This window comes from Catellatospora sp. NPDC049111 (genome assembly GCF_040648615.1).
Taxonomy (GTDB): Bacteria; Actinomycetota; Actinomycetes; order Mycobacteriales; family Micromonosporaceae; genus Catellatospora; species Catellatospora aurea.
Map to the genome: position 1 here is coordinate 1 of NZ_JBEZEB010000058.1, position 48206 is coordinate 48206.

Genomic DNA, 48206 nt, shown 5'->3' on the forward strand with positions numbered 1-48206 from the left:
TATCGATGCCGCCACGCCGGGGCGCTGATCATCAACCCGAGCCGCCTCGGGCACACGCGGCCCTACCAGCGGCAACGCTTATCTTCCCGGCATTGTCCTTACGGCTGAACACTTCCGCCATGGATGCCGGGACTGTCCCGAGTTTGGTTGACTCTCGGGGTTGAGGCAGTCCCGAAGCAGTCGCCCGGTACAACTTCGCGATGATCCACCGCGCAAACGGTCACCTCGACCGAGCGATCAGCGAACTCGAACTCGTCGTCGAACTCGACCGCCAGGTCGAATACCCAGACCTCGCGTCTGACACGGCCATGCTCGAACAAGTGCGCGACGAACGCACGCAGCTCGCGGACGAGACCTGACCGCGGCGGCCGAGCATGTTGGGGGTCAAGTCGCCCACCGACACAAAGATGAGCAACACTCTGGCCTCGACGTTGGAGTTTGGTTTGTCTCCGGGGCTACATGAACCCTAAGTACATGATCACGATGGCCAGTGAGCTGCTGCTTCCATGACCGCCAAGGCCGGGCGGCGGCGGACGGTGTCAGGTCGGCGCCCGGCTAGTCTGGCCGTGCGGCCTCACGTTGGCGGTCTTCGCTCATACCGTCACCTGCTGGCCGTCGCGGCGTATGACCTGGCCGAGGGCCTCGTGCAACTCGGCTTCGACCAGGTCCAGGAGGTCGCCGCCGAAGACGCACAACGACGGCTCCCACGGATGGCCAAAAGTGCCGAACCGGAAGTCCTCCGCGAGGTAGATGAAGTAGTCGCCGTCGGGATATGGCGACAGAGGCCAGCCTGGTCCGCCGGGTGGGTCGATGTTGTCAGGCCCGACGAGGCTGGGCCAAACGCGGTAGCTGGGGTGCTGCCAGTCCAGGCACAGGATCGACCCGTCACCGACCAGCGCGGTCAGCCCGGCGTGCACGGCCTCCACCAGCTGGTCCAGCCGTGTATAGCCGGGATCATCGCCGAGGCTGCTCAGGCTCCAGGTGACCGACGGGGTGGGCTCGGTGATCGCCGGAAAGCGGTGCATGCTGGGCCTGAAGTCGAACTGTGCATAAAAGCGGTCCCACACCGCCGCTTGCTCGGTGCTCAGCTCCTGGTACGCCCTCATCGCCACCGCCGCACACTACTCGATCATGGCCGGCTGCCCGCGTTGAGCTGCGCCTGGCATGCGGCGCGTACCTCGACCCGAAGTTCGTCGGGCGACGGTCCCCAGCCGCCAGCCCAGGCATCATCGACCCCGTAGACCTGCCCGAGAGGCAAGTCGATGACCTGCGAGGAGTATTCGCTGAGGCTAACGACCTCCTCGACCTTCTGGGCCACCCACCTCTCGTCGGCGCGCCCGGCCAGGCACATCGCCGCCAGATCAGTGAAGATCACCATCGCCGACGCAACCTCGTCAGCAGGGACATCCACACCCGCCTCAGTCAGGGCCGACGGCAAGAGATCATGCACCCCGATGTCGTGGGCACCAAGGCCAGCAAGCTCACGCAGCGCTGGCCCGTCATGCCCATCGGCGAGCCACTGCGCCGCCCACCACGGCACCCGGTCGATGTCGACCATGCCCAGCGCCAGCCACGCCGCCACCAAGGACGGCGAAGGCGACTCCCGATACGAAGCAGCGCTGCTGGTCACGGCACGATGATCGCAGAGATCGCACCAATCCCGCAGCTAAAAACCAGGCCGTGATCACTCACGCAGGACGGCACGATCACGACGTTGAAAGTGACGGGCAGCCGGTCAGAAACCGTCGAGGCAGAGCGGAGTGAGGAGCCGGCGAGCAACGCAGCATCGTTGTCCAGAACGGTGTACCACCGGACCTTGAGGCGAAACGCGCGACTGCCAGTCTGCAGCAGTAGGCCCGGATCGATGTCCGCGGAGGGCGGCCCGTGAACGATCGGAGGCGGACCCGGGCGCGCAGTCACGAGTGGCCTGAGTACTCGCCGGTCCCGTCGGTGGCCGCGCTGAAGATGGCTACCGTGCCACTCCTGATCGTGAGAACCTCGCCCTCCTGATCGTCTACGTGCGGAAACGTCGGGGCGTCGGCGAGTGCCTGGAGATAGCCGGGGCCCGTCCCTGCCCACCCGGCCTGCTCCTGCAGCGCCGGGTTAGCGAGGTGTGTCGCCGCAGGTCACGCGGTCGGCTGCCGCTTGGAACAGCTCGGTGACCGGACGGCTGACCAGTGTCCAGCGGTAGGGCGGCTCCTGGTCGGGGGCGAAGCCGTAGAGGGCGGACTTCCATGCTTCGAAGGCTGGCACGAATCTTCTTTCGAGCCAGGGCCCTGGGATGAAGTATCGACGCCCTGACGCCGGGCGTGAGGCTCCGACGAGCAGTCGTCGTTGTAGGAGCACCGACCCGAGTTCTGCGAGCTGTTCTGCTTCCCAGCCATTCCAGCGGAGCAGGTGGCCGTCTGTCGGGTCGGGTAGTGCCAGCAACTGTAGGTACAGCGACGCGGCTGCCATGTTCAGGTCGAATTGCTTCGCGATGCGTTCGACGAGGTGTGGTGCGGACAGCAGTGCGTTCTGGCTGTAGGCGCCTGGTGGAAGCCCGTCGGTGTCCAGGGTCTGAATCATGCGGCCGAACGCCGGGTCGAGCATGAGTCGGATCGAGATGGGGCTGTGGTCGGGAACCATGTCGAGTGCGGGATCATCTGGACCGGTGATGAACGCTGGACGCAGGTGGTAGGACGTCTGCCCGGATGGAAGACGCTGTCCGACGGCGATCCCTTGTGGCAGCACATCCGGTGCCGCATCGTGGTGGAGGAGCACGGTGCCGATCAGGAGGTTGGGGTTGCGGAGGCGTTGCCGGATCAGCTCGTAGATGTGCGCGAGGTTGGCTTGGATCGGGTCGCCGGCGGGTAGGTGGTAGGCCAGCCAGGCCAGACCGCTCGCTGCGCTGGGCAGTTGACGGTCGCTGAACGGCTCGCCCCCGTGGGGAGCCGTGGTGTCCACGGCACCGCGGTCGGTGGTGCACTCGCCGTCGGTGTGCAGCCAGTCGCCAGGCGAGGGTGTCGTGAAGGTTCGCAGGATGTCGGTGGGGAAGCCCATCACGCTGCCGAGCTCTGCGAGCAGTTCTTCGCGTACTGGCGTGCGGCGACCCTGTAGGGCGGTCCAGGTGGAGCGCAGTTGCCCGATGTCGGGCCCGCAGTGCCACAACGCCGCTGCCCGGTCGGGCATGGCCGCGTCGAGGATCTTGACGCGGTGCGCAGCGGGCACGGTGAGCAGCTCCATCCGGGCGATCTCGGCCTCGCGCGCTGTCAGGTCAAGGATCGATCGCTGCGTCTCATCGAGAAACTCGTTGTCGTCCCAGTCCCGTACCGGCAGTCCGGCCAGCACCAGCGCGCTCTCTGCCCGGGTGAGGCCGGTGCCCGCCCCGAGGTGCGCGACGTCGTCCGACCGCCATGGAACCGGCCCGCGCTGACGCAGCAGCTCAAGGCTTGCGTTGGCGACGTCTCGGTGTAGTTCCAGGTAGGCGCGGCTCTGGTCATCCCGGTTGTCTACGCCGGTAAGTGCGTACTGGAGCGCCTGTACCAGCACGTCGCGGTGCTCCGTCGAGGTCACCGGAGACGTCGCGCGGATCAGCACAGCGCCGATCCCCACTGGCGATCCTGCCGCCCCACCGAGCAGCCATCCGAAGGAGTCAGCAGCCTCGCCATCAGTGTCGAACAACGCCATCAAAGCGTCTTCGAGCATGTCCGTTTCAGGCCGTTCGACGTCCACCATCAGGTGATCATTCCCCGTTTTGAACCCGCCGTACAACACGGCGTCTTCCCTGACGCCTGTGTAGGCGCTTCCACCACGATCGGTGTGCGTTAAGCCGGCCTGGCCAGCGGTTGCCGCAGGTTCGCTGCGACGACCGTGAGTCGCTCGGCTGGTGATCACAGGCTCAGGCAGCCGACATCGCCAAACCGGTTCGCGGGTCCAGCCAGTACTCGGACTGGGTTAGCCTCGCCCGGTGCGATACCTGAGCGAGTCGTTCGCGATCGGCGCCCTGCGCCGGTCGGTTTCGATCGAGCAGTTTCTCGGCCCGGCCTTCCACCATGAGCGTCGCGGCATCCGATGGGTGGCAGTCGAGCCTTGCAGCAACGGCCGGTACAGGGTGGTGCTGTACTTGAGCTGGGACGTCGGCGGTGAGCTCTTCGGTGATCTGCTGGAGTTCCCGCCGCTGGTTCCCGACGCCGACGACGGCGAGGTGCTCGCCGAGGTCGATGATGCCGCCGGAGCCCTCCAGCTTTCCGAGCAGGTCACGGGCGCCGTCCGGGAGCGGTGGGCAAACTTCGGCGTCGCCGCCGAGGACTACTTCGATTACGTAAGGTCCGGGCGGCTGCCTGATCCGCTCACGAAGGACGCCGCGACCGACATCGTGCGCACGCTCCTGACCGCTGAAGGCGGGGACGAGCGATCTACCAGCTGGTGGTTGGAAGGTCTGGAGCGGCGAACCGGATGTCTGCACATCAGCGACATGATCTTCTGGCCCGCCGGACGGTCCTGGACGGCCGAGGAGATCATCGAACACGTCGTGGCCTGTACCCCGATCGCCCTGTGATCTGTTTCGGTTGTAGACCAGCCGGACTCGAGTTGGCGGACGTGTCGACTTTCCTTGTTCAGCGGCTGTGCCATCTGCGTTCTTGGCCGAACGTCGGCTTGGCGATCGCAGGGCAGCGGAGCATCGTGCAGCGTATGACTGCTCGCGATGAAATACTTGATGTCGCTCGGGACCTGGCGACGCGATCGACCGATCGGACTTTCACCGTGCAGCAGGTCGTCTTGGAGATGTTCCGGCGAGGCAGCACATACCGCGAGTCCACGATCCGGACTCACGTCGTCTCGCGAATGTGTGCCAACGCTCCCAACCATCACGCAGTGGTGTTCGAGGACTTCTTTCGCTTGGAGCACGGGTGCTACATGCTGGCCTCAGACCACCGCTGACCTGCGCCACCAGGTCAGTCATGGTTCTGTGGGTCGCCGATGCCACAATCCGGCGCGGTTGACCTTGAGGAGGACAGCATGGGGACCTGGGACACCGGACCGTTCGACAACGACACTGCCGCCGACTGGTGCGGTGACCTCAACGACGCCAGCCCAGACGACCGCCTCACACTGATCCGCGTCACACTGACCCAGACTGCCGACGAGGACGACTACCTCGACTCCTCCGAAGCCTGCGAAGCGATCGCCGCAGCAGCGATCGTCGCTGCACCGCTGACCGGAGGCCAACCGATCACCTCCGCCTACGCGCCTGACTTCCTAATCGACGGCGGCAGCCTGCACCTGCCCGACGACCTGGCGACACTCGCAGTAGACGCCATCGACCGGATCATGGCCGAAAACTCCGAATGGCTCGACCTCTGGCAGGACGCCGCCGGCACAGCCGCCAACGCCGCGTTCGACAACATCCGCAGCCTTCGAGCAGTGCTGGCACAGTCGCGTAATGGCGAGCAGGTCACCGACGCTCCCCCACCCCTGTTCTAGGCAGCGAAGAACCCAGCGGCGGGCACCCTCTGTTCCGTGGCGCCACAGCAGCGACCTGCTCGCTCAGAATCTGCTCAGGCAGCCGAAGGCTGCCCACACTTCGAGAAGTCAGCCGAGAAGCACTCCGAAACGCGCCCTCAAGAGGGGCGCTCACCAGGAAAAACAGCTTGGGGATGAAGTCCAGAGTCTCCGGGGCGAGATGAACCCCCATTACATGACCAGAATGGCCGCCGATCTGCGGTTGGGCTGACATCGCGCAGACCGAACGATCGTCAAGTGACGTACCCGCCCGGCTCGGATTTGACGTGTGAGCCGGGCTCCACTCTCCCATCGCAGCCCGACGCCGCACAGGTTCGTCGGGTCACCGAAGGTGGGAACGGGCTTAGCGGGGACGTGACCACGGTGGACGGGAAGTTGGAGAGTAGTCGCGGCCGGTGGCCACGATCTTCCATATCCATGACCACCCGGGTCCGGGCTGCTGGGTCTCTCGTGGCATGGCGAGGTCAGCAAAAGCCGCTTCCATGCCGCGCTGGTTGCCTGCGTCGCCGGGTTGGGCATCTCCGCGGAGCGAACCGAGGAGACCTACGACTCGCCGGTACATGCGGCTCAATCGGCCGCCGTCTGGCGGCGAACACTCGGAGCCACGTCGATCACCTCACTCGCGATCTCATCCACGGCTCGCCCGGCGACGTCGATGAACCGGACCTGCGCACCCCTCACCGACACGCTGCCGACGTCGTGGTACCGCTCCTGCTCCGCCTTGCCGTCTCGTATACGGCCCTCGTGAACCCGCTGTACGCCGTTGTCCGGCATGCCAGGCGGTGTGACAGGCTGAACAGGTGACCTTGGAGCCGATCACCGAACGCCGGCTGCATCGTGCCGCCCGCATCGAGGATGCTGTGCACGTCGCGTTCGAGCGCAGGATGCGTAGGCGCGGCTGGGAGCCCACCATCGTTGCCTTTCCGGGTTACGGACTGGCAGCGAAGGGGGGCCCTGGCTGGGTTCGGGTCCTCGGCCGGGTGCTGCTGGCCCGGCCGAGCATCAGCAAGCCACGCAAGCGGGCGAAGAAGATTCGCGGATGGCGCAGTTTCGCCACGCTGTCCGTGATGAACGCACCCGTCGTCGTCGAGGTCAACGGCATACGTTACGAGGCCTTTGCTGATCGGGGCGGCTTCATCGACTTCACCTGCTCGTCCGATCTGACCTCGGGCCCGCGCAGCGTGCGGATCGGCTCCGAGGGCGCCGAGCCGGTCGAGGCGCCCATCCACATTGTCGATCCGGCCGTCAGGTTCGGCATCCTTTCCGACATCGACGACACCGTGATGGTCACGTCGCTGCCGCGTCCGCTGCGAGCGGGTTGGAACACGTTCATCCTCGACGAGTTCGCCCGAGCGTCGGTCCCGGGCATGTCGGTGCTGTATGAGCGGCTTACCAATGCCCATCCGGGCGCACCGGTGATCTACGTGTCCACCGGATCGTGGAACGTCGCACCGACCCTGACCCGGTTCTTGTCGCGCCACCTCTACCCGGTCGGTCCGCTGTTGCTGACCGACTGGGGCCCGACCAAGGACCGCTGGTTCCGCAGCGGCCGAGAACACAAGCGCGCGGCCCTCCGGCGGCTGGCGGAGGAGTTCCCGGATGTCCGGTGGCTGCTGATTGGCGACGACGGCCAGCACGATCCGGGTATCTATGCGGAGTTCGCCGCGAGTCACCCGGCGAACGTCGCAGCGATCGCGATCCGCCGGCTATCGCCTACCCAGTCGGTGCTTGCGGGCGCGCTGCCGACGCTGTCGGAGTTGCCGCAGTCCTCAGGCCTGGCCGGCCAGCGGCTGCTGTCCGCGCCCGATGGAGCGGGCCTTGCCGGGCTGATGCGTGAGGCGGGCTTGTTGTGACGCTTCCTGTCCGGTGACAAGTCGCGGGGATGGGGATGAAACGTAGAAAGTGCTGCATTGCGTATGTGGTGGTGGGCCGAGCCCACCACCACATACTCGGGTCACTCCTGGCTGGTGTCCTGCGCCGCGTCCTTTGCGGTCGACTTGCCGAGCGCCCGGACGGTGGTACTCAGCTTGATCGGAAGGTGTTGGTCCCCTTTGAGGAAGGGTTGGATCTCGATCTTCTTGCGGAGGGTGCGGCCGGGGCCGTATGCCTGCTGCCGGTCGTGTGGTGACACCCAGAAGCGGTAGTCGGGTTTGGCCCTGGTGCCGGGGCTGACCGGGTTGGTCGCTTCGCGTGCTGACGGGGTGGGCCGTGGCCGGATCTGCACGATCCTGACCTCCGGTGCGGGGCGCTTGGCACGTGCGTAGGCTTTGGCGGTGGCCTTGTCGGGCTTGGCCGCGATGGTCTCGGTCATACGCTGGTGGATGAACAGCCACGTGGTGGCCAAGGGGCCTAGCGGGTGGGCTCCATCGATGCCGGTTCCGCGGGGGATGTACTCGGTTCGGATGGGCACGAGCCAGCCGACCTGGTGCCGCAGGGTCGGCATGAGGGCTTCGTCGATGCCCGCGCCGGAGCCGATGCTCCGGTAGCCGACGACCAGCCATCCGTCTTCGTGTGCGATCCAGGAGGCGGCGGCGAGCTGGCCGGGGTGACCGACGGGTTCGGGCCAGGCGAGTAGTCCGGCCTCGGAGGGCACCAGGTCGTCGTTGACCCAGGCGGTGGGCTGGTCGGCGGTGACGGCTTGGACCTGGGCGGTGTACTCGTGGTTGATCCAGTACATCGGGATCAGGTCCAGCCGTGCGGCCAGGGCTCGACGCTGGCGGGGATCGATGACAGGGTCGGGTAGGTTGACTGGGCCGCGTAGCAGTCCGGTCAGCCGGTCGCGGACCTTGGGCATCATGTCGGCGGTGAGCCGGGCCGGGGGCCACGGTGTGGTGGTGAGCAGGGTGCGACCGGGTTGCAGCTGCTCGAAGAACGGTGCGTGCATGGCCGAGGCGGCCACCCACAGCAGTTCGTCGAACCGGCCGAATTTGAAGGCGGCGCGTTTGGCCGGTTCCTGGTAGCGGCCGGCTTCGATGTCGGCAGAACAGGCGACGCACGCCGACCATGCAGCGCCGTATCCCTGTAGCGTCTCGGATCCGCCGCTGACGACGCGCAGCACTTGCTCGCCGCCGATGTGGATCCACAGGGGCTTGGAGTCGCCGCAGAAGTCGCACATGTGCAGGACCGTGTCCAGGCTGGCGGTCGGGACGGGGACGGGTCGGTGCCCGTCGCCGTCGAAGTACCGAGGATGCACGTGCTCGCCGTTGAGCACGTTGAGCGGCATCAGGCAGACCGTGCAGGCCATCGCCGGGGTGTGCGGGTTCATGCGCTCACCTCGTCCTGCCTGTGGTGCAGGTCGCGCAGGCGCGGGCCGCGGCGGGCCTCGCTCGGCGGCATGGTCATGCCGGGGGTGCAGAGGGTGTGCTGGTTCCCTCCGCCGCGCTTGGGGTGGTACATGGCGATGTCGGCGTTGTGAAGGGCGGCCTCCTCGAACAGGTCGGTGCTGTCGACGACGGCCATGCCGATGCTGGCGGACAGTGCGACAAAGACACGCCCGTTGTCGGCCTGGACCTCGATCGGCGCTGCGACGGCCGACCGGAGGGCGGCAATGCGGGCCATGCCGTGCTGGCGGACGGGGAAAAGAGCGGCGTACTCGTCGCTGCAGTGGCAGGCGATGGCACCGCCGTAGAAGGCCGCGATGGGTGCGAGCCGTTCGGCGATCTCGATCAGGACTTCGTCGCCGACGATGTGGCCGTGGTTGTCGTTGATCTCCTTGAACCCGTCGAGGTCGATCAGTGCGGCCACGAACGGCTGGGCCGGATGGGCCGCGGCGAAGTCGGCGAGCGCGGTGCGCAGGCTGTGCCGGTTGTGGATGCCGGTGAGGGGGTCGTGGGCGAGCTGCCGGGCGGCGTCGGCCAGCTGGGCGCGCATTGCGCCGAAGATGCGGCGGGCGGCCAGGGTGGCGAGTGCGGAGCCGGTCAAGGCCCCGGTGAGGAAGGTGGTCGCCGTGTAGATGCTGGCGATCACCACGAGGGCGGTGAACACTGGACTCTCCAATTGAGGTTGGAGAACCCGGGACGCGTTCGTTGTCGAGGCGTGGCGTCCCGGGTTCTGATGTGAGGACGGCCCGCCTTCTGGCGGGCCGTGTGCTTTTGCTGCCGATGTTCAGACGGCGTTTTCGGGAAGCGGGCAGCTCGGCGTTGCCGGCGTGGTGGAGCCGTTGAGGCTCCATGCGGCGCCGACGCGGGCCGGGTGCCGTCCCGAGCTGGAATCGCCGCCGGGGTGCGGCGAGCGGTAGGGGTCGTCGGTGCGAGGCCATCGGCCGCGTATCGCGGATGGCTCTGGCGGCGTGCCGGGTGGCCGGTGTTTGTAGCGTTCGGATAGCACCTGGACGTAGTCGACGCCGGAGGCGTACGGGACGTGCTGGCCGTGCAGGGTGGTGCCGCCGAGCCGGTCGCAGCAGGCCACGCTGGCCGGGTACCAGCCGTTGACGTACAGGCTGACCTGGTGCCCGCACGTCAGCGACAGCAGGAACACGCACAGCCGGTGCAGCTGCCAGCCGTCCGACGGTGGGCTGTCCGCGCCGCAGCCGTTACCGGGTCGCGCGCATGGGACGCAGATCGGCCCCTGGGCGGGGTCGTATCCGGCGTCGCACTGCTCGCACACGATCAGCAGGCACGAGCGGCATTCGCTCGAGGCGGTGGTCTGCAGGTCGGTGCCGCAGAATCCGCACGGGCCGTTCATGCAGGTGTCGCCGTGGTGGCCGGGCCGGTGGGCTCGGCAGCGGTGTCTACTCATCGCCGCCGCCTTGGGCATGGCGGTAGACGGCCTCAGCTGTCAGCGGCTGCCCACCGGGGCTCGGGTCGTTGGTGTGCAACGGGTTCTCCCTTTCGGGTTGGTGGAATCCGGGCACGGCTGTCGGCCGTGCCCGGGTGGTGCGCGGGATCGCGCGGTCGGCCGGGCAACGGCCGGGGATGGTGTTGCTGGGGTGGCGGCTCTTGACGCCGCGGGAGCAGGTCAGCGTTCAGGTGCCCGGCAGGGTGTGCCGCTGCCGGATGCTGGTTGGTCGCTGGTGCGCGGTTGCGGCGTGATGGTCCTGGACTCGGTGTGCAGCCAGGTCCGTGGTGCTTCGATGCGGTCGAGGTTTGATCGCATGTCGCTGCGGCCTTCGTCGTCGAAGGCCGGTTTAGAAGGCTGGCGGTCCAGGCCGACGGCCGATCTGCACCGGTCACCTTGCGATGGTTGTGGGGAGTGTGTTTTTCCAGCCCCGGGGACGCAGATGCGTGTGCAGTCGGTGGCTGGTCCCAGCAGGATCAGCAGGTTCTGGAGTTCGATCCGGCTACCAAGATCAGCGGTCCCGGATGGCGTTGTCGGTGTGGCATTCGGTGCAGCGGACGAATTTGCCCGCGTGGACCGGCGAGGCGATCATCCGCGACTTCGGTGAACATCTGCCACACCATGCCGGCGGCTTCTGCCGTGGTGGCGGCTGCGGAACACGGCGCGGTCTGGGCGGGGCAGGTAGATCTCTGAGCCGGGCTCGCAGCACGGCGGTGTAGGAGCGCACGCCGTCGGGGTTGGCCGACAGGTGAGCGGTCAGGGCCTGGATGTCCCATCCTGCGGCCAGGGCCGTGGTGATGTGCGGGGCGAGTGCTGTGGCGGTGTGCTGGCCGATGCGCCATGGGTCGTCGAGTCCGAGTAGGAGTTCGACGGCATGGTCGACCGGGCCGGACGTTGGAGGGGTTTCCTCCTCCTTGTTTATGGTTCGGTGGCGGTGTACCGCCTCCCGTTGCGGGTTTGTGCTGGTCACCGAATTGTGTACGGGTGGCGGTGTGCCGCCGCCCGGCGGTGTGGGCCGGGGGTGGTGAACCGCCGGGCGGCGGCAGGGTGCCGCCCGGTTGTGGGCGGGGTTGTCCGCGGCGTCGGCACGGCCGGCGGTCGGCGCGGCGGGTGCGGGGTCGGGGTTGCTGCGGCGTTCGGTGGCCAGGTCGTAGACGACGGGCCGGCGGTCCGCGGGCAGGAAAGCGACGTGGTTCTGGTCGCCGCGGCGGATGAGGCCCAGGGTTTCGAGCGCGGCGAGGTCGGCGCGGACCGTGCGGGGCTTCTTGCGGGTGTAGGCGGCGATGCGTTTCTGGGAGGGTGCTGCGGCTTTGCCGTTGCGGTCGGCGTGGTTGGCGAGCGCGATCAGCGTGGCGACGAGGTTGGAGGGCAGGTCTGGTGCGTCGTCGAGTACCCAGTTGATCGCTTCGATGCTCACGGTCGCTCCAGCGTGTTGAAGGCCTGCCGCGCAGGTGTGAAGGTTTCTTCCTCGTGGCCGGCGGTCCGGCCAGCGGGCCGGCCGCCCGGCACCACGACCGCACTTGCCGGGTGCAGAGCATGGACATGTGGGTCGGATTGACCGAGTGGCACGGCCACGCGGGCCATGAACGCGATGGGGTCGATTGCGGTGTTCCAGCTGGTGCCGCCGTCGTGGACCTCGTAGTGCAGGTGTGGTCCTGAGCTGTGTCCGGACGAGCCGACGATGCCGATCGGCTGGCCGGCGGTGACGGTCTGACCGACGGTCACCGGTGGTGGCTGGAGCATGTGGCAGTAGCGGGTGTAGAGATCGCCGGGGTGGGCGATGTCGACGTAGTAGCCGCACCCGGTGACCTGGGTGGGTGAGCCGTCGCGGTCGCAGCCCCAGCCGGCGGGGATGATGTTGCAGCGGACGCGGACGACGGTGCCGGCTGCGGCGGCGCAGATGGCGGTGCCGCGGGCTGCGCCGAGGTCGACGCCGTTGTGGCGTGGCCGTGACGGGGTGCGCCAGCGGCTCCAGACAGGTGCGTGCACGGGTTGTGTCCAGCCCATCGGACCGGGCGTCCCGCAGCCGGCCGGCGAAGCTTCGGCGCCGAGCAGTAGTGCCGGTCCTGCCAGGCACAGCAGCAGTGCGGCGAGGGCGATCGTGACGGTGAGAGCGGCTGCCTTGCCAACCATGATCATCTCCAGGGATGGGGAAAGGACGTGGTGTGGCGGAAGAGTCCGCCACACCACGTAGGTCGTTCGCTGTTCGGGGTCTGCGGTCAGGTGGTGGGCCAGAAGGTGTGGACGCGGAACCCGCGGTGGCCGGCGCAGTCGGTCAGCCAGGTGAGGGTCGCTGCGATGACGTGGTACGCCCGTTCGTGGTCGGTTTCGTCGACGAGGTGGAGGTAGTCGTCGGTGTGGGTGCGCAGCCAGTCGGCGAGGGCTTCGGTGTGGGCGGCGTTGAGGGAGCGGGCGAAGCCGGGTGCGCCCAGGGGCAGGTGGTGGTCGTCGTGGCGCAGGGCGACGCAGATGTCGTGGGGTTCGTCGAGGTTGAGGGCGCAGTCGGCTTCGGGGCCGCGGCAGTGGTGGTGGGCCGGGATCGCGAACCGTCCCCGGCGCAGCGTGCGGATGTCGAGGTCGCGCTGGTAGGGCCAGTGGGGTGTGTAGCCGTCGGCGCCCACGGTCGGGCACAGGGGTGTGCCGTCGTGGTGGCTGTGGCGGGGGACGCGGATGTTTCTGGGGTAGGGGCCGACGGGTGGGGTGTTGCGGGCGGGTTCGCCGCAGGCCGGGCAGTACAGCTTCATGTCACTGGTCCTTCCTGCTGCTGGTGGTGGCCGCCGGGGGTGCGGTGCATGTCGCGCCTGCGGAGTGGGTTGCGGCCGGCGGCTTGCTTGGCGGGGGTGTCGTCGTGGTGGAGCAGGTACCAGGCGCCTTCGCGCTTGGCCCGGTAGAGGGACAGGTCGGCGCGGTGCAGCAGCGCCTCGGGAGTCCAGGTGTGGGCTCCGGTGAGGGCGAGTCCGGCGCTGGCACGCGGGGTGAGCACGACCGTCGCGTCGGGGCCGGGCTGCAGGGTCAGCGGCTGTTCGAGCTGGCCGAGGATGTCGGCGGCGGTGTTGGTGTAGTTGCCGGCCCCGGTGGGCAGGATCAGCAGGAACTCGTCCCCGCCGAGCCGTGCGGCGCTGCCGCCGACGGCGGCGGCACCGTGTTCGAGGCGGGCGGCGCACTGCTGCAGGAGCTGGTCGCCTGCGGCGTGGCCGTGGGTGTCGTTGACGGTCTTGAACCCGTCGAGGTCGAGCAGCATGACCATGGTCGGTTCCCGGTCGGCCAGGCGCTGCTGCAGTAGTGGCAGTGCGTGGCGGCGGTTGGGTAGGCCGGTGAGCTCGTCGACGTGGGCCAGCTGCCAGGCGTGCTCGTACGCGGCGCGGGTGCGTCGCAGTGCGGGCGTGGCGGTGGCGTGTCCGGCCAGGAACGCCGCGGCTGCCGCAGCGGTGGCGATCAGTAGATGCAGAGTGGACAATGGGTACCTCCTTGAAGGAGGCCCCGGGGCGCGTTGCTGGCCAGCATTGGGCGTCCCGGGGCGTTTCGCGGATGCGGTTGCCGACGGACCCGGGTCGGGGTGTCGGCAGGGTTGCGGGACGTGCTGTCAGTCGCGTGCGGGGTCCAGGACCGGGTCGATGGTCTGGACGGTCCCGGTGATGTGCAGTCGGTGGCCGTGCAGCTGCGGCAGGGCCAGGGCGTCCAGGTGGTTGCGGACCAGGCGGGTGGCGGCGTCGGCCGCGCTGTGCTCGTCTGCGGTACGGACCCAGACCCGTACGGTTTCGCCCCAGGTGCCCTGCCACTGTCCGGCTGCGGGCCATTGGCCATGGGTGTCGAGGAAGTGGTCGTCGACGCTGATCCGCTCATGCCGGCGCCGGTCGTGGAAAGCGGCGCGGACGGCCTCACGGGCCTGGTCGATGCCCTCGGCGGGCACGGTCAGGACGGTGGCTGCGGCGATGCACAACATCCACGCCCGCGGCAGCGGCTCCAGCCCGACCTCGGCCAGGAACCCGTCGGCCCACACAGCCAGGTCGTCGACGCGATCGGGACCTTTGCCCAGTTCGGCGATGACCCGGCTCCTGATCGCCTGCTGCAGGTGTTGCAGGCCGGTGTGCGCATCGGCTTGCCGACGCCGGGCCTTCACGAGCTGCCTAGGCGTGCCGGGTACGGAGTCGGGCGGGCTGGCGTGCCTGGTGCCCGGCCATGTCGGGGCGTCGACGTCGAGGTCGATCGGTGCCGGTGCCGGCGCGCTGATCCTCCAGCTCGCCCGGCCCGGCATGGCCCTGATCGTGGTGTTGTCCGCGGCGGCGAGTTCGGCGTCCAGTTGGCGTGCGGCGGTTCGTAGTGCGGTGTCGTAGTCGGTCGCCTTGACGGCCACGGTCAGGGTGACGGTCGCCGTGACCTCATAGTCCGACTCGTTCTCGTCCTCGTACTCGGGCGTGATCTGGACATCGTGCGGGTGGCCGATCGCGACGCCGACGCCGACGATGCGGGAGAGGCTGTCGTGGACGAACGGCTGCACGCCGGCTGCCGCTGTGGCCAGGTCCGGGTACAGGCGGCGGTAGGCCACCGGCACGGTCGCGGTCACCTGCCACAGCATCGGCAGCCCGACCATGCCGAGGTCGGTCAGCATCCGGGCGGCCTGTTCACGGCGCAGCGTGGCGTCGATGACCGCGGCGAGCAGTGCGCGGCGGGTCCGCGCCCTCAGCGCGGCGTGCTGTTCGTCGAGTTCGAGCGCGCCCTGACGGAGGGCATGGATCTGCGTGGTCAGGTCCGGGTCGGCCGGGATCTGTACGTGGGTGGCCATGAGTTGGTCCCTTCAGATGGTGAAGGGGCGCCACCCCTCGGGGTGGCGCCCCGAGGCGATGTGGTCGTGCGGTCGTGCGTCGTGCGGCCCGGTCGGGTGGACCCGGACGCGGACGGATCAGGCGAGCAGGGTGTAGGCGTTCTGCTTGAGGCGGGCGACGGTGCCCGACGTCAGGACCCGCTCGGCGCGCTTGGCCGTGTCGGCGGCGGGTGCGTGGTGGTCGAGGTACTCCCCGATGGCCTGCAGTCCCGCCCATGCGGTGCCGCGGATGTCAGCCTGGGTGTCGGCGGTGGTGAACAGCTCGTCGAGGGTGGCGGTGCGGCGGGTGTGGTAGCCGCGGGTGCGCGGGGTCGGGTCGTCGGGCATCGGCCACAGCTGCTCGCAGGCCTTGCGGAACCGGGCGAGGGACAGTTCGGTTTCGATCATGCGGGTGGCTTCGGTTTCGAACGCCTCGTAGTAGTCCCACATCAGCCCGATCGCCGACCGCGCTTGGGCGATCTTGCCGCGGACGTTGGCGGTGTGCCGGAACGTGTAGTGCCCGCGCGAGGCCTGCAGACCCATCCGCAGCGTGTTCGCGCACACGATCCGCGTCGGTGTGGCGTCGATGCGCAGCGCCGCCGATCCGTCGTGGCTGGTGGTCAGCGCCAGGTACAGGTCGATGGCGTCGATGCCGGCCAGGTGCAGGTTCTTGGGCAGTTTCATGGTGAGGAACACCTGCCGGCCGCCGCGCAGGCTGCCCGCGGTCTCGAAGTGCGCCCCGGCCTCGTCGACCAGGAGGTTGATGAGTTCGGTGCATTCCTCGTTCTGGATGACCTTGTAGTCGGTGCCGACGACGCCGAGCAGGTCGGGTTTGCCGGTGACGGGGTGGGTGCGCACGGTGGCCTGATAGTCGGGCACGTCCAGGACGGTGACGCCGTCGCCGGTCAGGTCGACGGCCTGCAGGCGGGCCTTGCGGACGTTCCAGCCGCCGAGCAGCGCGGCCGTCAGGGCCTGCTCGGCGGTCATGCAGTCGGTGGTGACGACACCGAGGCGGTGCCAGGCGTCCAGGCGGGCGGTGGCGAACGCGGCGCGTCCGTCGGCGAAGACTTCCAGTTCGTGGGCCACTGGTGCGGCCCTCCTTCCAGGTGGGTGGACATGAAAAGACGCCCCGCCGTCTGGCGTGGGCGTCGACTGTGGAACCAGCCATGGGGCTGGTCGGGGTGGTGCGGTGAGGCTCAGGCGGCGGTGCGGCCGGCCAGCAGCTGCCGCTGGGCCGGGGTGAGTTCGCTCCAGAACGGGCTGCGCGGGCCGTGCTCGGCCAGGTCAACAGCGATCTCGGCGAGCAGTCGGGGTAGGTCGTCGGGGTGGCCGGTGTAGGAGACGTCCGGGGTGCAGGGGCCGTCGGTCAGGATGATGTCGATGCCGGTCGCGGGTGGGTTCACAGGTGCCCGATGCCGGGGATGTCGGTGCCGCGGGTGGGCTGCCAGCGCAGGTCCCGGTCGACGATGTTGCCGTGCGGGTCCATCGCGGCCTCGAGTTCGTCGAGCGGGATGTAGCCCCATTCGGCGCATTCGGCCATTGCGGTGAGGCGGGCGTAGCCGAACCCGACCCACGTGTCCGGGTCGAGTTCGGTGATCCACCATTCGCCGAACGTGGCGGTGTAGTGCAGGTGGATGATCTTGTCGGTGGTGGGGACGCCGTCCTGGCCGCAGATCGGCGGGATCGCGGCCAGGCGCTCGGTTGCGGGCAGGAAGTCGTGTCCTCGGTACAGGCTCAGAGTCTCGCGCACAGCGCAGCACTCCTTTCTCGGGTTGACCGGTGACGGACTCGTCCGGGCACACGGCGGCGGCACAGCGCAGATGCGCAGCGCCGGCTGGCGTGGGGACGGGACCGCTGGCGGGTGGGCGGCATCGCCCGGCCCGGCGGAAGAGGACACCTCACCTGGTGATGCCGCTGTCGGCGGCGGGCAGGGGTGTCTGGTGGACGAGCGTCACCGCGGGGGTGGTGGGTGTGCTGCCGTCGGGCAGCGGGTTGGTGCGCCGTTCAACTGGCGGGAGTCCGGTGGTCGTGGGGGTGCTCGGTGTCGACCGGCGTCAGCGGGTGGACGGCCGTCCCACGGCCCGGAGGTCCCGGGTTGTGCGGATGGTGCGATGGTGGTGAAGGTGGTGCCGCGCACGCTACGGCATGGACCAAACAGTGCAGGTCAGGCCGCGTTTTGGCTGGTGCGGCCGGGTGGGGTCGGGTACCCAACAGCGGCTTTCAGGAGGGGTTGAGGGGGCCGGGCACGCCGGGGTCGCTGGGCAGTTCGTGCAGGGCGAGGCGGTGGCGGCCGTTGCCCTGCACCTTCCACACCGGCTGCCAAGCCGCCAGCCCGGCGTCGCGGAATGCCGAGGCGACGACGACACCATGGTCCTTGCCGTTGAGACGACGGTGCAGGTTCTGCTCGCGGATCTTCGACGGCAGCCAGAACAGCACCGGGAACCCCGGGCCGCCCTCGGCGCGCAGCCTGCGGTAGCGGTCCAGCTTCGCAACGAGGCGGTCGAGTTGTTCGGTGCCGGTGTCGTGCTCGACGTAGAACCCCACCACGCGGTCCCCGACCGTCCAGAGGCCGTGGCCGTCGGGGTTGATGCGCCGCCCGAACCTGTTCGCGGTGGTGCGTTCGGACCACCAGCGCAGCAGGTGGCAGCCGGGCTCGGTGCGGCTGTTGGCCAACAGGTCGGTGAAGAACTGGTTCACCCCGATCAGGTGGTCCAGTTTCGGGCTGGACGCCAGCCGGTCCCGGCGCTCGCGGACCGCGCGCAGGCTCGGCGCGGGCTCGTCGCGGGACAGGGCCAGCCAGCGGGCGCCGACGGGGCCGGCGACCCAGTGGTAGGGGTAGGAGCCGAACCCGGGCCGGTAGCGCACGAACCGGTCCAGCACGCCCCAGATGCGCAGCAGCCGCAGGCGGTGCAGTGCGGTGTGGGGTGAGCCGAAGAACGCGGCGGTGATCTGCGGTGAGGTCAGGACGCCGTGTTCGCCGAGCAGTTCGACGATGGCGATGTCGCGGTCGGTGAGCATCGGGGTGACCGCGGTCAGGTCCATGCGGTCTCCCCCGGTGAAAGGAGAAGCCCCCGTGAGGGGATGTCGGGGTCGTGGGGTTGGGCTCATGACGGGCTCCTGGCTGCGCGTTGTGGGGTTGGTGATCGGGATGTCGGGCGGCAGGTCGCTGACCGCCCGGATCGCCGGCCGGGCCGGGGGCCGATCCGGTGGGCGGGATGACCCGGCGGGTCGGCGTGGGGTGGGCGTGCGCTTGGGCCGTCAGTGCGGGCCGGATGTGCCAGTGGTGCTCGCGGGGCGGGCCATGGCCGACATTCCGCGCCGGTGTTCAGGACCGGCGGCGAAGCGTTGCGCGGCCGCGGCGCGCAGGGCGGTGCTCTCCCCCACCGGCGGTGGCAGCGGCCTGGTCTTGAGGGTGAACGCCGCGGTCTCGCGTGAGTCGATGACCAGGCGGGCGGCTGCGGTGTAGGCGTCGAGGCTGTGCAGGTCGTGCTCGTCCAGGTACGGGACGGTGTGGCGGGCGAGGGCTTTGGCGTCTTCGGGCGCGCACGCGAAGAACACCTTGTTGCGGGCGTTGGCCGACAGCGCGGCGAGGGTCTCCTTCGGCAACTGCGCCAGGTGCTGGTGCGCCAGGACCATCGACAGGCGGTAGCCGCGGGCCTCGGCGAGCATGTCGTCTACGGAGCGGGGCAGGGTCAGGAAGTTGTGCGCCTCGTCGATGACGATGGTCGCGTCGCGGCGCTGGGCTTCGGGTTGGCGGGCGCGGGCGGTGGCGGCCTGCCAGGTCGAGGCCAGGACGAATGAGCCCAGCAGCCGGGTGGTCTCCTCGCCGAGCGCGCCTTTGGGCAGCCGTGCGAGCAGGATGCCGCCGTCCAGGACGGTGCCCATGTCGAAGCTGGAGGTGGGGGTGCCCAGGGTCCGGCGGACGAAGTCGCGCAGCAGGAACGAGCGCAGCCGGGCCAGGACGGGGCCGATGACCTGGGCGCGTAGGGGTGGTGGGGTGGTTTCGTACCAGTCCCAGAAGCCGCGTAGGCCTTCGGGGTCGTCGAGGTCGTGGGTGAACCGGGCCCGGAACTGCTTGTCCTGCAGCAGGGGTGGGATGAGGGTGAGGGCGGCGCCGGCGTGGCGCAGCAGGGTGTGGCATGAGACGCGCAGGACGTCGTCGATGCGGGGTCCCCAGTGGCGTTGGAAGATCTTCGCGAAGATCGACACGATATTGTCGACGGCCAGGTCGTGGTCGTCGCCGGACAGCGGGTTGAGGGCCGGGGTGTGGTCCTGGTCGGGGTCGATCAGGACCAGGCGGTCAGCGGCGCTGGCGGGGATCCGGTCGAGCAGGTCGTTGACGAGGTCGCCTTTGGGGTCGATGACCACGACGCCGCGGCAGGCGGCGATGTCGTGCAGGACCAGGTTGGCCAGCAGCGTCGACTTGCCCGAGCCGGTCGAGCCGAGCACGTGCAGGTGCTGGCGGGCGTCGGCCACCGGCAGGCCGACGGCGTGCCCGCCGGCTTCGGCCCGGCCGAGGACTTTCACGCCGCGGCCGCCGGTGGGGACCTCGACCGGTGCGGGGACGGCTTTGGCCCGGGCGCGCTGCAGCCCGGGCACGGCCACGTCGAGGGGCGGGCCGGTGAGCGAGGCGAGTTCCGGGGTCGAGGTCAGGAATCCGCGTCGTAGTGCGCGGGCGCCCAGTACGGGCTGGGGGTCGGGCAGGCGCACGGCACGCAGCCGGTTGCGGCCGGTGTAGGCGCCGAACGCGGCCGTGACACCTTTGGTCAGGGTCCGTAGCCGCGGTAGCGGGTCTGTGCCGGCGCGGGCGGTGGTGTCGGCTGCCGCGTACCGGATCGCGGTCTCCCACAGCGGGAACCCTGTCTTGTCGAGGACGGCTTTGGCGTCTCGGTCGGCGACCGGGTCGGCCCGCCTGACCGGCCCGTCCGAGCGGCCGGGCCGGATACCGCCCGGCAGGAACAGGTCCAGGGCGGCCCGCAGCAACGCGGCCGGGTCGGTGAGCATCGTGCCGCGCGGGGGTTGCCTCATCCGGGTCGGGGCGGCCGCGGCGTGCGCGGCCCGGCGCCCGGCCACCGGGCGGGCCAGGACCTGCACCGCGAGGTGTTGGCGGCTGTGCAGGGTCGCGCCGAGGGCGAGCAGGGCCCGCATCGGGTCGGTGTCGTGTTCGCTGCGCAGGGGCAGCATGTCGGGGCGGGTGGGCCATAGTGCGGTGCCGGCGGTGGGGTGGCCTGCCGGCAGGGGCGGGGTCGGGTCGGTGGTGGTCGTGGTGGATCCGGGCCAGGCGGCGCGGGCCGCGGTCGCGACCAGGTGAGCCGCGACGGTGCCGGGGGTCCAGATGTGGACGGTCAGGGCCCGGCCGGACCACACGTACTCGATCGCAAGGTGCGGTGTGCCGTGGAGCAGCCGCCGCCAGCCGCTGGTGCGCAGCAGCCCGGCGGCGGTGGTCCAGAACGCGGCCGAGCCCGCGGGGTCGACGGTCGGCGGCACGGCGATGGTCACGAGTTTGGCGCCTTCGGTCAGGCGCCGGTGCCGCCAGGCGAGCAGGCGTGCCCGCGCCCACCATCCGGCCGCCAGGGCGGGTGCGGCGGCCAGCGCGGTCCAGGGGTGTTCGATCAGCCAGCGGGTCAGGTCATAGGTCGACATCGTCGGCCCCCGTTGTCAGAACTGCATACAGTTGACGGTCATCGATTGACTTGCGGAGTGCTGTAGTAGCTGGGCAGATAGCCAGCGTGTTGGCACGCTGCTGGGGTTGACTGAATGTCGGGATTCCTGAAACGTTGTCCATGTTCATGACTTCCTGTCGATTTCCCGGATCTGTGGGTTTGGTTGTGGCACTGGCCGTTGTGCGATCACTGGATGCGCCGCGTCGGCTCGGGTCCGCGGAGGATGAGGCGGACTACGAGCAGGAGCTGGTGGATCAATACCTCCTGGCGTCGGTTGGTGCGGGGATCTGTGACAGCACGATCAGCAATGACCGGTGCACGCTGTTCGAGTTCGTCCGGTTCCTCAGCCGGCCGGTGTGGACGGCCAAGCCAGCCGATGCGGACCGGTTCCTCGCCGCGCAACGCAAGAGCGGGCGGGCGTATCTGACCGTGCAGAAGAAGGCGTATGGCATCGGGGAGTTCTTCGACTTCCTCATCGCCCGCCACCAGGGCGATATCCATGCGCTGACCGGGTACGTGGTCGAGCAGGTCATCGACGAGTTCAACCGTCCGGCCAGCGCCGACTACGGGGCCGCGCGGGTGCCGCCCGGCGAAGACGACGTCGAGGCGTTGTTCTCCCAATGGCGGGCGTGGTTGCCGTCGGCGCGCAAGTTCCTGCCTGCGGCACGCGATTACATGGCTGCGTCGCTGTGGCGGCGAATCGGCTTGCGGATGAACGAGACCCGCATGCTCGACATTCGTGACTGGCGCCGGGATCTCGGCGAGTACGGCAGTGTGCATGTCCGGTTCGGCAAAGGAAGCCGAGGTCGCGGCGCGAAGACACGCCTCGTTCCGGCGATCAACTCGGTCGGAGTGCTCCTGGACTGGTGGATGGTCGACGTGCGACACCAGTTCGGCGACGACTTCGAGCTGCTCGACGCGCCCCTGCTACCCGCCGAACGCAGCCTGGACCAGGTGACCGGGCTGTGCCCGCGGCCGGGTGACCAGACGTTGCGCAACGGCCTGAACGCGGCGGTGGCCAGGTGGCTGCCGCAGTGGTCCGGGCGGCTGACGCCGCACGTGCTGCGGCACTATTGCGCCTCGTCGCTGTATGCGAAAGGCATGGACCTCAAGGCGATCCAGGAACTGCTCGGCCATTCATGGCTGTCGACCACGACCCGATATATCCACGTTCCCGCCCACCATGTGGAGCAGGCGTGGATACAGGCCAACGCGCGAACCGAGAAACGGCTGCTGCTGAGAGGGACGAGCTGATGCGGTGGAACCTTCGTATGCGCGCAGCGCAGCAGGGCATCTGGAAGTCGACCGAGATGCGCCGCCTGCTCGCCGAAGCCGGGCTGGAGATCAGCCACGGCAAGATGTCCGCACTGTGGACCCAGACCCCAGTGTCGATCCGCCTGGACGACCTGGAAGTCATCTGCGCGGTACTCGACTGCACCCCGGCGGATCTGATGATCTGCGAGCCGGAGAAGGCCGCCGCCCGCCGGCCCGCCCAGCAGGAGGCGGCAGCGAAGCCGGGCATCAAGCCGAGGCTGGGCCGACACGCATCCAAACCGCCGGCATGACCGGCCGTCACAAGACGTGCGTTGTGTGCGGGGTCCGCCCCCCGGCAATGCTCAACATCCCCCACTGCTTCCAGCGCTGGCCCGGCGGTCCGGTCACGCCACCGCCATGCCGCAAATGCGGATCGGGCGAGAACTACTACACCTCCGGGCTGTGTGCGCGCTGCCACCCGGGCGCACCCGGCGAGAAGTCTCCCGTGTGGCGGCTGGCCGGACCGCTGGCCGAAAGCCGGGTGATCATCGACTCCTGCCCCGACTGCTTCGCCTGGGGCGTCACGCGAACCTATGGATGGCGGTGCGTGGGCTGCCGCCACGCCCTCGAAGAGTTCAAGAACAACGGCCCGTGCGCCAGCTGCAGCCGAGCGGTCGTCGTCCTGCCCAACGGGCACTGTCGCCTCTGCCACAAGCAACGCATGATGATCGCCCGACAGGCCGGACGGCTGACCCGAAACGTCTCCTTCGCCGAGGCCATCAAGCACGGGCACCAGCTCTACTTCGCGGGCATGTGGCATTTCGAGCAGGGCCACGGAAAGATACCGTACCGTAAGAAGACAGTCCCACCGGACATGTCCCTGCTACGCCCTGTCGACTGGCAGCAGCTGGTGCTGTTCGACTGGCCGCGCGACCTCAAAGCCGGACTGCGCAACGGATTCCCGCTGCCGCCCGACCCACAGTTGGAAGCGGCCTTCCACCAAGTCGCCCGCGAACACGCCCAGCGGTTCGGCTGGTCGCAGAGCAAGGCCGAACGCGTGCAACGCGGCATCCGCGTCATGCTCGCCATCCAAGACACCCCCGGCGCGGCCATCCGCCGCAGCGACGTGCTGCAGCTGAGCCGGATCAAACACTCCGCCGCGACCGTCGCCGACGTCATCGCCGCGGCGGGCATGCTCGACGACGACATCGCCCCACCGGTCGTGCGCTGGTTTCACGCCAACACCCGCGACCTGCCCGAACCGATGCGCCAGGAGCTCACCGTCTGGATGGACGTCATGATGCTCGGCTCGACGACGGCACCCCGGCGCAATCCCCGATCACACACCTGCATCCACAACTACATCCGCTGGGCGATGCCGACACTGCGCCGCTGGGCCGACACCCATCACTCGCTGCGGGAGGTCGGCCGCGACGACGTCGCGAACATCCTCGCCCCCAACGGCTTGCAACGCTCGACGGTCCTGATCGCACTACGGTCGATCTTCAAGATTCTCAAGGGTCGCAAGCTGGTCTTTATCAACCCGTGCGCCAGACTGAGCGCACCACAGGATCGCAAGGTCCCCGATCCGGTGGACCTGCGGCAGTTGCGCAACAGCCTCAACTCCGACGACCCCACCACTGCGGCGCTCGCCGCGCTGCTGGCGTTCCACGCCGTCCGCCTCTGGCAGCTCCGAGCCATGCGGCTGACCGATCTGCACGACGGGCGCCTGCACATCGGCGAACAGGTCATTGTGCTGGCGGAGCCGGTCACGCAACGCCTCGCCGCCTACCTGGACTACCGGACCAATACCTGGCCCACCACGATCAACCCGCACTTGTTCATCCACCGGCGCAGCTGGATGCACGACAGACCGGTCACCCCCTGGTGGCTACACCATCAACTCGGCATGTCCGGGCAGCTCATCCGCCAAGACCGCATCCTCGACGAAGCCCACGCCAGCAGCGGCGACCTGCGCATGCTGTGCGAACTATTCGGCCTTTCGGCCACCGGAGCCATGCGCTACATCGCCACCGTCAACAGTCCCGACCGCGGCGGAACCTACCGGGCCTAAGAGCGTTCTTCACCGACGATCATGAGTCCGGTGGATCTCCAGCTTCGTGACGGCGTCGAGGAAACGCCTGACCGTCCGTTCCGCCGTACTGCCCATTGGTGCCCGTTGGGGGCCGACGGCGGACCTGGTTACTCGCCCGTGGCTGGCCTGCCGGGGTTTGGGAACCGAAGGGCTTGCCCTTAGGATCGGTCGATGATAATCAGGCGGGAGGTCAGACGGCGGTGGCTGATCGGCGCCGTGGTCGTCGCAGTGGCGTGCCTAGTCATCGGGTTCACCGTCCCGCCCACCACGAAGACCGACGAGCTGCCGCAGTCGATTGCCGTAAACGGCGCCTCCTACGACCGAGTCCACTTGGTCACGCTGAAGTCGACCTCCCAGGACTCGGTGGAAGTCCAGGTGCCAGCGACCTCACGACCAATCGTGGTGCGGGCTTCCTGCCGGCTCGCCGTCCTGCACACTAGCGGCGCGATGTCCGCGTTCACGCTGGAGATGTCGTGGACGCGTACTGGCGGAAACGCGGCCGACATCCCGGATACCCAAGGCGCTGAGTACCTTGTCTGCCCCCGCAGTCACGGCAAGGACCTCATGCAGACCATCGATCCTGCCTGGCTGCCCCGCGACGGGGACCAGCTCCGGCTCCACTGGCACCAGTTGGACACCCTCGCCGACACTCCATCGGATTCCCCCGCATCCTGGGCGCTCGCCGTCTACACCGCACGTTAGGGTGCGTTTCAGAATTCTCATAGCCAATCACCGATGGCCGGGATCTGGACGGTTGCTTTCGTGGCACACGGCGAGTTGTCGACCGAGGGGGCTGTTTCGCACCCTTATGTTCGGCTAACTCTGGGGTGGCCTGCCATACTCAGCTCGAACCACCCCAGAGTTCGGTCAATATTGGTCGTCATTTCCTTCGAACTCTAAGCCAGTCGCGACCAGCTGGTGTTCGGTGGCGGAGGCGATCTGCTGGAAGCCGGTACGGCCGGCCGCGCCGAGGAGCAGGCCTTGTCCGCGGCCGGCGGTGAGCAGGTAGTGGCGTTCGCCTGCGGTGAGGGCGAAGGTGTCGGTGACGGTGTCGATGGCCTGGGGTGCTTGGCGCATGAGGATCTGGGTGGCGGCGTTGGACACCACGGCCAGGCCGAGGTCGGTGCCGAGCAGGTCGGCGGCGTCCTGGGTGACGACGGTGAGGCCGGCGTGGCGTTTGCGGGCGGCTTTGGCCATGCGGTGCAGGAACCTGGCGCCTTCGCCGTCGCGCATCAGCAGCCATGCTTCGTCGACGACGACGATCCTTTTCGGCGGGCGTGTCCCGGGCGGGGGTGGGGTGTCGACGGTGCGCCAGATCGCGTCCAAAGCCAGCAGGGTGCCGATGGTGCGCAGCTCGTCGGGCAGGTGGCGCAGGGACCAGACGGTGAGGTGGCTGTCGGGGGTGTGGGTGGTGGGGCCGTCGAACAGGTGCCGGTGGCTGCCGGATGTCCACGGGGCCAGGCGTGCGGCGAGTTGGGTGGCGGCGGGGTCGGGGTCTGCGGCCAGCGCGGCCGCGAGGTCGCCCAGTAGGGGTGCGGGCCGGTGCCAGGTGTCGGGGTCGGCGGTGATGCCTGCGTTGCGGTAGGAGCCGATCAGGGCCCGGTCGAGGGCGGCGCGGTCGGCGGGGGTGAGCTCGTGTGAGCCGAGCAGGACGGCGGTGGCGGTGTGGGCGAACAGCAGCCGTCGGGTGTAGGCGTCGGGGCGGGTGTCGCCGGTGGGGATGTCGAACGGGTTGACGCGCACGCCGGGCGCGCCCAGGGCGATGACGGTCCCGCCGACCGCGTGGGCCAGGCGGGTGTACTCGTCTTCGGGGTCGATCACCGACACCTGGGTGCCTTGGTAGAGGCTGCGCAGGGTGTCGAGTTTGATCAGGTAGGACTTGCCTGCCCCGGAGCGGGCGAGCACGACGGTGTTGTGGTTGTCCTGGGCGAAGCGGTCCCACCAGACGATCCCGCCGGTGGCGGGGTTGGTCCCGTACAGGACCCCGCCGGCGGGCGTGGGGTCGCCGGGCAGTGGCTGGGGCAGGTCGGCGCAGGCGAGGGGGAATGCTGCGGCGAGGCTGGTGGTGTCCATGGTGCGGGTCATGCGCAGGTCGTCGACGCCGAGGGGCAGGGTCGAAGTCCAGGCCTGGGTCTGGCGGAAGGTCGTGGGTTGGGCGTCCAGGAGCACGGAGGCGGCGGCGGCGCGGACCTGCCGGCAGGCGTCGGCGAGTTCGGGCTGGGTGGTGGCGTGGACGGTGAGGTAGAGGCCGACCTGGAACAGTTTCGTCGCGCCGCGGGCTACCTGCTCGGCCAGGACGGTGGCGTCGTCGGCCGCGGCGTCGAGGTAGGGGTCGGACAGGGCACCGCGCACCTCGGCGATACGGCGCCCGGATTCGAACCTGGCGCGCTGGCGTCGCAGCCGGGTCGCGGCGGTGGCCGGGTCGACGGGTTGTAGGTGGACGGCGACGTCGAGACGGCCGGGCCAGGACAGCAGCGGTTCGAGCCAGGTCGGGCCGACTTCGGCCGGGTAGCCGACGACGGCGAACGACGCGCACACGCCGAGGCCGAGGCCGAGGTGGTCGGGATGGACGTGGACTCCGGAGGGTTGCGGCACTGGGCGGGTACGGCGGTTCACGGGAGTCCTCCGGGGCGGAACGGGTCGACGGCGTGGGCGAGCACGCCGGCGAGGTGGGCAGGTTCGAGGACGCGGCAGACGGCGCCGCAGCGGGCCAGGGCCGCGGCGGTGTCTTCGGCGTGGTGGCGTGCGCGGGCGGGGTTGGGGTCGCGGACGATCACGAGGATCTGCCGGGTCATGGGTTCGGTGCTGGTGGCCAGGTCGGTGAGGAAGTCGGCGTGCTGGTGCGCCATCGCGGCCAGCGCCGGGTCGGGCAGCTCGGTGGCGGTCGTGTGCAGGGCGGTGGTGCGGGTGGTCACATCCTGTGGCCTGGCGGTGAGCAGCAGCTGGGTGGGGCAGGCCAGGGCGTTGAGCCAGCGCCCGAACCCGTCGAGCAGTGCGGCCTGCTCCTGGGTGGTGCGCAGGGTGAAGTTCACCGTCGATACCGCGACGATGGCCGCGTAGCCGTGGGGGCCGAGGTCGAGCAGGCCGTCGGCGCCGATGGCGGTGGCCGGCAGACGCAGCGCCGACGGCGGTTCGTGCCCGCCGACCGTGTTGACCAGCGGCATACCTGCCGGGTGCGGGTCGCCGGTGGATGGGGCGAGGCGTTTACGTGCCCGGGCGTGGGCGAGCGCTGCCAGCAGCCACCGGTCGAGGCTCAGTCCGTCACGGCGTCCGACGGTGATGGTGATCGAGGCCGCGGCGATGATCGTGCCGACCGCGGCGAGCAGCGGGGTGGGTACCTGGACGGCGAGGTGGCGCCAGCCGAGCCACAACCCGGCCGCGGTGCTCGCCAGGATCGCCAGCTGCCGGAACGTCAGGCCGTAGAGGACTTTGTCGGGGGTGTCGATGTCGGCGGGGATGTGCGCGCCGAGGTGCTGGTCGTTCACGGTTGCCTTCTCGGGTTCGGGCCGCCGGGCGGCTGAGGGCGGGGATGGGGTCCGGCGGATGTTTGAGGGATGTAGCGGGGTGGGGCGGGCCGGCTGGTGCGGGACGGTGTCGCCGGGCCCTGCCGCGAGGGGCCGGTGCCGGGCCGGGCAATAGCGGTGCCGGCGGCGGGCGGGGTGCCGGGCCGGCCGGGTGGCAGGGGCGGGGTGGCTTGGCGGGTGTAGGTGACGTTGCGGATGTTGAACACCTGCGCCGGTCCCCTCCCCCCGCCGCCACGGCCTGGGCGCAGGAGGCCGGTGACGCGGTGCAGGACGACGGTGCGCAGCAGGAACGACCCCAGCCGCGGCCCACCCCCGCCGCCGCCGCGGGTGACGTACTGGCGCATCAGTGCGGGGATCTTGGCGGTGCCCCAGAGCAGGACGAGGACGACCAGCAGGTGCATCACCGACCGCTGCCGGCCCGACCCGGCAGGTGCGAGCAGTTGGGCGCCGGGGCCGAGCAGGACCTGGACGCACAGGTGCAGGCACACCGCCTGCAGGACCTGCGTGCCCAGCGCCGCCAGCAGGGAGCGCCACCAGGCGCGGGCGGCGCCGTCGGTGGCGGGCAGGCCGTGGCACGCCAACGCCACCGGCGCGACCGCGCACAGCACGATGAGGATCCCGAACCGGACGATCCACTGGCAGGTCAGCAGCCCGGCGAGGACGGCGATGAGGACCAGGACGGCGGTGAACAGGAACGCCGTCGTCCCGGACAGGTCCGCCTGCGACGCGGTGATCAGGTCCCGCACCGTGTTGAGGGATTGCGGGGCCCAGATCCCGTCGCGGGTCAGCGCGGCGGTGAGGGCGTTGGCGAGGTCGATCAGCGCCGAGCACAGGGGTGCGGCGAAGTTCGCGCCGATGAACGCCACGACCAGGCGTGAGCCGAGTTCGGAGATGTTGTGCCGGACGGCGACGACACCACCGGCCATGGTCATGGCGCCGGCGGTGATGACGGCCAGGACGTAGCAGGTGTTGACGACGCCGGCGCTGGTGGTCGTGACCTGCTGGACCTGTGGCAGCAACGTCACGTCCGGGGAGGTGAACACGGTTCCGCCGAGCAGGTCCAGCAGCGAGCCCAGCACATCCAGGAGGATCTCGGCGAGGAAAGTGTTGAGGCCGGTCAGCATCGCTTGGGCGGGTGAGCCGCCGATGAGGTCCCCGATGTCGGGGCCAGGAAGTTGTGGAGCCATGTCAGGCACCGACGATCCCGCGGACGATGTCCAGCAGCACCGGGGCGAGCAGGGCCAGGGCGTAGCCGAGCATCGCCGAGCGCAGCGCCCCCTTGGCCCGTTCGACCTCGGCCGGGTCGCCGCCCGCGGCGAGGTAACGCAGCCCGCCGATGGTGAGGAACAGGGTCGCGACACCGGCGAGGATCCCGATGATCCACGACGTGAGGCCGCCGATCACCTCAGGCAGCGACTTGATCGACGGCGTCGGGCCGGGAGTCGGGGCTGATGCCAGCAGCTGTTCCAGGACAGTGCGCATGAGGGTTTCCCTTTCAGGGGTGGGTGGTGTGAGCGGTCCGGACGGCGGACGCCGCGTAGGCGCGTGTCGGCTGGGAGGTCTGGCCGTTGCCGATCGCCGGCTGGGCGTGGCGGCCGCTCATCTACCAAAGGCCGGTGTGTTGGGCTGTTTGTGACAGCGGCCCGGCCAACACCAGGCCAACACCGGCGGCACTACCGGGCCTGCGCTGCGGCTTCGGGCCGGCCTTTCGCAACGACAGACTTCGAACGCAGGTCTTCGGTCAGCTGGCGATGCGTGATCCGGCCTTCGGCAGAACCGGACCGCGTGAGCAGGCGTGAGGCGGCGAGGGGTTTCTGTCTGACGGTGTTCGTAGACTGCGCCGGTGTTTGAGGGTGTGGATGCACGGTTGGGGCGCATCGCCGACAAGCTCGCCGCCGTGCAAGCTATGCCTGTGCTGCCCGCGGCGTTTGGTGCCGAGAACCACCGGTTCGAGCTCAGACCGCCTTTGACTGAGGCTGAGGTGGCCGCGTTCGAAGCACGGCACGAGGTGACGCTTCCGCAGCCATACCGGTCGTTTATCACCGAGCTCGGTGACGGCGGCGCGGGGCCAGGCTATGAAGTGCACCGTCTGGCCGACGCGTGTGACAAGTCATGCCGGCCGGGGCACCTGGCTCGGGCCAGCCCGTACCTGCCCGGGCCGCGCTACCGCGATGACTGGGAGGAGCGCTACGAGGTTCCGCCCAGCGAAGACCGCATCTTCCTGCCAGGCACTCTGCAGATAGCCAGCCACGGATGTTCCCTAGGGACTCGGCTCGTCGTGACCGGGCCGGCGCGGGGACGGCTGTTCAACCTCGACTACGAGGGGCCGGTCGGCCCGTACATCGTCGAAGACCCTGATTTTCTGAGCTGGTACGAGCGTTGGCTGGACGAGGCTGTTGCCGGATACGACGTCGGCTGGTTCGGGGAGCGGCTTCCGTTGGAAGAACCGGAGCTGATCGCAGCGCTTGCCGACGATCCGTCACCGGCCCGGCGCCTTCGGGCCGGCACGTCGCTGCTGGAACTGCCGGCCGTCAGCGAGGCGGCCTGGGCGGCGCTCGCCCAGGCGGTGGCCACCGACGCCGACCCGACGGTGCGGGCGACGTTGCTGGATAAACTGACCCGGCAGAGGATCGACACCCAACGCCGACCGCACCCAGCCCAGGCGGCCACCGACCAGGTCGTGCACTACGCCAGATCGTGTGCTCCGCCAGACCTCAGGGCGCTGGCCGTACTGGACAAACTCACCCTGGATGACCTGCTGCCGGACCTCGTCAGTCACGACATCGAACGGCGCCGGAGCGCGGCATACCTGCTCGGCAGAGACTTCCGAGGGATCAGCTCAGCCGACGTGCCCGGTGCGGTGCTCGACACTGTGGTCGGTGAGCTCCTCAACGACGTTGACTTTCTTGTTCGTTCCCAGGGCGTGTGGGCTGTACAGCGGTTCGGCCTTACCCGTTTGCACCCGGTTCTGGAGGATCTGCAGCAACGGGAGACCGATCCCTGGGTCCTGTTCGCGCTCAAGGTGTGGCTGTTCAAGCACCCGTTATCACGTGAAGATCCGTCCGATCCGTGGGCCCCGGACCCCTGGACCTCGGCAACTGCGGATGGCCCCGTGACATCAACGTGAGCTTGCGCCTCCGGCTCATGACAGATTAGCGATCATGTTTGTGCGTTGCCGTGACGGTCACGGGAGACGGTCAGGTGCGCGCACGCGGCGTAGGCGGCTTGATCCATTCGGGACGGCGCGGGCAGGTCGGCCACGGTGTCATTTCCATGCATCGCGAACCTTGCTGGCCTGACATTGTCTATACGCGGTGAGACAGGGCCGCGGCGAGCCGGTGTTCGGCGCGGTGGCGGCGCTGACGTGCGGTGTCGACGGAGATCCCGGCGTGGGCGGCTGCGTTGGCCAGGCTCACCCGGTCCAGGCGCGTTGCGCCGATCAACACCGCATCCTCGGCGGTGATCACGTCTGCGGTGACCGCACGTGCCAGTACCAGGTCAGGGTGGTCCCAGGGCCTGGCCGGTGCCGTCGACCCGAACCCGTCGGCGCTGACCGCCTCGTGGCGGCTGCCGGCATCGCGCAGCCGCGCCGCGGCCCGCTCCCCCGCCCGGATGAGACGCGCGCAGACGTTGCGGCCGCTGAGTTCGGCGTGACGCAGCGCGTGCAGGAACCCGGTCAGCAGCTCGGCGTCGAGATCGGCGCTGTCGTCTGCGCCGGCCGAGATCGCCGCGGCGGCGCGGCGCAGACCTGGCAGGGCCATAGCTGCGGCCGCGACGACCCAGGCCGGTTGACCTGTGCGGGCCTGGCAGACCAGGTGCCGCCACACGTCGTCACGAACCGGAGCGACGACGGCCGGGTCGAGTAGCAGTCTGCGCAGCTCGTCGAGCCGGATGGTGCGGCGCGGCAGGCCAGCGAAGGCGCTGCCGTCGAGCAACAGCGGCTGAGGTGGGCAGCACAGCAGGTCGAAAGCTCGTTGCACGGCGTTCAGCGCGCCGGTGGGCCAGGACGAGGCGGAGCGGGGCACGGTGACCTCCCGGAGGTTGCGCGTCGAGTGACTGCGCAGGAGGTCTCCATCAGCTCATTGCGACCCAACAGATTCCGGCGTTGGAGACGGCGGATGGTTTGCGTTGGGTTCGGCCGACGGCTTGGTCGTCCCAGGTCAGAGGACTGTTGGGTGGTGTTGGGGTGGGTTTGGCGCTGTGGGCGTTCGGCAAGCTGGCAGTGATCTGTGGCGGAGTCGCGTCGTCTCCGACGTCCGGCAGAGGTCCAGACCGGTGATGCAGCGCCGTTGGCCCGTGTTGGCCAACAGGCAGGCCAACATCGTCGTGCGGCGGCTGTGTGTTGGCCAACAGTGCCGAAGTTGCGCGAAGCCCCGCCTCGGGAAGAGGCGGGGCCACCCCATGGCTCGCAGACATTAATCTAGTCGACTAAGTTTTGTTCTGGCAATGCCCCACCACCGGCAATCGCAGATTGTTCCGACCGGGCAAAGGGGCTGACCATGAAGTTGTTGCGCTCGATCGGCGCCAGTAGCCCCAGCAGCAGATCACCCACCGTGCTCCGGGGTTCGGCGCGGGCGAACCGGGCGCCGATCCGAGCCAGTACACCTTAGAACATCTGCCACCACGAGGCAGCGTCTGCGCTGTGACCCACGGCCACCGCGACCTTATTCGTTTTGTCCACAACAGATGATGCGCTTGCGGTGGTCGCCCCGTGCTGCTCGACGGTCCCGTGGGCGCCCTTCCCGAATTCTCGATGTCGCCCCGATGTGTGATCATCGGCAGGTCACACCACCGCCTGGGCCGGAGGAGAGCATGGGGGCATCGAGCTGGACCTCCAGGGTGCCGTATCAGCAGGACGTCAGAGCCGCGCTGGAAGTGGCCCGCCAGAACGCCTACGACCGGGGCGACTACTACCGTGCGACGCCGAATACGCGGGCCCGGACGATGAGCGAGGAGGAGTACGTCGCCTGGGAGATGGCTGAACTGCGCCTCAGCCTGGCTGAGGCGTTCGGCGATGACGCCCCCGAAGGCGACGACACGATGGCTCGGGACAGCTGGCGAGCCGCCCAGGTGGAGGTCGCCGGCCCGGACAGCCTGCTGGACGCGCAGATCTACTCGGGGGCGCACTCGGTCATCGACATGACGGGTGTCGCCCCATCTCCCGAGTTGGGCATGGTCGCGCCCGTGCCGGACGACGACCTGGAGGAAGTGTTCGGCACGTGCCGGCCGACTGCCGATGCGATCGCCGCGGCCATCGCCGGCGGTAACCTGGAGGACTTCGGCCGCTGGTACGGCGCTTACGTCGTGGCCCACGACGGCGATGTCCCAGAGTCGATCATCTTCTTCGGGCACAGCGGCGACTGACCGGACAGGCCTTTCTCACGACGAGTCGAAGGTCAAACGGACCTCCGACCTGCGTCCCTGGGCACCATATGATCCGCTCCGAAGAAGCCAGAACAGTGCAGGTCTCAGGCCGTCTCATCTTTGTGCCGCCGCCGGCGTGTGGTCGATCATCATGGGCTCCTCGGGCGGCAACTACACCGTGAGCTGGGGCGTCAACGGTGACATCTCCCCCCGGCGACTACGACCGTGACGGCAAGACCGACACCGCAATCTGGCGGCCCTCCACGGGCAACTCGTCCATCCTCAAGAGCACGGATGGCACACCGTGGTCCCGCTCGGCACCTCAGGTGACAAGCCGGCGTTGACCGGCGTGTCATAACCACTGGGAGAGTCGATGGGCGTGCGACTGTGGTCGCGGGCCCATCGAAACACTAGAAGTGGCCACCCTGGCTGGCTCGGCAACCGGTCCTCCCCGCGCAGCGCGATGCCCCCGCACGAGACACACTGGCCTGGTGAGCCTGCGGCCGTCGCTCGGCTCCGGTGGCTTCATGGCGACGTCGTACTCGCGCCGCTTCGCTGGAGAGAGGATCCCGATCCGCTCGATCAAGTACTCCCGCCAAGGGGCAGCCGCCAAGTGAAAAATCTTCCGTCCATGGGCACCGCCCCCGCGCGACACCGTCCTCAGCAAACCTTCCTTCGCTCCGAAGAAGACCTCGGTGCCGATCGCTCGCGCATTCGGGCCGGCCGCTTCGACGACGCGACGCCGCTCATCCGCGTCGACCGCCTGCTCCCCGGACACCAGCAGGAACCCCTGCCTTTCGACCGGAGTGGCCGGGGCGACGATCTGCATGACCGGGAACTCCGGTCGAACACCACCGGACAGCAGCACGACCGGGTCGCTCGTCGGTCGAGGGGTCGTCGGCGCGGGCAAGTAGGTCGCCATCGACTTGCATCTCGAGGCCGCTCATGGCGCTGGGCACATCGATCTCCCGGGCGAGTACCGAGGGCGCCGCGAACGGTGCGATGATGGCGAACGGTCCGTTCGTCGCCGGCAGATGGGTGCTGTTGCAGTATGGGAATGCTGACAGTGTCCATCGCCGAGACGGCAGACCGTATCGTGGTAAGCGTCAGCGGTGAGTGCGACATGAGTTCCAGCGGCGGCCTCGCTTCGGCGCTGGACGCCGCGATGGAGTCCTCTCTGCCGGTCGAGGTGGACCTCGCCGAACTGCAGTTCCTCGATTCCAGCGGCATCCATGTCCTCGTCACGGCTTACCATGCATCGCAGGTGCGAAGCGCGACCGTTTACGTGACACGAGCGGCGGGCATGGTGGCCACCGTGCTGGAGCTGACGGGGGTCGGTGCACTGCTGGCCCCCCAGCCGCAGGGCGAGCGGTGATCGGCGATGGAGCCTGACAGCACGCTGGCCACCCAGCCGGATGAGGCGGCGTTCACGGTCGCCGACGACTTCGCCGGGATACGCGGATTCGTGCGCGACCGAGCGGTGGCGGCCGGGCTCTCGACGGCACGTGCCGAGATGCTGATGCTCGCGGTCAGTGAACTGATGTCGAACACGATCGAGCACACGGGCGGTGGAGGTGTGGTGCGCGTGTGGGCGGAGGCGGGCGCGGTGGTGTGCGAGGTGCGCGACCAGCGGCCTGGCGGGTGGCGTCCCGCGTCGGCGGTGATGCCGGCCGCCGATGCGATCCGGGGACGCGGGATGGCGATCGTCTCACGGGTGTGTGACGCGGTGTCCGTGGACGGTGACGGGTCGGTTCAGCTGCGCATGATGTGCTGAGGCCTGCTGTGCCGCCAGTCCAGCACAGGTCAGGGCCGTACCGACACGGCGAGCAGGCAGGTGTCGTCGTCAGGGCTGGCGTCGCCCAGCAGCGCGGCGAGGTGGCTCAGCGGTCTGCCGTCGGGGTGGGCGGCGGCGTCGGCCATCGTGCGGGCGACTTTGTCGACGGTGTCGCTGGTGTCGCGTCCGCGGCGTTCGACGAGGCCGTCGGTGTAGAACAGGAGCAGGTCGCCGGTGTGCAGCCGGCAGCGGGTCTCGGGGTACTCGGAGGTGGCGAGGGCGCCGAGGATCAGGCCGTCGACCCGGGTGAGCGGCCGGGTGCGTCCGGCGTGATGGTGCAGCGGCAGCGGGTGTCCCGCCCGTGCCCATCGCAGGGTACGGTCGGCCGGCTGGTAAACGGCGATCGCGGCGGTGCTGGTGGTGCCGAGGCGTAGACACAGGTGGTTGAGGTGCGACAGCAGCCGCCCCGGGTCGGCTTCCTCTACGGCGGTCCACCCGACCAGGGCGTAGCGCAGGTGCGCCATCGCGGTGGCGGCGGTCAGGCCGTGGCCGACGACGTCGCCGATGGCGAGAATGACCCGCCCGTCGGGCAGTGCCATGGCGTGGTACCAGTCCCCGCCTACGCGGGCCTTGTCCTCGGCAGGTAGGTACTGCACCCATATCTCGAGGTCGGCGAGGGTGAACGGCGCATCGGGTAGCGGCTGGATGATCTGCTGGAGCTGGCCGGTGAGGCGGTGCTCGGCGACCATGGTCAGTTCCCGTGTCCGCAGCTCCTCCTGGAGCCTTTCGACGTCGGTGCGTGATGTCTCGCGCGCGGTGACGTCCTGCACGACCCCGTACATCTTCACCGGCTTGCCGGTGGCGTCACGGGCGGTGTCGGCGACCAGCCGCATGTGTTTGACCTTCTCGCCGACTCGCATGCGGAACGTCAGGTCCGACACCAGGCCGCTGTCGAGCATCTGCCACGCCGTCTCGCGCAGCGGCTGATCGTCGGCGATGATGTGCGCCGTCTGCTCGGCGGTGCTCATCGGGCCGAGCGCGGGGTCGCGTTCGAAGATCCGGTACATTCCCGGCGACCAGGTGACCTGCCCGGTGAGCAGGTCGGTCTCACCCCAGCCGAGATTGCCGAGCAGTTCGGTCTGCTCGCGGCGGCGCTCGGACTCGTCCAGGCGGCGCCACCACACCATCAGGCCGCCGCAGACGCGGTGGACCGACACGTCGAACAGCGACGTGGCGATCACCCCTTCCCCGTCGGCGTGGTATTGGAAGTCCGGGAGTTGCCGCGGCGAGCCGTCGGCGTACACCTGGCGGTACAGCTCCCACAGCGGGCCGCCGACCATCGCCGGATACAGGTCGCCGAGGCGGCGGCCGAGCCGCTGGTCGCCGTCGCGGCCGGCGACGTCGTTCGATTTCGTGCCGACGGCGGCGATCTCGAAGTCGGCCACCTCACCGTGTTCTGCGACGACGGGCAGCAGCCAGGTGCAGCTCGCCGGGACAGCGGACAGCAGCTCCCGTACCACCGGCAGCATCGACCGGCCGATTGTCAGCAGGTCCGCCGGGCTGGGCGCGAGCGCCGGCCGGTCTGGGGATCGGGTGTCGCCATCCACGGCTCACAGCGTAGAGGGCTACCGCAGAGGCAGGAACCGGGTGCGTTCCGGTGAGCGCCGCTGCGCTGCTGCCGAGGGCGCGTCGTCGTCCGCTGCCAAAGGCGGCGGTCTCGCCTGTCGTGGCTGGGAGGACAGCGGCTCGCCCGGCAGGACTTCTGCCTGGCATGGCTGGTCACCCGAGAAGCCCGCCGGTGTAGCCAGGGCAGGCGGCCGCCGGGCGGCTCGTTCCGACCTGCAGATGATCTGTCCGGGTGCGCGCGGTGCGGTTCGCGCCGGTGTGCGTGGGGCGCTCGAAGCGGTCGGGCGCCCCACGCGTACTACGTCCGCACTACGTTCAGGTGATGCGCAGCAGCTCACTGCGCCATGTCATGGTGTCGCCGCGCAGGCCGTTAACCACCTGCACCTCGTCGACGTATACGACGCCGAGGCTGGCGCCGTGTCCCGGATCGGCGTCCCACGGCAGGTACGCCGTGGGCAGGCCCAGTTCGTCCCGCTGGTTGCTCAGGTAGCACCAGGTCTCGTAGCCGTACAAGAATATGCTCATGTCCTGGATGCGGCAGTTCCACCAGTAGTCGCCACCCGTGATCGCGATCGTCCTGGTCACGGATGCGTCGGTGGTGCCGTCGCTGCCGTAGAACCGGTAGCTCCACCGGTAGGTGCCGGTGTTGAGGTGGATCGAGCGGTCGGCCACCCGGATCTCGGCTTCGGAGCCGGCTGGCGGGGCGGCGGCTAGGAAGATCGTGCGCTGGATGACCTCCGCGCCCGGCGTGACCGGCGGCACCGCGGCGGAGGCCGCCAGCGGCGTGCTCGCCACGAACAGTGCGGCCGACAGGCCGACGGCCAGTATCCTGGCCAATCTCTTGCCCTTCAATGCATCCTCCCGTGTCTATGCATCCTCCGTGTCGAGGGCACCGCGAACTGTATGTGTGGCACGCAACCGTCCACATCGGTGCAACGTTGCGGGTTGTTTTCGGAGATTGGTCTCGGTGTCCGTGCCTCGGTGGGCGGTCGGGACGACGCAGAGCCGAGCCGGCCCGGCGCTGGCACCTGCCGCCGGTCTGCAGGTGTGCGAGCATGAGCTGGTTGCGGCCGCCTCCGGTGGCTACGCCAGGGCTGGCGCGGACGCGTCCAGGACCGGATCGAAACTCTGCGTCGCCGTCACCTCGTCCAACCGCTGCCTAACCTCGGCCACCAAGGCATCTGCGTCCGCCAAGTCACTAACGCAACTGTTGCAGCCAAACACCACATCCATACAGCCCAATCACCGCCAGTGACGTTTCCGGCCGTTCGGGAAGCCCCGGATCGTCCACGTCGTGCCATCGGACAGCGCCAGCGGCGGGGGAGCCAATCGAGACGGGTGCGGAGGCTACCTGGTGCCCTCGGCCCGATCGGACCGCTTCATCCATTGATCGTCAAGTCCGGAAGGGTGAGCGCGGACGCTGCCGGGTCAGCGCCCTCGGCAAGGAGGCGGGAGATCTCGTACGGGCGTATGTCGAGGGTGCCGAACGTTTCGGTTGTGACGGTGAGCGCCTGCATCGGCGTTCGGGGGCGCCCATCGCGCTGACTTTCGGTGATTTCGGCGGCGGTTTGGGTCAGCGCGGCGGCGTAGACCGCGGCGCGTGGGTGGCTCCGGGCTGGCCCGAAGATGTGTACCAGCCGCATCTGCCTGGCTTGGCCGCCCAGGTGGACGCGGACGAGCCGCCGGGCGATGGTGGCGGGGTCTGTGCGTAAGGCCCCGCGGGCCATGCTCAGGTAGGCCCAATAGGTGTGTACGCCGGCCAGGTGGCGTTGGAGGATGAGTCGGCCGTCGGCGCTGACAGGTATGACGTATACGCGTTGGACGCTGCGGGTGGCCTGGGCGGCAAGTTGGTTGGCGGTTGGCATGGCGTGCTCCCTGGTTGGGTGCCGGGACCGTCGGCGCGCTGCTCGGGACGTGACGCGCTGGCCGTCGGGCTGGGCTTGTGGTGGTTGTCGGTGGTGCGGCCCGGGCCGGCCACGGTCCCGGCGCGGCGGTGCGTGCCACGTCGGCTGATGTGGCAGCCGGCGGAAGCGGGTGCGGCCCGGGCCGCGGCGGGGCCACCCCTGCCCCGCCCTGCGCCAGGCACCGTCGGGTGCCTGGCGCCGTGAATGTCATCGAGCGGCGCCGAGCTCGCCTACGGCGCCTCGATGCCGGCGTTCAGGCAGTTGAAGGCTCGGCCTTGGGGGTGGTGGTGAACAGGCGGCGTGCGAGGCCACGACTTGGGCGGGCGGCCGGTGTCAGCTGCCGGGACCAGTCGGTGACGAGTTCGTCGATCTGGTCGCGGCTGATCTGCGGCATGCAGATCAGCCGGTGGTGGCGGTCGTCGCCGGGGATGACCCACCCGTCTGGTGGCTGCGGGTGGCGGGGGAAGTGGACGGTGAACGCGTGCGGGAGCCTGTGTGCGTCCACGCCGATGGCGCGCAGCCGCCGACAGGCATATTCGGCGGTCTGCCTGCACTGGCGTACCCGCTGGCGGTGTGCGTCGAGGCCTAGTCCGGCCAGGGAGGCGTACAGCAGCAGCGCGGTGTGCCCGGAGCGGCTGCCGGCGATGGTGACGTCGCCGGTGCCGGTGTAGGACACGGCGGCGGTGGTCGCGGCGTGGGGCGGGTTGCGGTAGACCAGCACCCCGCACGGGGTCAGTGTCGACAGGAACTTGTGCCCTGAGGTGATGATCGACGTGACGCCGTCGACGTCGAACCCGAACCGCGGCACGCCTGCGACGCCGACGAGCGCGAGTGGCAGGCCGGACAGGGCCGCGTCGACGTGCAGAGTGCCCGCGATACTTCCTATGCGCTATCCGTCGCCGCTCGGCGTTTGAGCTAGCGACGAACCCCGGGCTGGGCATCAGCACGGCCTCCACCGAACCCTCAAGCGCATCCTGGCAGCTCAGAGACGAACCATAACTGCCGTACTAGGTTCTGTCTCGCGGATCATGAATCTCGTTCGTTAGGCGGGTATAGCCCGTGGAGACCTGAGCAACGCCGACCTGGCTGTGCTGGAGCCGTTGCTTTCGGGCGCAGCGGCGGGTGCCGTACCTGGCGGTGCCGGGGGCGTGCGAGGCGGCAGCGGGGGTGACCGGCTGAAGACCAGCTCGGAGTGGGTCAGGGGATGAACCGCATCTCCGGGAAGGCCGGGTTCGGGCCGTTGAGCAGGTGTCCTCGATGGCGTAGGTGCAGGTCGAAGAACGCGAGCGGGTACGCCTGCTGGATCCGCACCGCCCGGGCCGGGTCGAGGGTGCCGACCCAGCTGGCGAGGTCCTCGTCGCTCATTCCGATGGTCTTCGCCAGTTGCGGGATCAGCCACTGGTGGTCGCAGTACGCCCCGTGGAGCGCGCCGTCAGCCTGCACGTTGAGCCGCCATCCGTGCAGGTCCGACCAGAACTGCTCGACGCTCGGCTCGGCGGCCCGGGTGAACTCCGCCGTCATCAGCATGAACGGCCGGTCGAGGCCGGTGACCGGTGGCACCGACTGCATCGGGCCGTCGAAGCTGAGCCCGGCCCGCACGCGCCGGTCCTGGTTCATGACGAGGGCGGTGGCGGTCGCGCCCTTCGACCAGCCGAACATGCCGATGCGGCGCAGGTCGAGCGCGGCGCCCAGGCCGGCCGGCAGCGGACGGCGCTCGGCGTCGGGGTTGCGGTCGGCGGCGATGTCCTCGATGCAGTCGAGGACGAACCGGATGTCGTGGGAGGAGTCCCATGGTGTGAACGACAGGTCGAGGGGGACGGTGAGCCGCCCGTCGGGGAACTGGCTGAACGCGTCGTACGTGTGATCCGCCGTGACCACGACGTAGCCGTGGCTAGCGAGTTCCTGGACCACGATGGTGGCCTCGGCACGGTGACCGTTGTTGCCATGGGAGAACACGATCACGGGCAGCCGCTCGGGTGTCCGGAGTGCCGGAGCTCCCTCGTGGCCGGCTGTGAGGGGCGCCGCCGCGGCATCGGCGTCGAACCCGGCGGACACGAGCAGCGCGCGCATCGGCGCGGCGGGCATCCACGGCGCCACCGGATGACGCCGGGCGTCACGGGTGGCGGGATACCAGACGCTGGCCATCAGTTCGCGGTGGTGCCTCGGGCCGGCGACGGGATCCGGGCGGGATCTGTCGATGAGGTGCAGCGATACGGTGCCGATGCGGTGCGGCCCGGTGGGCGGGGGCAGCGTGAGCCGTGCCGGGCTGGGCGCGGCCTGCGCCGCTCGTTCGCGGCCGGCGCCGAGCGGCACGGCGACCCCGGTGGCGAGCGCGGCGGTAAGCAGGTGTCGGCGGGTCAGTGCGGTGGGCATCGGTCCTCCGGTGGTTTCGACGCGGGCGATGAGCTGCTTGAGCCGCTTGATCTCTTCGGTGAGCGCGGTGCTGCCGGCGGCGGTGAGCGTGATCCAGGTACGGCCGCGCCGGCCGGCGTGCACCCTCACTGAGCCGCGGGCGGGCCGGATCCGGTGTGGCTCCGGATCCGGTCCGCGCATGTCGGCTGCCCGCCGGTCACCGGTCGGCGGTCGGCGGCGTCTCCGCTTGTTCGACCTGCTGTATGAGTTGCTTGAGGTGGGCTATCTCGTCGCGCAGGGCGGCCTGCCCGGCGGTGGTGAGGGTGACCCAGGTGCGCGGGCGCTTGCCCTCGTAGCCCTTCTCGATCTGGATCAGCTCGGCCTTCTCCAGGACGTTAAGGTGCTGCCCGAGGTTGCCCGCGGTCAGCTGCAGGGTGGCGCGCAGGAAGCCGAACTCGACCTGGCGGGCCTGGTGGGCTATGGCCATGATGCCCAGGCGGACGCGCTGGTGGACGACGTCGTCGAGGCCGTTGGCGGGGTGATCGGTCATCACGCCTGAACCTCGGTGGTCGGCCGGAGCAGGGCGAAGGCGGCGGCGCCCAGCAGCAGCACCGCCGCCGGGACGAGCAGGTGCGGCAGGAAGAACCACCGCGAGGTCGAGTGGATGACCTGGCTACCCATGATCACGACGACCACCAGGTAGACGAGGCTGTACGTCAGCAGCGCCCAGTGGCGTTCGACCCACGCGAGCACCAGCAGCGCCAGCCCGATCGCCACCGTGGGACTGGCCAGCCCGACGATCAGCCACCCGGCCGGGCCGACCTCGATCTCAACCGGGTCGGTGGAGAAGGGGTCGGCGGGGACGGGAAGGAGCGGGTGGAACGTCAACCAGATCGACACGGCCGCCATCAGGACGGCCAGCGCGACACCGACGACGACGTAGGGGCGGATGGGGGTGCCCACGCCGCGCCGTCGGGACTGCCTTACGTAGAAGCCTGCGATGGCCGCGTAGGCGAGCACCAGCGCGACCGTCCAGTACACGAGCTCCGCCGGGTTGGGCACCATGCAGACCGTGTGCCCCGGGCGGGATCGGCAGGTGCCGAAGACGTCGAGGTAGGGGGCGTACCGGTAGACGGGTATCGCGACCAGGGTGATCACCGCGAAGACCAGCAGCGGAAACCAGGTGCCGCGCTGGGCGACACGGACCTGGCGTGTCAGGTCGCGCACGGCCGCCAACAGCTCGTGAGGCGTGCCCGCCTGGGAAGCCGATTCGTGTGTCATGAAGTCAGCTTTGCATTGCAGACCTATCCGCGCAAGAGAGAGTCCGGCGCATTTCGCGGGCCGGGCCGTGACGGGAGATCAGGCATGGCCCGCGCCGCGAGCGGCCAGGTTCTGTTTCGCAGATCATGAATCTCGTTCGTTAGACGGGTATGGCCCGTGGAGACCAACAGGCGCAAGCACCGGCGCGGGCTGGCCACCCGCTTCGACAAGTTGGCCACCCACTACCAAGCCACCCTCGACCTCGTCGAGGCACTGGACTGGCTGGGCCGTGTCTCGTGGATCTGCGAGTCGTGAGCTGGTATCACGTATGTCGTGACCGGACGGTTTGAGCTCACCGATGCCGAGTGGGAGCTGCTGAAGCCGCTGCTGCCCGCAGATCCGCAGCGTGGCGGCCGGTGGCGTGATCACCGTACGACGATCTCGGGGATCTTGTTCCGGGTGCGGACCGGGATCCCCTGGCGGGACCTGCCCGCCAGGTTCGGCCCGTGGAAGACCGTATACCAGCGCAAACGCCGCTGGGCACTCAACGGAACCTGGGCGGCGGTCTGCGACGCGCTACGCATCGACTGCGACGCCGACGAGGGCGACGACTGGACCCTCGGGGTGGACTCGACCGTGGTCCGGGCGCACCAGCACGCCGCCGGTGCCCGCCGTGACCTGCCCAAAGAGCTGGCCGACGACGACACCGCAGGTAAAGGGGGCGGCCAGCATCGGGCGAATCGGGTGATCGTGAGGCGCTCGGTCGGTCCCGCGGCGGGCTGAGCACGAAGCTGCACCTGTCCGCCGACCGACGGTGCCGGCCGGTCAGCCGGACCCTGACCGCCGGGCAGCGCCATGACAGTGTCGGGTTCGTGAAGGTCATGGACGGCGTCCGCATCCGGCGGCGGGTGGGCCGGCCGCGGACCCGGCCGGGCCGGGTGCTGGCTGACAAGGCGTACACGAACAAGAAGATCCGCGCCGAGCTGCGCCGACGCCGGATCACGGCGGTGATCCCGGAGAAGAAGGACCAGGTCGCCGCACGGGCGGCCAAGGGCAGCCGTGGTGGCCGACCGCCCGCACGGGTGCTGAGCCTGCATATGCCTTTACTGAGCGGGCGTCGGCGAACCGGTTGCGGTCGTCGCCGAGTTCGGCCAGCACGCGTGCACCGGCGTGGTCGCCGAGGCCGGGGAAGCTTGTGATGATCTCGTAGTCGGGGTGCTGCGCGAAGGCGTCGGCGCAGGCCTGGCCGAGCTGGTCGACGTTGCCGCACTCGGTGTTCAACGTTGCCAGCAGTGCCAACGTTTGTATGCCCATAGCTGCCGGCTTCGTCGATAAGAGACCTCGCCGAGTATCACGATCGTCAACGCAGGCAAAACGCCAAGTCTTAGCTCCGTCAGCCATGAGTCGCCGTTCCACAGTGTGAGGACAGTGATCGCGATGACCGCTGCAAGCAGGTAGCCGCCCAAGCGGATTGCGAGCGGGATACGACGAGCCATGGCGGAATCTAAACACTTCCCAGTCGCGCTGGCTGACCCCCGAAGCGGGTGCGCTGAAACCCGCCCCGTCACCGCCGACCGCGAAATGACCGCGATCTGGCCCGGCCGTACCGGTGCCGACACCTGCGAAATCCCCGAAGGCTGCTGAACGGCCGTCTCCGTGCGGGCCAGGGCTCATCACCCCTGGCCCGTCGCAGTGGCCGCCAGATCGGCGGACCGTTCCCGAAGGGAGCCTGCTCGTGGCTAACGAGCCACCCTGACCCTGGTCGGCAACCTCAACCGGGAAACGTGGATCTGGACCGTGCGCCGACAGACGACGGCGGCACCGGGTGCTTGGTCGACACGGGAACCAGAGGCAAGCGGGCACGTCGCGTCCCGATCATCGCCGCTGGTCGCGGCTCGCAGCTCTACGACCTGCCCAACGTCCCGCTCACCCCGACCTTCGCCGGCTGCATGGGCGGCGAACATCAGCGCCTGGCCGACGCGGCGGCCGCTGAACTGGCCCGCGACGCAGCCTGCGAGCCATTCACCCACCCGGTGCACCCCCGCCAGCTGTCGCTCAGCGCCTGAAACCCACATTCCGCGCGTGCGGCGGCCGACGCGTCCACGCCCCAGCCGACCCGAACCCCTTCCCACCCGAGGGACCGACGTGGCCCGCACCTCGACCACCCGGCTGGCGTCCACTCGCGACCGGTGACGATGAAGGACATCGCTGTCCAGGCAGGCGTATCGGCTGCCTCCGTGTCACGGGTGCGCTACGGCCAACCCGTCAGCACGAGCGTTGGGCCAGTGCGGCAGGCGCTCGCGGTGATGGCTACCGCGTCGACGCCCGCGCGTGCCGCTGGACCCGCGCGCCGAGCCGCACCGCGGCGTCGTCGTGCACCACGTGGACGCCTTGACCGTCAACGCCGTCGTCGACGGTATCCGGGTGGAGGCCGCCGCGGAAGGCCGTCAGAGCCTGATCGCCGTCACCGACGGCACCGCCCGGGGCGAGGTGAGCGCGGTCGCCACGTTGTTTCGCAGCACCGACGAGGTCATCCTCGTCGGCCGCCCCGTGCTCACCACCGTACACGTGCCGTGGGAGGAGATCGGCCGCGCCGCCGTCCGCCAGGCGCTCAGCCCACACCGTAAGTCGCCTGTCCAGCACACCACGCTCAGCACCCATGTGGTCGTGCGCCGGTCCGCCGCGTACGCCAGGCGCTTGCCGACACTGCCCCCGACAGCAGCACGCGCCGCGCCTCATCGACTGGGCGACGGGGCGGGAATCAGCGGTCGGCCGTACAGCGCCCCGATGATCGCCGATGCCATCTGGTTGGCCGGCTGCTCCCCGTTTGCGCCCGCGAACAACGAGGTCAGAACAATGACCGTGTCCTTGCGGACAGGGTCGTGCGCCATGAAGCTGTTGTACCCGGGGATCTGCCCGTCGTGGCCGTACATCGCCCCGAACCGGGCGAGCGCGAGGCCGTAGCCGATGTCTGCCCCGTCCGGCACCTGGATCGGCTGGACACTGGCCAGCCTGGCCTGTTGCGTCTTCGGGTCGAGCAGCCCACCGTCCACCAGGGCCGTGGCATACCGGGTCAGGTCGGCGGCGGTGGATATCCCGGCCCCCGCCGCCCATGCCCACGATGGGCTGTTGCCGGTGACGTCCTTGGGAAGCAGGGCGCCGCTGGCGGCTGCGGCCTGCTGGGCGGCCGGGAGCGCGGGGTCGGCGAGGATCTCCAGGTTCGTGCCGAACATGTAGCCCTGCGGGTGCGGAGCGGGTATGCCGGCCTCGGCGGGTGCTGGCAGGAGTGTCTGGCGCAGGCCGATCGGGCCGAAAATCCGCTGCTGGAAACTGTCCTGAAGCGGGATGCCGGTGAGCTGCTCGACGATGAGTCCTGCCAGGATGAGGTTGGTGTTCGAGTACTGCCACTGCGCACCGGGGGCGAAGCCCGGCGGTTGGGCGAAGGCGATCGCCAGCAGCTCGGCGGGTTTCCAGACGTACCCGGGGTCGCTGTCCAACTTGGCGCTGAACTGCTTGTCCTCGGTGTAGTTGTAGAGTCCGCTGCGCATGCTCAGGAGCTGGGCGATGGTGATGGCGTCGCCGTTGGGCACCTCCGGCTGATACCTCGACACGGGATCGTCGAGACCGATCCTGCCCTCCTGCACCAGTTGCAGCAGCACGGTGCCGGTCATGGTCTTGGTATTGGAGCCGATCCGGAAGCTATCGTCGACGGTCACCGGGCTGCTGCCGCCGAGCGCCTGCGTGCCGTAGGCCTTGGTCCAGTTCCCGCGCTGCGGCGATGTGATCATCACGACCGCGCCCGGGACCCGCATGTCATTGATGACGGCCTGGAGCGCCGCGTCGAGTCCAGCGGCGTACGCGGGTGCGGTGGGGTCAACGCTCGTCGTGGTACGGCGTTCGCCGACCGTCTGGCTGCATGCTCCGGCGACCGTCGCGGTCAGCAGCAGAGCCACTGCGCTCACGGCGAACCGCTGCATGCCGGTACCTCCAGGTTCGTAGCACTACCGGCGATTTACACCGAACATCTCTTTACCGCCTTTCGAGTACATCAGACTCCGGGTCGCGCCGGACCGGGTTCGCGATCTGGCCGTCCAGCAGTTGCCGGACGAAAGGTCCCGGCGTGCCCAAGCCGACGTCGTCGAGCATGACGAGCACGACGTTCGGGGCGCCCGAGTGGCGGGCGCAGGATCTCGGGGCGCTGCTGTCGTCCGGCCTCGCCCAGACCGGCGGCGACGACCACATGGAGGGGTACGCCTACGTCCGTCGCGCCCTCATCTCCCTCTACCACGACGACGCGGCACAGACCGTCGAACTGGCCCGCAAAGCCCAGGAGTCGCGCTTCTCGGCCCGGATCCGCGGCCTGGCCGCACAACGAGAAGCGCAGGGACACGCCATCGGCGGCAACCACCGTGCCTGCATGCTGGCCCTCGACAGGGCCGCCGCGCTGCTTGCCGACGCCGCAGCGGCACGGGACGACGAGATCGTGCTCGGCACCTCCGCCGTCGTCGACCCCGTCGCCATGGCCACCGGCTGGCGCCTGCACGAACTCGGCCGCACGAAGGAAGCCGCGGGCGTCCTGTCGGCCGAGTGCGCGCGCATCCACCCGGCTGCCGATCGGGCACAGACCGGATCCCGCACGATCGCGTCAACCTCGTTGCCATCAGAACCTTCACCTCCGCTGTTTCGCGCCCGGCCACGGCGGTCCGGGCGCACCGTCGAACCAGAGTCCTGGACAGCACAGACCATGTCGCGCCGGTCGGCTAGCCATGATCTGCCGTGCTGGCGGCGGTGATCCGGCCGCGGACGATGAACGCGGGCACGCGGCCTTCGCTGGCGATCCGGCGTAGCCGGTCTAACTGCGGCAGGCCCATGTGGGTGAGCAGGTCGTCGTCGCCGTGGCGCAGGCTTGCCACCCAGCCCTGGAACTCGCCGATGTCAGCATGGGCCATCCCAGCAGGTTGTGGTCGGCGGACATGTAGGGATTGACGAGGATGACGAGGATGCTCCGGTTCGGCATGGCCGAGATGGGTACGCGCTTGTCGAAGAACACCTGCAACTGCGCCGGGTGACCGGCTCCGTGAACTCGATCAGCGCGGACGCCGCAGTCAGGGCAGGCAGGTTGCGAAGGAACTGCTGGACGAGGGCAGGGTCGGGGCGGCCACGCTGAACCGCCTGAAGCAGCGGTGCAGGAAGGTTGCTGACCTGAACCTCGATCGGCCCGAAGGCGTCCCGGGTCACGTCGACGGGGCCCGTGCCGCCGAAGCTGAGCGCTCCGGCGGGCCTGGCGACGAGATGAAGCTCGGATGAGGTCCCGAGGTTGGTCAGCCCCATCAGCGGCCCCATCGCCTCCTCCACCAGGGGCGGTTGATGCGGCCAGGGCTGGCGTAACACGTCGATGAGGCGTTCGACCTCGGCGTCGATTCCGCGTTGGCGGCCGGCCCGGCGTAGCGCTGCCCGTAGCCGGGTGCGGGTCAGGCGGGCGGCCTGGGCCGGGGTCGGCGCGATCGTCAGTACGGCCCTGGCTTCCCGGGACATGATGCCCTCACGCTTGGACGCGAACGCGGCAAGGATGGAGGGGTAGAACTCTCTGAGCAGGCTGCGCAGCCGGTTGTGGGCGCGGGTGCGGTCCCAGACCGCGTCCTGCTGGGCCCGGGCCAGGACCGCGACCGCCCGAGCCAGGTCCGAGTCGGCGGGCAGTGCCCGGTGCGCCGCGGCGTCAGTGCGCAGGATGTTGGCCAGCACCAGCGCATCTTGATGGTCGGACTTCTTTCGGGAGACGGCATGCCGCTCCCGGTAGCGGGCGACCGCCATCGGGTTGATGGCGAATACGGGTCGTCCGGTGGCCCGCAGGCATGACGGGCCAGCAGCTCCTGCTCGACACGGCGTCCAGCCCGGACACCTAGCCAGTACGCCGTGTCGGACCCGGCACGGCCGTCTGACGGCGGTTGGCCGGCCGGGTCGTCCTGCCGTGGCTCGTTGTCGCCGTCCTCGCAGGCCAGGCACGCGAACAACCGCACTATCGCGGCGACGTCCTCGCCAGGGCCGCGCGGACCCGCGGCCGCATCCCCCAAACCGTTCACCGCAGTGGCCAGGCCTGCGGCGTGCTCCGCCGCCATCTCTCGCGCTGCCGCGTGCACCGACCGCAGCAATGGCCTGAACCCCGATGGCGGCCGCGTTGCTCCGGGTTGATGGCGCGAGAATGGGCCGGGGGTGGGGGGGGGGGGCGCCGGGGTTGGGGGCGGGGCGGGCACCCCCCCCCCCCCCCCGGGGGGGGGGGACCACGGGCCGCCGGGCGGGGCGGGCGGCGC

General features: G+C 69.4%; 49 protein-coding genes and 4 pseudogenes. 17 read left to right on the forward strand and 36 right to left on the reverse strand.

The features are described from left to right. The first annotated feature begins 200 nt into the window (after window positions 1-200). Window positions 201-359, forward strand: a complete 159-nt coding sequence (locus AB0B66_RS40390) for a hypothetical protein (protein ID WP_360540338.1) — start codon at window positions 201-203, stop codon at window positions 357-359. A 234-nt stretch (window positions 360-593) separates the two neighbouring features. On the opposite strand, the gene AB0B66_RS40395 is transcribed toward AB0B66_RS40390, so the two are convergent. The 3 genes from AB0B66_RS40395 to AB0B66_RS40405 all read right to left on the reverse strand — a co-directional run bounded on the left by AB0B66_RS40395 (window position 594) and on the right by AB0B66_RS40405 (window position 3756). After that, complete coding sequence (locus AB0B66_RS40395) at window positions 594-1106, reverse strand: DUF2716 domain-containing protein (protein ID WP_360540429.1); 513 nt, start codon at window positions 1104-1106, stop codon at window positions 594-596. Window positions 1107-1129: 23 nt separating this feature from the next. After that, the gene (locus AB0B66_RS40400) at window positions 1130-1558 is read right to left on the reverse strand and encodes a hypothetical protein (protein ID WP_360540431.1); all 429 of its coding nucleotides are present in this window, start codon (window positions 1556-1558) and stop codon (window positions 1130-1132) included. A 545-nt stretch (window positions 1559-2103) separates the two neighbouring features. Then, on the reverse strand, window positions 2104-3756 hold the full coding sequence (locus tag AB0B66_RS40405; protein ID WP_360540340.1) for a hypothetical protein: 1653 nt from the start codon (window positions 3754-3756) through the stop codon (window positions 2104-2106). 193 nt (window positions 3757-3949) lie between these two features. Between AB0B66_RS40405 and AB0B66_RS40410 the strand changes: the two genes are divergently transcribed. Together AB0B66_RS40410 and AB0B66_RS40415 are read left to right on the forward strand one after the other, a co-directional pair. Next, window positions 3950-4540, forward strand: coding sequence for a hypothetical protein (locus AB0B66_RS40410; RefSeq protein WP_360540342.1), 591 nt, complete (start codon window positions 3950-3952; stop codon window positions 4538-4540). 461 nt (window positions 4541-5001) lie between these two features. Then, window positions 5002-5466 (forward strand): DUF4259 domain-containing protein, encoded by a 465-nt coding sequence (locus AB0B66_RS40415; protein WP_360540344.1) that lies wholly within the window; start codon window positions 5002-5004, stop codon window positions 5464-5466. A 606-nt stretch (window positions 5467-6072) separates the two neighbouring features. Here the strand turns inward: AB0B66_RS40415 and AB0B66_RS40420 are convergent. After that, a complete protein-coding gene (locus tag AB0B66_RS40420; RefSeq protein ID WP_360540345.1) occupies window positions 6073-6279 on the reverse strand; it encodes a hypothetical protein in 207 nt (68 codons plus the stop codon). 26 nt (window positions 6280-6305) lie between these two features. On the opposite strand from AB0B66_RS40420, the gene AB0B66_RS40425 reads away from it, so the two are divergent. Further along, the gene (locus AB0B66_RS40425; protein WP_360540347.1) at window positions 6306-7358 is read left to right on the forward strand and encodes a phosphatase domain-containing protein; all 1053 of its coding nucleotides are present in this window, start codon (window positions 6306-6308) and stop codon (window positions 7356-7358) included. A gap of 101 nt (window positions 7359-7459) precedes the next feature. Here the strand turns inward: AB0B66_RS40425 and AB0B66_RS40430 are convergent, their stop codons facing one another. The 13 genes and pseudogenes from AB0B66_RS40430 to AB0B66_RS40490 form a co-directional block, all read right to left on the reverse strand. After that, a complete protein-coding gene (locus AB0B66_RS40430) occupies window positions 7460-8770 on the reverse strand; it encodes a hypothetical protein (RefSeq protein WP_360540349.1) in 1311 nt (436 codons plus the stop codon). Next, on the reverse strand, window positions 8767-9489 hold the full coding sequence (locus AB0B66_RS40435; protein WP_360540351.1) for a GGDEF domain-containing protein: 723 nt from the start codon (window positions 9487-9489) through the stop codon (window positions 8767-8769). Before AB0B66_RS40435 ends, AB0B66_RS40430 begins: the two co-directional genes overlap by 4 nt. A 120-nt stretch (window positions 9490-9609) precedes the next feature. Further along, window positions 9610-10242 (reverse strand): hypothetical protein, encoded by a 633-nt coding sequence (locus tag AB0B66_RS40440; protein ID WP_360540353.1) that lies wholly within the window; start codon window positions 10240-10242, stop codon window positions 9610-9612. A 550-nt stretch (window positions 10243-10792) separates the two neighbouring features. Further along, the gene (locus AB0B66_RS40445) at window positions 10793-11698 is read right to left on the reverse strand and encodes a helix-turn-helix domain-containing protein (RefSeq protein WP_360540355.1); all 906 of its coding nucleotides are present in this window, start codon (window positions 11696-11698) and stop codon (window positions 10793-10795) included. A 161-nt stretch (window positions 11699-11859) separates the two neighbouring features. Beyond that, window positions 11860-12312 (reverse strand): annotated as a pseudogene (locus AB0B66_RS40450) (M23 family metallopeptidase); the annotation flags it as partial. A gap of 188 nt (window positions 12313-12500) precedes the next feature. Beyond that, window positions 12501-13025 (reverse strand): hypothetical protein, encoded by a 525-nt coding sequence (locus AB0B66_RS40455; RefSeq protein ID WP_360540357.1) that lies wholly within the window; start codon window positions 13023-13025, stop codon window positions 12501-12503. Next, a complete protein-coding gene (locus AB0B66_RS40460; RefSeq protein ID WP_360540359.1) occupies window positions 13022-13738 on the reverse strand; it encodes a GGDEF domain-containing protein in 717 nt (238 codons plus the stop codon). Before AB0B66_RS40460 ends, AB0B66_RS40455 begins: the two co-directional genes overlap by 4 nt. 126 nt (window positions 13739-13864) lie before the next feature. Further along, window positions 13865-15064, reverse strand: a complete 1200-nt coding sequence (locus AB0B66_RS40465; protein ID WP_360540361.1) for a hypothetical protein — start codon at window positions 15062-15064, stop codon at window positions 13865-13867. Between the two features lie 117 nt (window positions 15065-15181). Beyond that, on the reverse strand, window positions 15182-16168 hold the full coding sequence (locus AB0B66_RS40470; RefSeq protein WP_360540363.1) for a DUF932 domain-containing protein: 987 nt from the start codon (window positions 16166-16168) through the stop codon (window positions 15182-15184). Window positions 16169-16278: 110 nt separating this feature from the next. Further along, window positions 16279-16485: a hypothetical protein gene (locus AB0B66_RS40475; protein ID WP_360540365.1), complete on the reverse strand. Its 207-nt coding sequence runs from the start codon at window positions 16483-16485 to the stop codon at window positions 16279-16281. Continuing rightward, window positions 16482-16832 carry a DUF2958 domain-containing protein gene (locus tag AB0B66_RS40480; protein ID WP_360540367.1) on the reverse strand — a complete coding sequence of 117 codons (351 nt, stop codon included), beginning with the start codon at window positions 16830-16832 and terminating at the stop codon, window positions 16482-16484. The genes AB0B66_RS40475 and AB0B66_RS40480 overlap by 4 nt, the downstream gene beginning before the upstream one ends. Before the next feature lie 470 nt (window positions 16833-17302). After that, on the reverse strand, window positions 17303-18124 hold the full coding sequence (locus tag AB0B66_RS40485) for a replication-relaxation family protein (protein ID WP_360540369.1): 822 nt from the start codon (window positions 18122-18124) through the stop codon (window positions 17303-17305). A gap of 216 nt (window positions 18125-18340) precedes the next feature. Next, window positions 18341-20725 (reverse strand): type IV secretion system DNA-binding domain-containing protein, encoded by a 2385-nt coding sequence (locus AB0B66_RS40490; protein WP_360540371.1) that lies wholly within the window; start codon window positions 20723-20725, stop codon window positions 18341-18343. Between the two features lie 185 nt (window positions 20726-20910). Here AB0B66_RS40490 and AB0B66_RS40495 point away from each other — a divergent pair, with 185 nt between their 5' ends. The 4 genes from AB0B66_RS40495 (at window position 20911) to AB0B66_RS40510 (ending at window position 24796) form a co-directional block, all read left to right on the forward strand. Continuing rightward, complete coding sequence (locus tag AB0B66_RS40495; RefSeq protein WP_360540373.1) at window positions 20911-21999, forward strand: tyrosine-type recombinase/integrase; 1089 nt, start codon at window positions 20911-20913, stop codon at window positions 21997-21999. Further along, window positions 21999-22310 (forward strand): helix-turn-helix transcriptional regulator, encoded by a 312-nt coding sequence (locus tag AB0B66_RS40500; RefSeq protein ID WP_360540375.1) that lies wholly within the window; start codon window positions 21999-22001, stop codon window positions 22308-22310. The genes AB0B66_RS40495 and AB0B66_RS40500 overlap by 1 nt, the downstream gene beginning before the upstream one ends. Before the next feature lie 194 nt (window positions 22311-22504). After that, complete coding sequence (locus AB0B66_RS40505) at window positions 22505-24073, forward strand: hypothetical protein (RefSeq protein ID WP_360540377.1); 1569 nt, start codon at window positions 22505-22507, stop codon at window positions 24071-24073. Between the two features lie 192 nt (window positions 24074-24265). Next, on the forward strand, window positions 24266-24796 hold the full coding sequence (locus AB0B66_RS40510) for a hypothetical protein (RefSeq protein WP_360540379.1): 531 nt from the start codon (window positions 24266-24268) through the stop codon (window positions 24794-24796). A gap of 165 nt (window positions 24797-24961) precedes the next feature. On the opposite strand, the gene AB0B66_RS40515 is transcribed toward AB0B66_RS40510, so the two are convergent. The 4 genes from AB0B66_RS40515 to AB0B66_RS40530 are packed head-to-tail and all read right to left on the reverse strand — an operon-like array spanning window position 24962 to window position 29100. Beyond that, window positions 24962-26710: a conjugal transfer protein TraC gene (locus AB0B66_RS40515; RefSeq protein ID WP_360540381.1), complete on the reverse strand. Its 1749-nt coding sequence runs from the start codon at window positions 26708-26710 to the stop codon at window positions 24962-24964. Next, entirely contained in the window at window positions 26707-27579 is an 873-nt protein-coding gene (locus AB0B66_RS40520; RefSeq protein ID WP_360540383.1) for a PrgI family protein, read from the reverse strand. The genes AB0B66_RS40515 and AB0B66_RS40520 overlap by 4 nt, the downstream gene beginning before the upstream one ends. Next, window positions 27576-28805 (reverse strand): conjugal transfer protein TrbL family protein, encoded by a 1230-nt coding sequence (locus AB0B66_RS40525; RefSeq protein ID WP_360540385.1) that lies wholly within the window; start codon window positions 28803-28805, stop codon window positions 27576-27578. Before AB0B66_RS40525 ends, AB0B66_RS40520 begins: the two co-directional genes overlap by 4 nt. Before the next feature lies 1 nt (window position 28806). Continuing rightward, window positions 28807-29100 (reverse strand): pilin, encoded by a 294-nt coding sequence (locus tag AB0B66_RS40530; RefSeq protein WP_360540387.1) that lies wholly within the window; start codon window positions 29098-29100, stop codon window positions 28807-28809. Window positions 29101-29461: 361 nt separating this feature from the next. Here AB0B66_RS40530 and AB0B66_RS40535 point away from each other — a divergent pair, with 361 nt between their 5' ends. Then, window positions 29462-30745: an SMI1/KNR4 family protein gene (locus AB0B66_RS40535; RefSeq protein WP_360540389.1), complete on the forward strand. Its 1284-nt coding sequence runs from the start codon at window positions 29462-29464 to the stop codon at window positions 30743-30745. Window positions 30746-30923: 178 nt separating this feature from the next. On the opposite strand, the gene AB0B66_RS40540 is transcribed toward AB0B66_RS40535, so the two are convergent. Then, a complete protein-coding gene (locus AB0B66_RS40540; protein ID WP_360540391.1) occupies window positions 30924-31643 on the reverse strand; it encodes a hypothetical protein in 720 nt (239 codons plus the stop codon). A 395-nt stretch (window positions 31644-32038) separates the two neighbouring features. Beyond that, entirely contained in the window at window positions 32039-32170 is a 132-nt protein-coding gene (locus tag AB0B66_RS40545; RefSeq protein WP_360540393.1) for a hypothetical protein, read from the reverse strand. Window positions 32171-32430: 260 nt separating this feature from the next. Here AB0B66_RS40545 and AB0B66_RS40550 point away from each other — a divergent pair, with 260 nt between their 5' ends. Next, window positions 32431-32982: a hypothetical protein gene (locus tag AB0B66_RS40550; RefSeq protein WP_360540395.1), complete on the forward strand. Its 552-nt coding sequence runs from the start codon at window positions 32431-32433 to the stop codon at window positions 32980-32982. A gap of 352 nt (window positions 32983-33334) precedes the next feature. Here AB0B66_RS40550 and AB0B66_RS40555 read toward each other — a convergent pair whose 3' ends face one another. Next, complete coding sequence (locus AB0B66_RS40555) at window positions 33335-33904, reverse strand: hypothetical protein (protein WP_360540397.1); 570 nt, start codon at window positions 33902-33904, stop codon at window positions 33335-33337. A gap of 135 nt (window positions 33905-34039) precedes the next feature. Here AB0B66_RS40555 and AB0B66_RS40560 point away from each other — a divergent pair, with 135 nt between their 5' ends. Both AB0B66_RS40560 and AB0B66_RS40565 read left to right on the forward strand, forming a co-directional pair. Then, complete coding sequence (locus tag AB0B66_RS40560; protein WP_360540399.1) at window positions 34040-34357, forward strand: STAS domain-containing protein; 318 nt, start codon at window positions 34040-34042, stop codon at window positions 34355-34357. A gap of 6 nt (window positions 34358-34363) precedes the next feature. Then, a complete protein-coding gene (locus AB0B66_RS40565) occupies window positions 34364-34756 on the forward strand; it encodes an ATP-binding protein (RefSeq protein ID WP_360540401.1) in 393 nt (130 codons plus the stop codon). A 29-nt stretch (window positions 34757-34785) separates the two neighbouring features. On the opposite strand, the gene AB0B66_RS40570 is transcribed toward AB0B66_RS40565, so the two are convergent. The 7 genes from AB0B66_RS40570 to AB0B66_RS40600 all read right to left on the reverse strand — a co-directional run bounded on the left by AB0B66_RS40570 (window position 34786) and on the right by AB0B66_RS40600 (window position 41919). Beyond that, window positions 34786-36363 carry a SpoIIE family protein phosphatase gene (locus AB0B66_RS40570; protein WP_360540403.1) on the reverse strand — a complete coding sequence of 526 codons (1578 nt, stop codon included), beginning with the start codon at window positions 36361-36363 and terminating at the stop codon, window positions 34786-34788. Between the two features lie 334 nt (window positions 36364-36697). Next, on the reverse strand, window positions 36698-37219 hold the full coding sequence (locus AB0B66_RS40575) for a hypothetical protein (RefSeq protein ID WP_360540405.1): 522 nt from the start codon (window positions 37217-37219) through the stop codon (window positions 36698-36700). 542 nt (window positions 37220-37761) lie between these two features. Further along, window positions 37762-38247: a hypothetical protein gene (locus AB0B66_RS40580; RefSeq protein WP_360540407.1), complete on the reverse strand. Its 486-nt coding sequence runs from the start codon at window positions 38245-38247 to the stop codon at window positions 37762-37764. Window positions 38248-38539: 292 nt separating this feature from the next. Beyond that, entirely contained in the window at window positions 38540-39172 is a 633-nt protein-coding gene (locus tag AB0B66_RS40585) for a pyridoxal-dependent decarboxylase (protein ID WP_360540433.1), read from the reverse strand. A gap of 311 nt (window positions 39173-39483) precedes the next feature. Then, window positions 39484-40788 carry an acetylhydrolase gene (locus AB0B66_RS40590; RefSeq protein ID WP_360540409.1) on the reverse strand — a complete coding sequence of 435 codons (1305 nt, stop codon included), beginning with the start codon at window positions 40786-40788 and terminating at the stop codon, window positions 39484-39486. Window positions 40789-40855: 67 nt separating this feature from the next. Next, window positions 40856-41188: a transcriptional regulator gene (locus tag AB0B66_RS40595; RefSeq protein WP_360540411.1), complete on the reverse strand. Its 333-nt coding sequence runs from the start codon at window positions 41186-41188 to the stop codon at window positions 40856-40858. Then, the gene (locus tag AB0B66_RS40600) at window positions 41188-41919 is read right to left on the reverse strand and encodes a hypothetical protein (protein WP_360540413.1); all 732 of its coding nucleotides are present in this window, start codon (window positions 41917-41919) and stop codon (window positions 41188-41190) included. The genes AB0B66_RS40595 and AB0B66_RS40600 overlap by 1 nt, the downstream gene beginning before the upstream one ends. 156 nt (window positions 41920-42075) lie before the next feature. On the opposite strand from AB0B66_RS40600, the gene AB0B66_RS40605 reads away from it, so the two are divergent. From AB0B66_RS40605 to AB0B66_RS40615, 3 genes and pseudogenes are all read left to right on the forward strand, one after another. Continuing rightward, window positions 42076-42213, forward strand: a complete 138-nt coding sequence (locus AB0B66_RS40605) for a hypothetical protein (RefSeq protein WP_360540415.1) — start codon at window positions 42076-42078, stop codon at window positions 42211-42213. A gap of 18 nt (window positions 42214-42231) precedes the next feature. Then, window positions 42232-42681: an IS5 family transposase gene (locus AB0B66_RS40610; protein WP_360540417.1), complete on the forward strand. Its 450-nt coding sequence runs from the start codon at window positions 42232-42234 to the stop codon at window positions 42679-42681. Window positions 42682-42695: 14 nt separating this feature from the next. After that, a pseudogene (locus AB0B66_RS40615) lies at window positions 42696-42941 on the forward strand (transposase); the annotation flags it as partial. 22 nt (window positions 42942-42963) lie between these two features. On the opposite strand, the pseudogene AB0B66_RS40620 reads toward AB0B66_RS40615, so the two are convergent. Further along, a pseudogene (locus AB0B66_RS40620) lies at window positions 42964-43215 on the reverse strand (transposase); the annotation flags it as partial. A gap of 467 nt (window positions 43216-43682) precedes the next feature. Between AB0B66_RS40620 and AB0B66_RS40625 the strand changes: the two are divergent. Then, window positions 43683-43964 carry a hypothetical protein gene (locus AB0B66_RS40625; RefSeq protein WP_360540419.1) on the forward strand — a complete coding sequence of 94 codons (282 nt, stop codon included), beginning with the start codon at window positions 43683-43685 and terminating at the stop codon, window positions 43962-43964. Between the two features lie 244 nt (window positions 43965-44208). On the opposite strand, the gene AB0B66_RS40630 is transcribed toward AB0B66_RS40625, so the two are convergent. Then, complete coding sequence (locus AB0B66_RS40630) at window positions 44209-44520, reverse strand: hypothetical protein (RefSeq protein WP_360540421.1); 312 nt, start codon at window positions 44518-44520, stop codon at window positions 44209-44211. Window positions 44521-44633: 113 nt separating this feature from the next. After that, entirely contained in the window at window positions 44634-45860 is a 1227-nt protein-coding gene (locus AB0B66_RS40635) for a serine hydrolase domain-containing protein (protein ID WP_360540423.1), read from the reverse strand. Between the two features lie 158 nt (window positions 45861-46018). On the opposite strand from AB0B66_RS40635, the gene AB0B66_RS40640 reads away from it, so the two are divergent. Further along, window positions 46019-46690, forward strand: coding sequence for a hypothetical protein (locus AB0B66_RS40640; protein ID WP_360540425.1), 672 nt, complete (start codon window positions 46019-46021; stop codon window positions 46688-46690). On the opposite strand, the gene AB0B66_RS40645 is transcribed toward AB0B66_RS40640, so the two are convergent. Together AB0B66_RS40645 and AB0B66_RS40650 are read right to left on the reverse strand one after the other, a co-directional pair. Next, window positions 46659-46847, reverse strand: coding sequence for a hypothetical protein (locus tag AB0B66_RS40645; RefSeq protein ID WP_360540427.1), 189 nt, complete (start codon window positions 46845-46847; stop codon window positions 46659-46661). The genes AB0B66_RS40640 and AB0B66_RS40645 overlap by 32 nt on opposite strands. A gap of 388 nt (window positions 46848-47235) precedes the next feature. Continuing rightward, a pseudogene (locus tag AB0B66_RS40650) lies at window positions 47236-47733 on the reverse strand (transposase); the annotation flags it as partial. Window positions 47734-48206: the final 473 nt, after the last annotated feature.

Bases quoted from the DNA above. Each gene is read 5' to 3' on its own strand.
- AB0B66_RS40390 (WP_360540338.1), top strand. From the start codon at position 201: ATGATCCACCGCGCAAACGGTCACCTCGACCGAGCGATCAGCGAACTC.
- AB0B66_RS40395 (WP_360540429.1), bottom strand. From the start codon at position 1,106: ATGAGGGCGTACCAGGAGCTGAGCACCGAGCAAGCGGCGGTGTGGGAC.
- AB0B66_RS40400 (WP_360540431.1), bottom strand. From the start codon at position 1,558: ATGGTCGACATCGACCGGGTGCCGTGGTGGGCGGCGCAGTGGCTCGCC.
- AB0B66_RS40415 (WP_360540344.1), top strand. From the start codon at position 5,002: ATGGGGACCTGGGACACCGGACCGTTCGACAACGACACTGCCGCCGAC.
- AB0B66_RS40420 (WP_360540345.1), bottom strand. From the start codon at position 6,279: ATGCCGGACAACGGCGTACAGCGGGTTCACGAGGGCCGTATACGAGAC.
- AB0B66_RS40430 (WP_360540349.1), bottom strand. From the start codon at position 8,770: ATGAACCCGCACACCCCGGCGATGGCCTGCACGGTCTGCCTGATGCCG.
- AB0B66_RS40440 (WP_360540353.1), bottom strand. From the start codon at position 10,242: ATGAGTAGACACCGCTGCCGAGCCCACCGGCCCGGCCACCACGGCGAC.
- AB0B66_RS40455 (WP_360540357.1), bottom strand. From the start codon at position 13,025: ATGAAGCTGTACTGCCCGGCCTGCGGCGAACCCGCCCGCAACACCCCA.
- AB0B66_RS40465 (WP_360540361.1), bottom strand. From the start codon at position 15,064: ATGGCCACCCACGTACAGATCCCGGCCGACCCGGACCTGACCACGCAG.
- AB0B66_RS40485 (WP_360540369.1), bottom strand. From the start codon at position 18,124: ATGGACCTGACCGCGGTCACCCCGATGCTCACCGACCGCGACATCGCC.
- AB0B66_RS40490 (WP_360540371.1), bottom strand. From the start codon at position 20,725: ATGTCGACCTATGACCTGACCCGCTGGCTGATCGAACACCCCTGGACC.
- AB0B66_RS40500 (WP_360540375.1), top strand. From the start codon at position 21,999: ATGCGGTGGAACCTTCGTATGCGCGCAGCGCAGCAGGGCATCTGGAAG.
- AB0B66_RS40510 (WP_360540379.1), top strand. From the start codon at position 24,266: ATGATAATCAGGCGGGAGGTCAGACGGCGGTGGCTGATCGGCGCCGTG.
- AB0B66_RS40525 (WP_360540385.1), bottom strand. From the start codon at position 28,805: ATGGCTCCACAACTTCCTGGCCCCGACATCGGGGACCTCATCGGCGGC.
- AB0B66_RS40530 (WP_360540387.1), bottom strand. From the start codon at position 29,100: ATGCGCACTGTCCTGGAACAGCTGCTGGCATCAGCCCCGACTCCCGGC.
- AB0B66_RS40550 (WP_360540395.1), top strand. From the start codon at position 32,431: ATGGGGGCATCGAGCTGGACCTCCAGGGTGCCGTATCAGCAGGACGTC.
- AB0B66_RS40555 (WP_360540397.1), bottom strand. From the start codon at position 33,904: ATGGCGACCTACTTGCCCGCGCCGACGACCCCTCGACCGACGAGCGAC.
- AB0B66_RS40560 (WP_360540399.1), top strand. From the start codon at position 34,040: ATGCTGACAGTGTCCATCGCCGAGACGGCAGACCGTATCGTGGTAAGC.
- AB0B66_RS40565 (WP_360540401.1), top strand. From the start codon at position 34,364: ATGGAGCCTGACAGCACGCTGGCCACCCAGCCGGATGAGGCGGCGTTC.
- AB0B66_RS40580 (WP_360540407.1), bottom strand. From the start codon at position 38,247: ATGCCAACCGCCAACCAACTTGCCGCCCAGGCCACCCGCAGCGTCCAA.
- AB0B66_RS40595 (WP_360540411.1), bottom strand. From the start codon at position 41,188: ATGACCGATCACCCCGCCAACGGCCTCGACGACGTCGTCCACCAGCGC.
- AB0B66_RS40600 (WP_360540413.1), bottom strand. From the start codon at position 41,919: ATGACACACGAATCGGCTTCCCAGGCGGGCACGCCTCACGAGCTGTTG.
- AB0B66_RS40645 (WP_360540427.1), bottom strand. From the start codon at position 46,847: ATGGCCCATGCTGACATCGGCGAGTTCCAGGGCTGGGTGGCAAGCCTG.